58 protein-coding genes, 3 tRNA genes and 1 other RNA gene (2 of these 62 cut by a window edge) are annotated in these 56,708 nt (G+C 68.4%); 31 read left to right on the top strand and 31 right to left on the bottom strand.

The features are described 5' to 3' along the window. The 5 genes from RHA1_RS05605 to RHA1_RS05625 all read left to right on the top strand — a co-directional run. Positions 1-980, top strand: partial view of a putative antibiotic biosynthesis monooxygenase gene (locus tag RHA1_RS05605; RefSeq protein WP_011594271.1) — the 3' portion only. The gene continues 1 nt to the left of window position 1, outside the view; the window shows 980 of its 981 coding nt (coding positions 2-981); only part of the start codon is in view: it crosses the left edge, with 2 bases visible at positions 1-2; its stop codon occupies positions 978-980. 97 nt (positions 981-1,077) lie between these two features. Beyond that, the gene (locus RHA1_RS05610; RefSeq protein ID WP_029537312.1) at positions 1,078-1,728 is read left to right on the top strand and encodes an ABC transporter permease; all 651 of its coding nucleotides are present in this window, start codon (positions 1,078-1,080) and stop codon (positions 1,726-1,728) included. Continuing rightward, complete coding sequence (locus tag RHA1_RS05615; RefSeq protein WP_011594272.1) at positions 1,721-2,947, top strand: ABC transporter ATP-binding protein; 1,227 nt, start codon at positions 1,721-1,723, stop codon at positions 2,945-2,947. Before RHA1_RS05610 ends, RHA1_RS05615 begins: the two co-directional genes overlap by 8 nt. Further along, positions 2,944-3,726, top strand: coding sequence for an ABC transporter permease (locus RHA1_RS05620; protein WP_011594273.1), 783 nt, complete (start codon positions 2,944-2,946; stop codon positions 3,724-3,726). The genes RHA1_RS05615 and RHA1_RS05620 overlap by 4 nt, the downstream gene beginning before the upstream one ends. After that, positions 3,726-4,709: a glycine betaine ABC transporter substrate-binding protein gene (locus tag RHA1_RS05625; protein WP_009473807.1), complete on the top strand. Its 984-nt coding sequence runs from the start codon at positions 3,726-3,728 to the stop codon at positions 4,707-4,709. The genes RHA1_RS05620 and RHA1_RS05625 overlap by 1 nt, the downstream gene beginning before the upstream one ends. Positions 4,710-4,712: 3 nt before the next feature. Here RHA1_RS05625 and RHA1_RS05630 read toward each other — a convergent pair whose 3' ends face one another. From RHA1_RS05630 to RHA1_RS05645, 4 genes are all read right to left on the bottom strand, one after another. After that, entirely contained in the window at positions 4,713-5,678 is a 966-nt protein-coding gene (locus RHA1_RS05630) for an endonuclease/exonuclease/phosphatase family protein (protein ID WP_011594274.1), read from the bottom strand. Then, entirely contained in the window at positions 5,675-8,689 is a 3,015-nt protein-coding gene (locus tag RHA1_RS05635; protein WP_011594275.1) for a bifunctional [glutamine synthetase] adenylyltransferase/[glutamine synthetase]-adenylyl-L-tyrosine phosphorylase, read from the bottom strand. The genes RHA1_RS05630 and RHA1_RS05635 overlap by 4 nt, the downstream gene beginning before the upstream one ends. A gap of 8 nt (positions 8,690-8,697) precedes the next feature. After that, on the bottom strand, positions 8,698-10,038 hold the full coding sequence (gene glnA / locus RHA1_RS05640) for a type I glutamate--ammonia ligase (RefSeq protein ID WP_005247775.1): 1,341 nt from the start codon (positions 10,036-10,038) through the stop codon (positions 8,698-8,700). Positions 10,039-10,154: 116 nt separating this feature from the next. Beyond that, a complete protein-coding gene (locus RHA1_RS05645; RefSeq protein WP_041811127.1) occupies positions 10,155-11,723 on the bottom strand; it encodes an alpha/beta hydrolase in 1,569 nt (522 codons plus the stop codon). A gap of 183 nt (positions 11,724-11,906) precedes the next feature. Between RHA1_RS05645 and panB the strand changes: the two genes are divergently transcribed. The 3 genes from panB to pip are packed head-to-tail and all read left to right on the top strand — an operon-like array spanning position 11,907 to position 14,250. Next, positions 11,907-12,776, top strand: coding sequence for a 3-methyl-2-oxobutanoate hydroxymethyltransferase (gene panB, locus RHA1_RS05650; RefSeq protein WP_009473813.1), 870 nt, complete (start codon positions 11,907-11,909; stop codon positions 12,774-12,776). Positions 12,777-12,815: 39 nt separating this feature from the next. Further along, a complete protein-coding gene (locus RHA1_RS05655) occupies positions 12,816-13,277 on the top strand; it encodes a hypothetical protein (RefSeq protein ID WP_041811129.1) in 462 nt (153 codons plus the stop codon). Positions 13,278-13,284: 7 nt separating this feature from the next. Beyond that, positions 13,285-14,250 (top strand): prolyl aminopeptidase, encoded by a 966-nt coding sequence (pip, locus tag RHA1_RS05660; protein ID WP_011594278.1) that lies wholly within the window; start codon positions 13,285-13,287, stop codon positions 14,248-14,250. A 4-nt stretch (positions 14,251-14,254) separates the two neighbouring features. On the opposite strand, the gene RHA1_RS05665 is transcribed toward pip, so the two are convergent. Both RHA1_RS05665 and RHA1_RS05670 read right to left on the bottom strand, forming a co-directional pair. Then, entirely contained in the window at positions 14,255-15,655 is a 1,401-nt protein-coding gene (locus RHA1_RS05665; RefSeq protein ID WP_011594279.1) for an RNB domain-containing ribonuclease, read from the bottom strand. A gap of 30 nt (positions 15,656-15,685) precedes the next feature. Next, entirely contained in the window at positions 15,686-15,871 is a 186-nt protein-coding gene (locus RHA1_RS05670; RefSeq protein WP_009473817.1) for a hypothetical protein, read from the bottom strand. A 403-nt stretch (positions 15,872-16,274) separates the two neighbouring features. Here RHA1_RS05670 and RHA1_RS05680 point away from each other — a divergent pair, with 403 nt between their 5' ends. The 3 genes from RHA1_RS05680 to RHA1_RS05690 are packed head-to-tail and all read left to right on the top strand — an operon-like array spanning position 16,275 to position 17,783. After that, on the top strand, positions 16,275-16,721 hold the full coding sequence (locus tag RHA1_RS05680; protein ID WP_011594280.1) for an FAS1-like dehydratase domain-containing protein: 447 nt from the start codon (positions 16,275-16,277) through the stop codon (positions 16,719-16,721). Beyond that, positions 16,718-17,137: a MaoC/PaaZ C-terminal domain-containing protein gene (locus tag RHA1_RS05685; protein ID WP_011594281.1), complete on the top strand. Its 420-nt coding sequence runs from the start codon at positions 16,718-16,720 to the stop codon at positions 17,135-17,137. The genes RHA1_RS05680 and RHA1_RS05685 overlap by 4 nt, the downstream gene beginning before the upstream one ends. A 22-nt stretch (positions 17,138-17,159) precedes the next feature. Further along, complete coding sequence (locus RHA1_RS05690; RefSeq protein ID WP_009473821.1) at positions 17,160-17,783, top strand: LysE family translocator; 624 nt, start codon at positions 17,160-17,162, stop codon at positions 17,781-17,783. Positions 17,784-17,791: 8 nt separating this feature from the next. Here the strand turns inward: RHA1_RS05690 and RHA1_RS05695 are convergent, their stop codons facing one another. Together RHA1_RS05695 and rnpB are read right to left on the bottom strand one after the other, a co-directional pair. Then, a complete protein-coding gene (locus RHA1_RS05695) occupies positions 17,792-18,595 on the bottom strand; it encodes an alpha/beta fold hydrolase (protein WP_011594282.1) in 804 nt (267 codons plus the stop codon). A 196-nt stretch (positions 18,596-18,791) separates the two neighbouring features. Next, an RNA gene (rnpB, locus tag RHA1_RS44810) (RNase P RNA component class A) lies at positions 18,792-19,230 on the bottom strand. A gap of 60 nt (positions 19,231-19,290) precedes the next feature. On the opposite strand from rnpB, the gene RHA1_RS05700 reads away from it, so the two are divergent. After that, a complete protein-coding gene (locus RHA1_RS05700; protein WP_041812321.1) occupies positions 19,291-19,818 on the top strand; it encodes a DUF1697 domain-containing protein in 528 nt (175 codons plus the stop codon). A gap of 7 nt (positions 19,819-19,825) precedes the next feature. Next, on the top strand, positions 19,826-21,076 hold the full coding sequence (locus tag RHA1_RS05705; RefSeq protein ID WP_011594285.1) for an SLC13 family permease: 1,251 nt from the start codon (positions 19,826-19,828) through the stop codon (positions 21,074-21,076). 7 nt (positions 21,077-21,083) lie between these two features. Here the strand turns inward: RHA1_RS05705 and RHA1_RS05710 are convergent, their stop codons facing one another. From RHA1_RS05710 to cobC, 4 genes are all read right to left on the bottom strand, one after another. Further along, entirely contained in the window at positions 21,084-22,190 is a 1,107-nt protein-coding gene (locus RHA1_RS05710; RefSeq protein WP_011594286.1) for a bifunctional RNase H/acid phosphatase, read from the bottom strand. Next, complete coding sequence (locus tag RHA1_RS05715) at positions 22,187-22,924, bottom strand: zinc ribbon domain-containing protein (protein ID WP_009473900.1); 738 nt, start codon at positions 22,922-22,924, stop codon at positions 22,187-22,189. Before RHA1_RS05715 ends, RHA1_RS05710 begins: the two co-directional genes overlap by 4 nt. Positions 22,925-23,023: 99 nt before the next feature. Next, positions 23,024-24,163 carry a Nif3-like dinuclear metal center hexameric protein gene (locus RHA1_RS05720; protein WP_011594287.1) on the bottom strand — a complete coding sequence of 380 codons (1,140 nt, stop codon included), beginning with the start codon at positions 24,161-24,163 and terminating at the stop codon, positions 23,024-23,026. Beyond that, positions 24,160-25,194, bottom strand: a complete 1,035-nt coding sequence (gene cobC / locus RHA1_RS05725) for an Rv2231c family histidinol phosphate aminotransferase CobC (protein ID WP_050787248.1) — start codon at positions 25,192-25,194, stop codon at positions 24,160-24,162. The genes RHA1_RS05720 and cobC overlap by 4 nt, the downstream gene beginning before the upstream one ends. Positions 25,195-25,223: 29 nt before the next feature. Here cobC and RHA1_RS05730 point away from each other — a divergent pair, with 29 nt between their 5' ends. From RHA1_RS05730 to RHA1_RS05740, 3 genes are read left to right on the top strand one after another with little or no spacing between them, the layout of a single operon-like run. Then, on the top strand, positions 25,224-25,925 hold the full coding sequence (locus RHA1_RS05730) for an HAD-IA family hydrolase (protein WP_011594289.1): 702 nt from the start codon (positions 25,224-25,226) through the stop codon (positions 25,923-25,925). Beyond that, on the top strand, positions 25,912-26,385 hold the full coding sequence (locus RHA1_RS05735) for a low molecular weight protein-tyrosine-phosphatase (protein ID WP_009473904.1): 474 nt from the start codon (positions 25,912-25,914) through the stop codon (positions 26,383-26,385). The genes RHA1_RS05730 and RHA1_RS05735 overlap by 14 nt, the downstream gene beginning before the upstream one ends. Before the next feature lie 43 nt (positions 26,386-26,428). Beyond that, the gene (locus RHA1_RS05740; RefSeq protein ID WP_011594291.1) at positions 26,429-27,310 is read left to right on the top strand and encodes an SURF1 family cytochrome oxidase biogenesis protein; all 882 of its coding nucleotides are present in this window, start codon (positions 26,429-26,431) and stop codon (positions 27,308-27,310) included. Here the strand turns inward: RHA1_RS05740 and RHA1_RS05745 are convergent. Then, complete coding sequence (locus RHA1_RS05745; protein WP_041811132.1) at positions 27,251-28,234, bottom strand: cobalamin biosynthesis protein; 984 nt, start codon at positions 28,232-28,234, stop codon at positions 27,251-27,253. The genes RHA1_RS05740 and RHA1_RS05745 overlap by 60 nt on opposite strands. A 49-nt stretch (positions 28,235-28,283) precedes the next feature. On the opposite strand from RHA1_RS05745, the gene RHA1_RS05750 reads away from it, so the two are divergent. Continuing rightward, entirely contained in the window at positions 28,284-28,646 is a 363-nt protein-coding gene (locus RHA1_RS05750; RefSeq protein ID WP_009473906.1) for a DUF5655 domain-containing protein, read from the top strand. A 332-nt stretch (positions 28,647-28,978) separates the two neighbouring features. Beyond that, a complete protein-coding gene (locus RHA1_RS05755) occupies positions 28,979-29,170 on the top strand; it encodes a hypothetical protein (RefSeq protein ID WP_009473907.1) in 192 nt (63 codons plus the stop codon). A gap of 4 nt (positions 29,171-29,174) precedes the next feature. Here RHA1_RS05755 and RHA1_RS05760 read toward each other — a convergent pair whose 3' ends face one another. Then, on the bottom strand, positions 29,175-29,363 hold the full coding sequence (locus RHA1_RS05760) for a hypothetical protein (protein WP_011594293.1): 189 nt from the start codon (positions 29,361-29,363) through the stop codon (positions 29,175-29,177). Positions 29,364-29,498: 135 nt separating this feature from the next. On the opposite strand from RHA1_RS05760, the gene RHA1_RS05765 reads away from it, so the two are divergent. Together RHA1_RS05765 and RHA1_RS05770 are read left to right on the top strand one after the other, a co-directional pair. Then, positions 29,499-30,014, top strand: coding sequence for a GbsR/MarR family transcriptional regulator (locus RHA1_RS05765; RefSeq protein ID WP_009473909.1), 516 nt, complete (start codon positions 29,499-29,501; stop codon positions 30,012-30,014). Beyond that, entirely contained in the window at positions 30,007-30,267 is a 261-nt protein-coding gene (locus tag RHA1_RS05770; protein ID WP_011594295.1) for a hypothetical protein, read from the top strand. Before RHA1_RS05765 ends, RHA1_RS05770 begins: the two co-directional genes overlap by 8 nt. Positions 30,268-30,367: 100 nt before the next feature. On the opposite strand, the gene RHA1_RS05775 is transcribed toward RHA1_RS05770, so the two are convergent. From RHA1_RS05775 to RHA1_RS05790, 4 genes are all read right to left on the bottom strand, one after another. Further along, positions 30,368-30,439 (bottom strand) — tRNA-Val (locus RHA1_RS05775). A 32-nt stretch (positions 30,440-30,471) separates the two neighbouring features. Continuing rightward, a complete protein-coding gene (locus tag RHA1_RS05780; protein ID WP_009473911.1) occupies positions 30,472-30,936 on the bottom strand; it encodes a peroxiredoxin in 465 nt (154 codons plus the stop codon). A 40-nt stretch (positions 30,937-30,976) separates the two neighbouring features. Beyond that, positions 30,977-31,402 carry a DUF3052 domain-containing protein gene (locus tag RHA1_RS05785; RefSeq protein WP_005247829.1) on the bottom strand — a complete coding sequence of 142 codons (426 nt, stop codon included), beginning with the start codon at positions 31,400-31,402 and terminating at the stop codon, positions 30,977-30,979. A 168-nt stretch (positions 31,403-31,570) separates the two neighbouring features. Then, on the bottom strand, positions 31,571-32,107 hold the full coding sequence (locus RHA1_RS05790; protein WP_011594296.1) for an Rv2240c family protein: 537 nt from the start codon (positions 32,105-32,107) through the stop codon (positions 31,571-31,573). A gap of 224 nt (positions 32,108-32,331) precedes the next feature. Here RHA1_RS05790 and aceE point away from each other — a divergent pair, with 224 nt between their 5' ends. From aceE to RHA1_RS05820, 6 genes are all read left to right on the top strand, one after another. Continuing rightward, entirely contained in the window at positions 32,332-35,187 is a 2,856-nt protein-coding gene (gene aceE, locus RHA1_RS05795) for a pyruvate dehydrogenase (acetyl-transferring), homodimeric type (protein ID WP_011594297.1), read from the top strand. 74 nt (positions 35,188-35,261) lie between these two features. Beyond that, positions 35,262-36,533, top strand: coding sequence for a PucR family transcriptional regulator (locus RHA1_RS05800; RefSeq protein ID WP_005261202.1), 1,272 nt, complete (start codon positions 35,262-35,264; stop codon positions 36,531-36,533). Between the two features lie 127 nt (positions 36,534-36,660). Then, positions 36,661-37,578 (top strand): ACP S-malonyltransferase, encoded by a 918-nt coding sequence (locus RHA1_RS05805; RefSeq protein ID WP_005247836.1) that lies wholly within the window; start codon positions 36,661-36,663, stop codon positions 37,576-37,578. A 106-nt stretch (positions 37,579-37,684) separates the two neighbouring features. After that, positions 37,685-37,996, top strand: a complete 312-nt coding sequence (gene acpM, locus RHA1_RS05810; protein WP_005247839.1) for a meromycolate extension acyl carrier protein AcpM — start codon at positions 37,685-37,687, stop codon at positions 37,994-37,996. 8 nt (positions 37,997-38,004) lie between these two features. Further along, on the top strand, positions 38,005-39,255 hold the full coding sequence (locus tag RHA1_RS05815) for a KasA/KasB family beta-ketoacyl-ACP synthase (RefSeq protein ID WP_005247840.1): 1,251 nt from the start codon (positions 38,005-38,007) through the stop codon (positions 39,253-39,255). A gap of 94 nt (positions 39,256-39,349) precedes the next feature. After that, positions 39,350-40,783, top strand: a complete 1,434-nt coding sequence (locus RHA1_RS05820) for an acyl-CoA carboxylase subunit beta (RefSeq protein ID WP_009473915.1) — start codon at positions 39,350-39,352, stop codon at positions 40,781-40,783. Positions 40,784-40,855: 72 nt separating this feature from the next. On the opposite strand, the gene RHA1_RS05825 is transcribed toward RHA1_RS05820, so the two are convergent. The 4 genes from RHA1_RS05825 to RHA1_RS05840 form a co-directional block, all read right to left on the bottom strand. Then, on the bottom strand, positions 40,856-41,365 hold the full coding sequence (locus tag RHA1_RS05825; RefSeq protein ID WP_005247843.1) for a DUF3145 domain-containing protein: 510 nt from the start codon (positions 41,363-41,365) through the stop codon (positions 40,856-40,858). A 125-nt stretch (positions 41,366-41,490) separates the two neighbouring features. Beyond that, on the bottom strand, positions 41,491-42,309 hold the full coding sequence (locus RHA1_RS05830) for a serine hydrolase domain-containing protein (RefSeq protein WP_011594298.1): 819 nt from the start codon (positions 42,307-42,309) through the stop codon (positions 41,491-41,493). A 45-nt stretch (positions 42,310-42,354) separates the two neighbouring features. Continuing rightward, on the bottom strand, positions 42,355-43,482 hold the full coding sequence (locus tag RHA1_RS05835; protein WP_005247847.1) for an NDMA-dependent alcohol dehydrogenase: 1,128 nt from the start codon (positions 43,480-43,482) through the stop codon (positions 42,355-42,357). A gap of 110 nt (positions 43,483-43,592) precedes the next feature. Then, the gene (locus RHA1_RS05840) at positions 43,593-44,111 is read right to left on the bottom strand and encodes a DinB family protein (protein WP_009473918.1); all 519 of its coding nucleotides are present in this window, start codon (positions 44,109-44,111) and stop codon (positions 43,593-43,595) included. 66 nt (positions 44,112-44,177) lie between these two features. On the opposite strand from RHA1_RS05840, the gene RHA1_RS05845 reads away from it, so the two are divergent. Beyond that, positions 44,178-45,011, top strand: a complete 834-nt coding sequence (locus tag RHA1_RS05845) for an MBL fold metallo-hydrolase (protein WP_237726848.1) — start codon at positions 44,178-44,180, stop codon at positions 45,009-45,011. Positions 45,012-45,027: 16 nt separating this feature from the next. Here the strand turns inward: RHA1_RS05845 and RHA1_RS05850 are convergent, their stop codons facing one another. Then, complete coding sequence (locus tag RHA1_RS05850) at positions 45,028-45,510, bottom strand: adenosine-specific kinase (RefSeq protein WP_009473920.1); 483 nt, start codon at positions 45,508-45,510, stop codon at positions 45,028-45,030. 94 nt (positions 45,511-45,604) lie between these two features. After that, positions 45,605-45,678, bottom strand: a tRNA-Ile gene (locus RHA1_RS05855). Positions 45,679-45,895: 217 nt separating this feature from the next. Here RHA1_RS05855 and RHA1_RS05860 point away from each other — a divergent pair. Beyond that, a complete protein-coding gene (locus RHA1_RS05860) occupies positions 45,896-46,126 on the top strand; it encodes a DUF6480 family protein (protein WP_041811138.1) in 231 nt (76 codons plus the stop codon). On the opposite strand, the gene RHA1_RS05865 is transcribed toward RHA1_RS05860, so the two are convergent. Together RHA1_RS05865 and RHA1_RS05870 are read right to left on the bottom strand one after the other, a co-directional pair. Next, positions 46,067-47,236: an AI-2E family transporter gene (locus RHA1_RS05865; protein ID WP_011594301.1), complete on the bottom strand. Its 1,170-nt coding sequence runs from the start codon at positions 47,234-47,236 to the stop codon at positions 46,067-46,069. The two genes, RHA1_RS05860 and RHA1_RS05865, sit on opposite strands and share 60 nt — an antisense overlap. A gap of 125 nt (positions 47,237-47,361) precedes the next feature. Then, a tRNA-Asn gene (locus RHA1_RS05870) sits at positions 47,362-47,434 on the bottom strand. 138 nt (positions 47,435-47,572) lie between these two features. On the opposite strand from RHA1_RS05870, the gene RHA1_RS05875 reads away from it, so the two are divergent. Continuing rightward, positions 47,573-47,821 (top strand): hypothetical protein, encoded by a 249-nt coding sequence (locus RHA1_RS05875; protein WP_005570860.1) that lies wholly within the window; start codon positions 47,573-47,575, stop codon positions 47,819-47,821. Positions 47,822-47,836: 15 nt separating this feature from the next. On the opposite strand, the gene dnaG is transcribed toward RHA1_RS05875, so the two are convergent. The 4 genes from dnaG to RHA1_RS05895 form a co-directional block, all read right to left on the bottom strand. After that, entirely contained in the window at positions 47,837-49,771 is a 1,935-nt protein-coding gene (gene dnaG / locus RHA1_RS05880; protein ID WP_009473922.1) for a DNA primase, read from the bottom strand. A 48-nt stretch (positions 49,772-49,819) separates the two neighbouring features. Continuing rightward, positions 49,820-51,025, bottom strand: coding sequence for a lipase family protein (locus RHA1_RS05885; RefSeq protein ID WP_011594302.1), 1,206 nt, complete (start codon positions 51,023-51,025; stop codon positions 49,820-49,822). Between the two features lie 87 nt (positions 51,026-51,112). Further along, entirely contained in the window at positions 51,113-52,411 is a 1,299-nt protein-coding gene (locus RHA1_RS05890; RefSeq protein WP_009473924.1) for a deoxyguanosinetriphosphate triphosphohydrolase, read from the bottom strand. Positions 52,412-52,418: 7 nt separating this feature from the next. Beyond that, positions 52,419-53,111 carry a YdcF family protein gene (locus RHA1_RS05895; protein ID WP_011594303.1) on the bottom strand — a complete coding sequence of 231 codons (693 nt, stop codon included), beginning with the start codon at positions 53,109-53,111 and terminating at the stop codon, positions 52,419-52,421. A 69-nt stretch (positions 53,112-53,180) separates the two neighbouring features. On the opposite strand from RHA1_RS05895, the gene RHA1_RS05900 reads away from it, so the two are divergent. Both RHA1_RS05900 and RHA1_RS05905 read left to right on the top strand, forming a co-directional pair. Continuing rightward, a complete protein-coding gene (locus RHA1_RS05900) occupies positions 53,181-55,241 on the top strand; it encodes a TPM domain-containing protein (RefSeq protein ID WP_011594304.1) in 2,061 nt (686 codons plus the stop codon). 161 nt (positions 55,242-55,402) lie between these two features. Beyond that, on the top strand, positions 55,403-56,077 hold the full coding sequence (locus RHA1_RS05905) for a hypothetical protein (protein ID WP_041811143.1): 675 nt from the start codon (positions 55,403-55,405) through the stop codon (positions 56,075-56,077). A gap of 7 nt (positions 56,078-56,084) precedes the next feature. On the opposite strand, the gene RHA1_RS05910 is transcribed toward RHA1_RS05905, so the two are convergent. Next, positions 56,085-56,708, bottom strand: partial view of a glycine--tRNA ligase gene (locus RHA1_RS05910; protein WP_005571613.1) — the end only. Its footprint extends 768 nt past the window's final position; 624 of the gene's 1,392 nt are visible here — the last part of the coding sequence; its start codon lies off the right edge, out of view; it ends in the stop codon at positions 56,085-56,087.

Below are 56,708 nucleotides of genomic sequence, written 5' to 3' on the forward strand. Positions count from 1 at the left end.
TGCCGCATTCACACCCGCGCAGCCCTGCCGCGTCCCCGGTGTCGGTGATCTTCCAACGCCGGATCGACGACGCGAGTTACGCCGACTACGCACGGTGGCAGAAACACGCGGCGGAGGCCCTCGCGACGGTTCCGGGTTTCATCGATCAGGACATCGTGCCGCCGTCGCCGCCCGTGCAGGACGACTGGGTGGACGTACTGCGGTTCGCCACCATCGAGGACGCCCGCGCGTGGCTCGACAGCGACCGCCGGACGGAACTCGTGGCGGAGATCAAGCATGCCTTCATCGGCAACGAGGACGTCCACCTGCTCACCGGCGAGCAGACCCGGGAGCAGTCGGCGACGTCGGTGGTCATCTCCTGTCACGTCGACCCCGAGGACGAGTCGGCGTTCATGGACTGGCAGCGCAAGATCTCCGCCGCCGAGGCGGGGTTCCGGGGTTTCCGGGGGCACAAGGTCGAGAGACCGGTGCAGGGGATCACCGAGGACTGGACGATCGTGCTGAGCTTCGACACCGAGGACAACCTGGCGGCGTGGATGGATTCACGCGAGCGGGCCGCCCTCCTGAAGGAGGGTGAGAAGTTCAACAAGAACCTCCGAATCCGCAAAGCGAGCTACGGTTTCGACTTCTGGTTCCGCGGCGCGGGCGGAGACGAGCCGCCCCCGGTGCCCGTCGCCCGAAGCAATCTCCTGGCCCTGCTGGTGCTGTATCCGCTGGTGGTGATCTGGGGCCATTTCGTCAGCGCACCGTTCATCGAGGCGCACGGGGTTCCGATCGCCGTCGCCCTGTTCGTCGGGAACCTCGTCACCACCCAGATCCTCGGCTGGTGGGCGGTTCCGGCGGCGTTCAAGGTGTTCGGGTGGTGGATGGACCCGGCGATCTCACCCCGCCGGCGCAACCTCGGTTACGCCGTGATGATCGCGCTGTTCGGGATTTCGATCGCCGTGTGCACCCTGCTGTTCATGATCCCGACCACGTAACAGAGTTTCCGATTCACCTGCGCGATGTTCGGGTACAGAGCACTGTGAAGGACCGAGGTCTGTTTTCACATCTGGAGAAAGGTGTTCACGGTTGGACATGCAGCAACTGTGGGACTTCGTCTCCGCCCGGAAGCAGCAACTGCTCACCGACTCCTTCCTGCACGTCAGCGCCGTCGTGCAGTCGGTGGTGATCGCCACGATCGTCGCGGTGGCGATCGGGATCCTCGTGTACCGCAGTCCGGCCGGCTCCGCGATCGCCACCGCACTCGCGAGCACGATCCTCACCATCCCGTCGTTCGCCCTGCTCGGCCTGCTGATTCCGATCCTCGGACTCGGTGTCGCCCCCACCGTTACCGCTCTCGTGCTGTACGCACTGCTGCCGATCATCCGGAACACCATCCTCGGACTCGCCTCCGTCGATCCCGCGATCACCGACGCCGCCCGGGGCGTGGGAATGAGCCGCACGACGGTGCTGAGCAGGATCGAAATCCCGCTCGCCTGGCCGTCGATCCTGACGGGCATGCGGGTGAGCACCCAGATGCTGATGGGCATCCTCGCGATCGCCGCCTACGCCAAGGGACCCGGGCTCGGCAACCTCATCTTCTCGGGACTGTCCCGCGTCGGCAGCCCGACAGCGATACCGCAGGCCCTCACGGGGACCGTTCTCATCGTGATCCTCGCCCTCGTACTCGACGGCGTCCTCGCCGTCATCGGCCGACTCACCACCTCCAGGGGGATCCGTGACTGACCTCGATACACCGCACACCAACGGAAGCACCGTCTCGGGAGTGGACATCGTCCTCGAAGACGTCGTCAAGAGCTATCCGGGCCAGGAGAAGGCGGCCGTCGACAACGTGTCGATGCGCATCCCCGCCGGGGAGATCGTGGTCCTCGTCGGCCCGTCCGGCTGCGGCAAGACCACCACCATGCGCATGATCAACCGGCTCATCGAACCGACGTCGGGGAAGATCACGATCGGCGGCAAGGACGCCCTGTCCATCGACCCGGACAAGCTGCGGCGCGGCATCGGCTACTCGATCCAGCAGGCCGGACTGTTCCCGCATCTCACGATCGCGAAGAACGTGGGCACGGTCCCCGGTCTGATCGGCTGGGACAAGAAGAAGATCGCCGACCGCACCGACGAGATGCTCGACCTCGTCGGACTCGAACCCGACCTCTACCGCGAGCGCTACCCCCGGCAGTTGTCGGGCGGTCAGCAGCAGCGCGTCGGGGTGGCGCGGGCGCTGGCCGCCGATCCCCCGGTGCTGCTCATGGACGAGCCGTTCGGCGCGGTCGACCCGATCACGCGCGGACTGCTGCAGGACGAATTGATGCGACTGCAGTCCGATCTCGGCAAGACGATCGTCTTCGTGACGCACGATTTCAACGAGGCGGTCAAGCTGGGCGATCGGATCGCGGTGCTGGGCAACCAGTCGCACATCATGCAGTACGACACCCCGGAGGCGATCCTCGCCCATCCGGCGAACGACATGGTGGCCGGATTCGTCGGCGCGGACGCCTCCCTGAAGCAGCTGACGCTCACCCGGGTGGCGGAGGTCGAACTCCTCGACTGCCCCACCGCGTACGAGGACGGGTCGGTGGACGATCTGCGGGCGGCGATCGCACGCCGCAAGGATAAGTGGGGAGTCCTGTTGGACGCGCGGGACCGCCCGACCCGCTGGGTGTCGTTGCGGCATCTGGCCAACGCCACGTCGCTGCGCGACATCGGCGACCCGATCGAGGAGGTGGTGTCGACCCAGTCGACGCTGCAGGACGCCCTCGAGGCGCTCCTCGCGGAGAGCAGTGCGTCGACGATCGTCACCGGCCGGCGGGGCGAGTACCGCGGCCTGATCACGATCGACACACTGGTGACGCACCTGTCCGCGATGCGTGAGGAACACGCGCACGACGACGAGGACGGCGAGCCGCAGCAGGACGGGGCGCGCGAGGGCGGCACACCGTCATGACGGCCGCCGTCGCCACGAAGCCCACCGCACCCACCGCACCTGCCGCCCGGCGGTCGGAGCGGGCCCGCTTGCTGGTCCAGCCGATCATCGTCGTGATCCTGGTGGTGGGTGTGCTCGCCTGGGCCTTCAACCGCGAACTCACCGCCACGCAGAAGGGCAGCCTCAACGCCGCCAACATCGCGACCCTGACGTGGCAGCACGTGCTGATCACGGCCGCGGTGGTCGCGATCGTCGTCGTCGTCGCCGTCCCGCTGGGGATCCTGCTGACGCGGCCCGGGTTCACCAAGCTGGCACCGATCTTCCTCGGAATCGCCAACATCGGACAGGCCGCGCCGGCCATCGGACTGCTGGTGCTGCTCTTCCTCGCGACGGGGACCACCGGATTCTGGATCGGGGTGCTCCCCATCGCGTTCTACTCTCTCCTGCCCGTTCTCCGGAACACGATCCTGGGTCTGCAGGAGGTCGATCCCGCCGTCATCGACGCCGGGCGCGGACAGGGCATGACCGCCGCCCTCGTCCTGCGGAAGGTCGAGTTCCCACTCGCCGTCCCGTACATCCTCGCGGGACTGCGCACGTCGCTCGTGCTCGCCGTGGGCACCGCGACGCTCAGTTTCCTCGTCAGCGCCGGCGGTCTGGGAATCCTCATCGACACCGGATACAAGTTGCGCGACAACGTGACCCTGGTGGTCGGAGCCGTGCTCGCGGTCGCGCTCGCGCTGCTCGTCGACTGGTGCGGCGCCCTGGCCGAGGAGTTCCTCGGCCCGAAGGGGCTGCGCTGATGAACCATCTCCGGAAGGCGATTGCCGCGACGGCCGTGACACTCTGCGGAGTCCTCGCAGCGTCCTGCGGCCTCGAATCCGGTGGCGCCCTGCCGCTGTCGGTGGAACCGGGCAGCATCCAGCCCGTCCCCGAACTCGAAGGTGTCAAGATCACCGTCGGTTCCAAGGACTTCACCGAGCAGGTCACCCTCGGGTACATCATCGAGTTCGCGCTCAGTGCCGCCGGTGCCGAGGTGCGCGACCTCACCAACATCCAGGGGTCCAACAGCACACGGGACGCCCAGCTGGACGGGCAGATCGACGTCACCTACGAGTACACCGGGACCGGGTGGATCAACTACCTCGGCAACGAGATTCCGATCCCCGACCCGACCGCGCAGTTCGAGGCGGTCCGCGACGAGGACCTCGACAGCAACGGCATGGTGTGGGTCGATCCGGCACCGATGAACAACACGTACGCACTCGCGATGAGCAGGCAGACCGCGGAGGAAACCGGGATCACCACCCTGTCGGAGTACGCGGATCTGGTCAACCGCGACCCCGCTGCCGCGACGACCTGCGTCGAAACCGAATTCAACGTCCGCCAGGACGGGTTCCCGGGTATGGCCGCCAAATACGGCTTCGACCCCGCCCGCGCGAACCGCCAGATTCTCCAGACCGGCATCATCTATCAGGCCACCGCCGACGGAACGCAGTGCAAGTTCGGTGAGGTGTTCACGACGGACGGCCGCATCATCGCGCTCGATCTGGTGCTGCTGGACGACGATCGACAGTTCTTTCCGAAGTACAACCCGGCGATCACCATGCGCAAGGATTTCGCCGAGGCACATCCGCAGGTCGCGGAGGTGATGGCCCCGATCTCCGCGGCGCTGACCAACGAGGAGATCACCGAACTGAACCGCCGGGTCGACGTCGAGGGCGAGGAACCGGCGGACGTGGCCCGGGACTGGCTGGTGCAGAAGGGTTTCGTCACGCTGCCGTGACGGTCAGCTGCCGAGGCCGATCTTCGCGATCAGGCCGCGATGATCCGAACCCGTCAGCACCACCGATTCCACGGACTGCGCCTGTGCGCCGCTCGTGACGATGTGATCGATCGCGATCATCGGCGGCAACGGCTGCCGGTCGGCGGGATACGTGTTCTGGATTCCGGCACCCACCTGGTCGGCGGCATCGCGGTAGCGTCCGGTCACGAGGTTGCGGTACTTCACGTGGTCGCGGGTGGAGTTGAAGTCGCCGCTGACGATCACGGGTCCCGAGTCGGCGGGGACGGCGTCGAGAATGGCTTTGATGCGGTCCATCTCGCGCGACCACAGCGACGGATCCGACGGCCACGGCGGAACCGGGTGGAACGCGTACAGTGCCGTGCTCGCACCGTCCGGGAGTTCCACCCGGGCCGACAGCGCGGACAGGACGAATTCCGAGTGGTGGACCTTGTCGGTCAGCGGGTACCGGCTCCAGATCCCGGTTCCCTCGCCGCCGCTGCCGGGCATGAGGAACGAGAACGGCAGGGTCGATTCGATTCCCGCTGCCACCAACCGGTCGACGGCCTCCGGTGTCAGTTCGTTGACGGTGAGCACGTCGACGCCGCGGTCCCGGATCTGCCGGACGAGGGAGTCGGCGTCCGCGTTGCCGAGCCAGATGTTGGCCTGCATCACCGTCAGTTCCGGCCCGGACGCCGTCACCGCACCGTTCGCGACGTACAGCGGGCCCTGCGACAGGGTGGCCACCACGGCCACCATCAGCGCGACGCCGAAACCGGTCCAGTGCCGGGCGATTCCGAGCAACAGCACCCCGACCGCGGCGACGGCCATCAGGTACGGCGCCGCAGACGCCAGCACGAGCAGGCGCTGGTTCTGGACGTCGAGGAATCTCAGCACGACGCCGAACACGCCGACGAGCACCGCGAGCCATCCGAGGGCCGTCAGTGCCCGCACCCCCCGGGTGGCGATCACTCCCCGAAGACTCTCTCCACCACAGCCTTGGCCCGCCGGGTCACCCGCAGGTAGTGGTCGAGGAACTCGCCCGCATCACTGCCACCCCAGCCGGCGATCTGCGCGACCGCGGACAGCACCCGTCCCGAACCGGGCAGCTGATCGGTGGCCTTGCCGCGGACGAGCACCAGGCAGTTGCGCGCCTTCGTCGCGGTGATCCACGCGTCACGGAGCAATTCGACGTCGGACTCGCTGAGCAACTCGGCCGCGCCGATCGCGTCGAGCGTCTCGAGCGTCGACGTGTTGTGCAGCGACTCGATCTCGTGGGCGTGCCGAAGCTGGATCAGCTGCACGGTCCATTCGATGTCGGCGAGGCCGCCGCGCCCGAGTTTGGTGTGCGTCGCGGGGTCGGCGCCGCGCGGCAACCGCTCGGAGTCGACGCGCGCCTTGATGCGCCGGATCTCGCGCACCGCCTGCTCCGACACCCCGCCCTCCGGGTAGCGGGTCTTGTCGATCATGTGCAGGAAGCGCAGCCCCAGATCGGCGTCGCCCGCGACGTGATGCGCGCGCAGCAGCGCCTGGATCTCCCAGGCCTGCGCCCACTGCGCGTAGTAGGCCTCGTAGGACGCCAGGGTGCGCACCATCGGGCCGCTGCGACCCTCCGGGCGCAGGCCCGTGTCGACCTCGAGCGGCGGATCGGTGCTGGGCGCGCCGAGCAGGGCCCGCACCTTGTCGCCGATGCTGTTGGCCCACTTGACGGCGACGGTCTCGTCGATCCCCTCGCGCGGCTCGCAGACGAACAGCACGTCCGCGTCGGAGCCGTAGCCGAGCTCACCGCCACCGAGGCGGCCCATGCCGATCACCGTGAATGTCGCGGGAGCGGGCGTGCCGAGTTCCTTCTCGCTCGCCTTGATCACCGCCGCCAGGGCAGCATTGAGCACCGCCGCCCACACGGACGACAGCGCCTTGCACACGCCCTGCACGTCGAGCATGCCGAGGATGTCCGCGGACGCGATACGCGCCAGCTCGTAGCGACGCAGCGACCGCGCCGCAGCGATCGCGCGGGCCGGGTCGTCGTGGCGTGCCGACGCCGTCAGGATGCCGCGCGCGACGTCCTCCGGCTTCGACTCCAGCAGTCGCGGTCCGGCCGGCGAATCCGCGAACAGGCGCACCACGTCCGGCGCCTTGATCAGCAGGTCGGGAACGTAGGCGGAGGATCCCAGCACCGTCATCAGCCGCTCGGCGACCGACGCCTCGTCACGCAGCAGCCGGAGGAACCAGGTCTGATCGGTCATCGCGTCCGACAGCCGTCGGTACGCGAGCAGACCCGCATCGGGATCCGGTGTGTCGGCGAGCGATTCGAGCAGGGTCGGCAGCAGCAGCGCCTGGATGCGGCCCTTACGGGACGCGCCGCTGGTCAGAGCGGTGAGGTGGCCGAGCGCGTTCTCCGGGGCGGTGTAACCCAGCGCCGCCAGCTGGCGGATGGCCGCGTCCGGGCTCAGCCGCAGCGCCTCCTTGTCGATGCGCGCCACCGATTCGAGCAGCGGCCGGTAGAACAGCTTGGCATGCAGGCGCCGCACGCGGTGCGAGTTGCGCTTGATCTCCGCGTTGAGAACGCCGAGCGCGTCCTTGCTGCCGTCCGGCCGCATGTGCGCCGCCCGGGCCAGCCAGCGCAGCGCCTCCTCGTCGTCGGCGGGTGGGAGGGTGTGTGTGCGCCGCAGCTTCTGCAACTGCAGCCGGTGCTCGAGCAACCGCAGGAACTCGTAGGACGCAGCGAGATTCGCGGCGTCGTCGCGACCCACGTAGCCGCGGGCGGCGAGAGCGGTCAGCGCGTCGATGGTGCTCTGGACGTGCAGAGCCTCGTCCGCGCGCCCGTGCACGAGTTGCAGGAGCTGGACGGCGAACTCGACGTCGCGCAGACTTCCGCGTCCCAGTTTCAGCTCGCGTTCGCGCAGTTCCGGCGGAACCATCTCCTCGACCCGGCGGCGCATCGCCTGCACCTCGGGAACGAAGTCCTCACGCTCCGACGCGGTCCACACCATCGGGCTGAGGGCGTCGACGTACTGCTGTCCGAGCGCGGCGTCGCCGATCATCGGGCGGGCCTTGAGCAGCGCCTGGAACTCCCAGGTCTTGGCCCAGCGTTTGTAGTACGCGACGTGGGATTCGAGGGTGCGGACGAGTTCCCCGCGCTTGCCCTCCGGCCGCAGCGCGGCGTCCACGTCGAAGAAGGCCGAGGAGCCGATGCGCATCATCTCGCCCGCGATCCGGCTGGCGGTCGCGTCGGCGGGTTCGGCGACGAAGACCACGTCCACGTCGCTGACGTAATTGAGTTCGCGGGCACCGCACTTGCCCATGGCGATGACCGCCAGCCGCACGGGACAGGGGGCGTCCGGGCACACGGCTGCGACGGCCACCGCGAGGGCGGCGTTCAGCGCGGCGTCCGCCAGATCGGACAGCTGATGCCCGACCGTCTGGTACGGAAGTACCGGTTCGTTCTCGACAGTCGCCGCGAGGTCGACGGCGGCGAGCAGCATCAGCTCGTCGCGGTACGTCTTGCGCAGCGCCGCGATGGCATCGGGTCCGGTGACCTTCGCCCGGTAGAGGTTGGCGTCCGGGTGGGCGCCTTCCTCGGGTTCGGCCCCGACCGAGGCCATCATCGTGGCGGTCGCCTCGTCCTTCGACGGGAGGCGGACGTCGCCGGCGAGGATCTTCCAGGACGCGGGATCCGCGACCAGATGGTCACCGAACGCGCTGGACGCACCGAACAGACCGAACAGCCGGCCACGAAGGCCCTTGTCGGTGCGGAGCGCCGCATCGAGTTCGGCCCAGTCCTCGCCGAGGCCGTCCTTCAGGCGCACCAGGGTGCGGAGGGCGAGGTCGGCGTTCGCGGCCCGCGACAACGACCAGAGCAGTTCGATGCTGTCTTCACCGACCCAGCCCAGATCGCGGAGTTCGGACGGAGCGGTCGGCTCGACGAGACCCAGGCGACCCGGGCCGGGAACGGCAGAACGCGCTGCCGGAGGCTTCACCATGCTCTTGCTCACAACCCCAGATACGTCTTGAGTTCGAACGGCGTCACGTGGCTCCGGTACTCCTCCCACTCGCGACGCTTGTTGCGCAGGAAGAAGTCGAACACGTGCTCGCCGAGTGCTTCGGCCACCAACTCCGACTTCTCCATCTCGCGCAGCGCGCCGTCGAGGTTGCCGGGCAGTTCCCGGTAGCCCATGGCGCGGCGCTCGGCCGACGTCAACGCCCACACGTCGTCCTCGGCCTCCGGCGGAAGTTCGTAGCCCTTCTCGATTCCGCGCAGACCCGCGGCGAGGAGCACCGCGAACGTCAGGTACGGGTTGCAGGCCGAATCGGGGCTGCGGATCTCGACGCGACGCGACGACGCCTTGTTCGGCGTGTACATCGGGACGCGGACCAGCGCCGACCGGTTGGACGGACCCCAGGACGCGGCGGTCGGGGCCTCGCCACCGTGGATCAGCCGCTTGTAGGAGTTGACCCACTGGTTGGTGACGGCGCTGATCTCGTTGGCGTGCTCGAGGATGCCGGCGATGAACGCCTTACCGGTCTCCGACAGCTGCATCGGATCGTCCGGGTTGTGGAAGGCGTTGGTGTCGCCCTCGAACAGGCTCATGTGGGTGTGCATCGCCGAACCGGCCTGATCGCTGAACGGCTTCGGCATGAACGTGGCGCGCACACCTTCGGCGATCGCGACCTCCTTGACGACGTAGCGGAACGTCATCACGTTGTCGGCCATCGAGAGGGCGTCCGCGTACCGCAGGTCGATCTCCTGCTGGCCGGGGGCCGCTTCGTGGTGGCTGAACTCGACGGAGATGCCCATCGACTCGAGTGCGTCGATGGCGTGCCGGCGGAAGTTGGGGGCGGAGTCGTGGACGGCCTGGTCGAAGTAGCCGCCGGAGTCGGCGGGCTTCGGCGGGGTGCCGTCGATCGGCCCGTTCTCCAGGAGAAAGAATTCGATCTCGGGGTGCACGTAGCAGCTGAAGCCCAGATCGCTCGCCTTGTTCAGCTGACGGCGCAGCACGTGCCGCGAATCCGCCCAGGAGGGCGAACCGTCGGGCATGGCGATGTCGCAGAACATGCGGGCGGAGTGCTGGTGCCCCTTGCTCGAACTCCACGGCAGCACCTGGAACGTGGACGCGTCCGGCTTCGCGACCGTGTCCGCCTCGGACACCCGGGAGAAGCCCTCGATCGCGGATCCGTCGAAGCCGATGCCCTCCTCGAAGGCGCCTTCCAGTTCCGCGGGGGCGATCGCCACCGATTTCAGGTATCCGAGAACGTCCGTGAACCACAATCGGACGAACCGAATGTCGCGCTCTTCGAGGGTGCGAAGCACGAATTCCTTTTGGCGATCCATATCCGCGAGAGTAAGCAAAGTTCGTTAAATCTGTGTTACTTCGTTGATTCGACTCTGCCGGATTCCGCATCGTGCCAGCGTGCGGGCACCTCGGCCGATCCCGTCACAGGCATGGGTCAGCACGCCAGATCCGCAGCCGGCGCCGCGAGGTCGACCAGATAGTCCGAAACAGCGTCGTCGACGCACGCCTCGCCGTCGAGAACGACGGTGTGCTGAGTGCCCCGGTACGTGACGAGCGAGCCGTTCATCTGCTTCGCCAGATCCACACCCGCCTGGTACGGCGTCGCCGGATCCTCGGTCGTCGACACGACGACGACCGGCGGGATCCCGGGCGCCGACACCGTGTGCGGCGCGCCCGTGTTCGGCGCGGGCCAGAACGCGCACACGTCCAGCGGCGCGTTGCCGGTGCCGCGACCGTCGTCGAGGAACGGCGCCGCCTGGCGGTACCGCACGTCCGCCTCCCCGACGACCGCGCGGTCGGTGACCGGCGGATCGTCCATGCAGCGGATCGAATTGAACGCGTCGTTGAGATTCGAGTACGTGCCGTCGTCGGCGCGCCCCTCGTACAGATCGGCCAGCATGAGCAGCGAATCACCGGTCCCCGTCTGCAGGCTCTCCAGACCGCCGCGGAGCGGGCCCCACAGATTCGGCGAGTACAGGGCCTGCTGGACGCCGGTGATCGCATCGGTGTAGCTGAGTCCGCGCGGGTCGGTGGTCGCGGCCGGCTTGTCGATCAGCGGGTCGACGAGCGCCCGGAACCTCGCGTTCGCCTGTGCCGGGTCGGTGCCCAGCGGACAGTCCGGCTGCTGCATGCAGTCCGCGGCGAACGCGTCGAACGCGGACTGGAAACCGGCCGCCTGCAGGATCACTTCCTCCGTCGGGTCCTGCTCGGGATCGAGGGCACCGTCGAGGACCATCGCGCGCACGTTGCCCGGGAACGTCTCCGCGTACGTCGAGCCGAGCCGGGTGCCGTACGAGTAGCCGAGGTAGTTGAGCTTCTCGTCACCGAGCACCGCCCGGATGACGTCCATGTCGCGCACCACGTCGTACGTGCCGACGTGCGCGAGGACGTCGACACCGGTCCGGTCCGCGCACTTGTCCGCGTACTCGCGGTTCTCGGCCTCCGTCCGCGCGATTCCGGCGGGACTCATGTCGACGTCGTCGTCCTTGCGTCTGGCGTCCACCTCCGGCGGGGTCAGGCAGGTCACCTGCGGGGTGGACGCGCCGACGCCGCGCGGATCGAAACCGATGACGTCGAACCGCTCCGCGATCTCGGTGCCGTCGGCCACGGACGCCAGCCCGATACCGGACGCCCCCGGGCCGCCGGGGTTCACGAGCAGCGATCCGACCTTGTCGCCGGTCGCCTTCGACCGGGAGACGGCGATCTGAGCGGTGGCGCCCCCGGGATTCGCGTAGTCGTTCGGCACGGTCACCTTCGCGCAGTCGAGAGTGTCGCCGAGCGGAGACCCGTCCGTGCTGTATCCCTCGCACGAGGCCCACTGCACCTGCTGCGTGTAGTACTCCTCGAGCCCGGCGGGGATCGGCCCGGCCGGAGCCGCCTCGGCCGCCGACGGTTCGGCGACTGCCTCACCGGCGTCCCGTCCGCCTCCCGCACAGCCTGCGACGACAAGGAGGACGGCGATGCACCCCGCGAACGCGGCCGGTACTCGAGCACTCTTCGACATAGGACGATCGTGCCAGGGGTTCTGCGCCGACAGGCCTTCCCGCAGGTCAGAGGACAGGCAGGGGGTGTGACCTATCGCACCCGCGCGAGCCCTTCGCTCCCCCGCGGGCCGGTGGCAGACTGTAGGCGTCATCACCCGCACCCGGGGACCCGTCAAGGGCCTCGAGGCCAGAAAGGGACAACGATGTCCGATAGCAAGTCGTCCGCGAGCACGTCAGAAGATCGGCTCTACGGATCAGCACCATCGCACGACGTTCCCAAGCGCAAGACCCGAACCCACCACCTGCAGGCCATGAAGGCCGAGGGTGAACGCTGGGCGATGCTCACCGCCTACGACTACTCCAGCGCCCGCATCTTCGAGGAAGCTGGGATTCCCGTTCTCCTCGTCGGCGATTCGGCCGCCAACGTCGTCTACGGATACGAGACCACCGTCCCGGTCACGATCGACGAACTCCTCCCCCTCGTTCGCGGCGTCGTCCGCGGTGCGCCGCACGCTCTCGTGGTGGCGGACCTCCCCTTCGGCAGCTACGAAAGCTCCCCCGAACAGGCCCTCGCGTCCGCGACCCGGTTCATGAAGGAGGGGCTGGCCCACGCGGTCAAGCTCGAGGGCGGCGAGCGCGTCGCGCCGCAGATCGCCGCCATCACCGCGGCAGGCATCCCCGTCATGGCCCACGTCGGGTTCACCCCGCAGAGCGTGAACTCGCTCGGCGGTTTCCGCGTGCAGGGCCGCGGCGACGCCGCCGAGCAGTTGGTCGCCGACGCGATCGCCGTGCAGGAGGCCGGCGCGTTCTCCGTCGTCATGGAGATGGTGCCCGCCGAGATCGCAGGCCAGGTCACCCGCAAGCTCACCATCCCCACCGTGGGCATCGGAGCGGGCGTCGAGTGTGACGCCCAGGTCCTCGTGTGGCAGGACATGGCCGGCTACACCAGCGGCAAGACGGCGAAGTTCGTCAAGCGCTTCGGTAACGTCGGGGACGAGCTGCGCAGCGCGGCCGCCGCATACGCGACCGAGGTACGCGCCGGAACGTTCCCGGCGGAAGAGCACAGCTTCTAGGCCGTCCTCGACTCACCGGGCCGGCACACACTCGAGGGGATGTTCATGGGACAGCGACACGTGCACGGCACCGGACGGCGTCACCGCCTGGCCGTGATGGCGGCCGGGACGGTGGCGGCCGCGGCGGTCGTCACGGGGTGCGCCGGCCCCGGCCCCGCACCCGCGCCCGGCACCACCGCACCCCCGGCGCCGGCCACCACCGCGGTACCCGGCACCGCCCTCGTGCCGGGTGGCGTCACCGAGGCGCAGGCCGCCCAGCTGTGCACCGACCTCGAAGGTCAGTTGCAGAGCTGGCGCACCTACACCCCGACCATCGGCAAGACCGGGTTGAACGGTCTCGTCGGCACATGGATCGCGCAGAACAACCTCAACGCGCTCGATTTCCTGCAGGACCGGGGCCGGATCGACGTGATCACGACGGCGGCCTGCCCCGGCATCCGGCAGGAGGCGGTGACCGCGCTGGAGATCCCCGATCTGGCGTCCGGCCTGATCGGGTTCTGAGGCCGACGTGACCCAGCTGCGCACCCTGTACCCGCCGCTCGAGCCGTACCAGTTCGGGCATCTCGACGTCGGCGACGGACAGCAGATGTACTGGGAGCAGAGCGGCAACCCCGACGGGAAGCCGGTGGTGTTCCTCCACGGCGGGCCCGGGGGCGGCACCGATCCTGCGCAACGACAGTTCTTCGACCCGCAGGTGTACCGGATCGTGCTCCTCGACCAGCGCGGATGCGGACGTTCCACACCCCACGTCGCCGACGGGGCGGATCTGTCGGTCAACACCACCGGCCGTCTCCTCGGCGATGTGGAGTTGCTGCGCGCCCATCTCGGCATCGACCGGTGGCAGGTCTTCGGCGGGTCGTGGGGCTCCACACTGGCTCTCGCCTACGCCCAGAAGCATCCCGACCGGGTCACCGAACTGGTGCTGCGGGGGATCTTCCTGCTGCGCCGCAGCGAGATCGACTGGTACTACAACGGCGGCGCCGGACACCTGTTCCCCGAACTGTGGGAGGAGTTCCTGGCTCCGGTCCCGGAACCGGAGCGGGGTGGCGACCTCGTCGAGGCCTACCACCGGCTCCTGCAGTCCGACGATCCCGACGTCGCGACGCGGGCCGCGGTCGCGTGGTCCACGTGGGAGGGCGCGACGAGTTCGCTGCTCCCCAAACCGGAACGGGTGGTGGAGACGTCCCAGCCGAGGTTCGCGCTGGCCTTCGCCCGCATCGAGAACCACTACTTCCACAACCGCGGCTTCCTGGACGAGGGTCAGCTTCTCCGGGACGCCGCCGCACTGGACGGCATTCCGGGCGTGATCGTGCAGGGACGCTACGACGTGGTGTGCCCGGCGACCAGTGCGTGGGCGCTTCACCGGGCCTGGCCGGATTCGCGGCTCGAGATCGTCGACGACGCCGGACACTCCGCGATGGAGCCGGGCATCGTGCATCACCTCGTCGAGGCAACGGACCGGTTCCGCGACTGACCCGCTATGCGGGGTAACCGAACTCGACGGTCCGCTTCGCGACGTCGGCAGAGACGAGCCTGATCTTCACCTGTTCGCCCTCGGCCGGGTCGCCCACGCATTTCGCCATCACGGATACGGACGGGACGAACACGTCCGCGGTGCGCTTGCCGTTCCGTGACCGCAGCACGGTCGCGTCGAACGTCTCCCCCACCCGGTCGGCGAGCACGGTCGCTTCGGTGAGGTCGATGCAGGCACGGTCGATCTTGCTCGCGAGAGAATCCGAGCCGACCATGATCTCGGGCATCGAGCCCAGCGCTTCCCGCGCCCAGGACGGCACCGGTGTTCCCGCGGTGGCGGCGAGGCACACCTCCGTGGAATACCGGTCCGAGAGCCGGCGCAACGGCGCGGTCACGTGGGCGTACGGGGCGCCGATGGCGGCGTGCGTCGTCAATTCGGGCAGGGCGCCGTCGAACGCCGCGTAGTCGGCGCCCCGCAGCAGTGACGGCGCCTCGGTCATCAGCACCAGCGTCGACGCCGAATTCGGATCGAGCCGCGCCAGGAGTTCACCTACCCCGACGCTCTGCGGCCAGTCGATCCCCAACGCCGACGCCGTGCGTCGCAGCGCCTCGACCGCGTCCGGCCCGGCGGGCGGCAGGGTGCGGAGCAACCCGACCTTCGCGTCGAGCATCATGGCCGCGGCGCACATTCCGGTGAGGAGCGAGATCTCGGCGTTCCAGTCGTCGGCCTCGGTGCGGGGCGCGAGGTCGACGCGCCAGCCGTCCCCGTCCGGCACCACTTCCTGCTCGGGGAGCCGGAGTTCGATCGCGCCGCGCGCCACCGCCGCCGCGGTGCGGAGCCGGCCGAACTCCGGCAGCGACGCGATCGACGGATGCAGTCGTCCCGCCTCCGCATCGGCCTGCACACCGGCGTAGTCCAGCCGTGCCACGGAACGGACCGTGGCACGGGACACCGTGCAGGACACCGGTTCGGCCGACTCGTCGAGTTCGATCCGCCACACCACCGCCGGGCGGTCCTCGTCCGGAAGGAGACTCGCGGATCCTTCGGAGAGCTCCTTCGGGTGCAGCGGCACCTTGCCGTCGGGCAGGTAGAACGTCTGCCCGCGTTTGCGGGTCTCCACATCGAGCACCCCACCGGGCTCCACGACCGCGCCGACGTCCGCGATCGCGTAGTGCAGGACGAATCCGCCGTGTGTCCGCTCCAGATGCAGCGCCTGATCGAGATCCAGGGAATCGGGCGGATCGATGGTGACGAACGCCAGATCGGTGCGGTCCTCCCGCTCGGACGCGTACCGATCGGATGCCGCCCGCGCCTGCGCGACCGCCGCGGGCGGATACCCCTCCGGCAGGTGGAATTCGGTGCGCACGGTGCCGAAATCGATTCCGCGCGCAACGAAACGACTCATCGGCACCTCACACACACCCTTTCCGCAACGCTAGTTGTTCCACTCCTCGTCTGCCCGGTCCGCCGCCTTGTTCCGCTCCGCGGCGATCTGCAGCGCCTTTTCGGCGGACGCGCGGTCGGGGTACGGCCCCATCCGGGACATCGACGATGCCGCCTTCCCCTGCGTGACCGTGCCGTCGTCGACGTTGTAGTACCAGAGATGATCTTCGTCAGTCATTCCCTCAGTGTGGCACCGGTGGGACGTGTGGGGTTGTGGATCACGCTCAGACTGTTACCCTCGGAGACCTGTCCGGTGATACGGTCCCCGGCGCCGGTCAGTGCGGTGCCGATGGCTCGCCTTTCCGGCGCAGTGCCCGAACAGAGAATGGAGCGAGCATGTCAACGATCATTTTTGATCAGCTACTTCCCTACCTCGGTGCCGAAGGCGCCACCTACTGGGCCCAACTGCTGATGGTCGATCCCGTCTGACGGCTATCGATCAGTCGATACCTCGAAGCCCCCGCCGGACGTGTCCGGCGGGGGCTTCGCTGTGAAGGGGCAGGCACGCCCGCGACACATTCGTGACGTTGGTCCGAACGCTTCGCCCTGCCCCGGGGACTGCACGTCTCTAGGCTGATCTGATGGCAGTGAATCCAGCGATCGAGGGTCGTGTCTACCCACCGACCGAGCCCTACCTCGTCGGCCGCGAGAAGATCAGGGAATTCGCCCGCGCCGTCTTCGCCACCAACCCGACGTCGTTCGACGTCGACAGTGCCCGCGCCGCCGGTCACGCCGATCTCGTTGCCCCGCCCACGTTTCCCGTCATCGTGCAGGAACGTGCACTGGCGCAGCTCGTCGCGGATCCGACGTCGGGAATCGAGCCCGTCAACCTGGTGCACAGCACCGAGCACGCCACGTCCGTCCGCCCGGTCGTGGCGGGCGACGAACTCTCCGCGATACTTACCGTCACGAACGTGACGTCGCGCGGCCCGCACACACTGCTCGTCGCCGACATCGAGATCCTCGACGCCACAGGCGATCACGTGAGCACCATGACGTCGACCCTGTTCGTCAGGGGGGAGGAATGACGTCCCCGGGGCGAATCATGCTCGGCGACACCGTCGCCAAGTCCCGATATACCGTGACCCGCGAATCCCTGGTCCGCTATGCCGGGGCGTCCGGCGACTTCAACTCCATTCACTACCGGGACGACGTCGCGGACGCCGTGGGCCTGCCGGGCGTGCTGGCGCACGGCATGCTGACGCTGGGACTGGCGACGCAGTGCGTCGTCGACTGGCTCGGCGACCCGGCACGCGTCACCGGATACCGCGCCCGCTTCACCAAGCCGGTGATCGTCGCCCCGGACGAGGGCGCGGTCGTCGAGGTCGTCGCGAAGGCCGCGCAGGTCGACGAGGCCGCGGGCACCGCCCGGATCGACCTGACGGTGACCTTCGACGGACACGCGGTGCTCGGCAAGTCGCAGGTGTGGATTTCACTGCGCTGAGCGCGCCCGACATACTGACCCCATGATCGGTGTCGTGGTGACCGCGTTCGCGGTGCTCGGGCTCCTGACCGTCATTCCCGGCCCGGACATGGCGGTGGTGACGCGCGCGGGCCTGTCCGGTGGATGCGGCGCCGCGCTGCGGGCGACATTCGGTGTGGTCGCCGGGTTGACGGTGTGGGGCGCGCTGACCGTCGTCGGGCTCGGAGCGGTGCTCGCCGCCTCCGCGGAGGCGTACACCGTCGTGAAGATCGTCGGCGGGATGTACCTGGTGTATCTGGGGCTCTCCACCCTCTGGCGCAGCCGGTCGCGACGACGCACCGCCGCGGTCGAACCGGCACCTGTTCCGTCGCCGGGATCGAGTTGGCGGGCCGGGTTCCTGACGAACCTCCTGAACCCCAAGATCGCGGTGTTCTACACCGGCCTGCTCCCGCAACTCGTTCCGCCCGGGTGGCCGACCGCCCCGACCCTGGCGTTGCTCGTGCTCGTTCACGGGCTCCTCGGGATCGTCTGGCTCGGCGCGTACAGCCTCCTGCTGACCCGGGCGCGCACCACGCTGGAGAAGCCGTCGGTGCGACGGGTCCTGGATCGGATCACCGGAACGGTCCTGTTCGGTTTCGGTGCCGGCGTCGTCGCCGAGGCGCGGTAGGACCGAGGTCAGTTCCGGGAGTCGCCGGCACTCGCCGAACTGCCGCCGAGCAGAATCGTGCTGATCAGATTCGGGTCGTCGGTCATCGGGACGTGCCCGATGCCGGGCAGGACCAGTATCTGCGCCTGCGGGAAGAAGCGGCGCACGCGTCGTGCCTGATACACCGGCAGAATCAGGTCGCGCCGCCCCCACGCCACGGTGACGGGAACCGTCGCGTCGACGACCGGCGGGAGATCGAACTTTGCTGTCATCCCCTTGTCGACCAGGGCATTCGTAGTGAGCGAGTGCGTGTCGATCACGGCGTCCTCGTACGGCACCCGGCTGGGCCGGGCAAAGAAGGCGGCGAGCGAGGGATAGCGGACGGCCTTGTATCGCAAAGCCTTCGGAGCGTTCGGACCCATCGCCCGGGCGAGTCCGCGCAGGGCGCGGAACGTGTAGATGGTGCGTGCTTGATCGGCATGGTTGACGAAGAAGCCGGCCGGTGAGAGCGCCGTGGCCGAGGCGACCTCGCCCCGGGCCGCCAGAGCGAGGGACAGCCAGCCTCCGAGCGAGTTCCCCGCTACGTGCGGGCGTTCCCCGGCCGGCGTCACCGAGCGGACGAACCCGCTCAGTTCCTCGAGGAGTTGATCCATCATGTCCGGGCCGTCGTCGAGTGCGGCCGATTCTCCGTGCCCCGGAAGGTCGACGGTGACCACCCGGCGGTAGGGCGTCAACTGGTCCAGGAGGGCGTTCCAGGCCTGCCGGCGATGCACCACCCCGTGCACGAGTACGAGGGTGGGGCCGGAGCCGGCGATGTCGTGAGGCAAGTCCATGGACAGATGTTACCGCTATCACGAGTAACATCTACTGCCAGCCGATAGTGGGGCCCGTCGCCCACGGATGTGGGCGACGGGCCCCGACATCGACCCCGATTCGGGTCGGTCGGGCCGATGCGGGAAAGATGGTAACCGGTCTGTTTGTTATTCGCCAGTCGGGGCCGTGACCTCGCCGATTGGTACAAGGGTGAGGCGAACGAGTTGGCGTGTAAGCCGGATCCTGTCCCCGGGCGCCGAAGCGCCGGGTGGCGACCATCCATCTGGGCACACCGTCGCCGGGTACCTCGAGCGGTTCACCCGCAGGCTCGGGCGAGCAGCCCTCGAACACCTGCGCAGCCGCACCGGGATCCCGGAGGAACCGGTGCGGCCTTCAACCTTGCTCCGGGCGGGGTTTACCTAGCCACCCCGGTCACCCGGGGTGCTGGTGCGCTCTTACCGCACCGTTTCACCCTGACCGACGCCACACCCCGGAGGATGTGGCATCGGCGGTCTGTTTTCTGTGGCACTGTCCCGCGAGTCACCTCGGGTTGCCGTTAACAACCGCCCTGCTCTGTGGAGTCCGGACTTTCCTCGACTCAGGGCCTGTGCACTGAAGTGCTGGTTCCCTGTGCCGCGGTCGCCCGGCCAACTCGTCCGCGCGATCAGCCTACAGTCCGTGCGAACGTGTCATGTCGCCGCACTATGGTCTGTTCATGACCCGATACGCCGCCCTCCTGCGCGGCATCAACGTGGGCGGCATCAACATCAAGATGGCCGACCTCCGCAGCACCTTCGTCGATCTCGGATTCGAGAACGTGAAGACCGTTCTCGCGTCGGGCAACGTGCTCTTCGACTCCGACCGCGGCGACGCCCCCGCCCTGAAGAGGGAGATCGAAGCCGCGCTGCGTGCCGAATTCCACTACGAAGCCTGGGTTTTCGTCCTCGACCTCGACACGGTCCGGAAGATCGTCGAGGACTACCCATTCGACCCCGAGAGAGAAGGCTGGCACCCATACGTGCTGGTGACGCCCGAACCCGACGTCCTGGACACACTTCTGAGCATCCGGGACGAGCTGGATCCGGAGGTCGAACGGGTGCAGGCCGGCGACGGCGTCCTGTACTGGGAAGTCGAACGGGGCATGACGCTGAAGAGCAGGTTCGGCAGGAGCACCGGCGCTCCCAAGCTCAAGGCGTTCACCACGACCCGGAATCTGCGCACCCTCCACAAGCTCCTGAAGTGACCCCTCGGTGACAGTTCTGGCGGTGGCGCTCGTCGCCGGAGTCCTCGTCTTCGCGGTCGTGCGCCCACGCAGGCTGCCCGAGATCGTCGCGGCCGCACCGGCTGCGGTCGTCGTCCTGGCCACCGGTCTGGTGACGCCGTCGGACGCCTGGGACGAAGTGTCGGAGATGGCCCCCACCGTCGGGTTCCTGGCGGCGATCCTCGTGCTCGCGCACCTCGCGGACGCCATGGGTGTGTTCACCTGGATCGCGGGCCGGTTGCGCCGGGGGGCGCGGGGGGATCCGAAGAGGTTGCTGACACTCGTGTTCGGGGCGGCGGCGCTGACCACCGCGGTGCTGAGTCTCGATGCCACGGTGGTCCTGCTGACACCGGCGGTGATCGCGACGGCCCGCTCGCTGCGAATGGATCCGCGCCCCCACTCGTACGCCACGGCTCACCTGTCGAACACCGCGTCGACCCTGCTGCCCGTGTCCAACCTGACAAACCTCATCGCGTTCTCGGCGACCGGATTGACCTTCCTGCATTTCACCGCCGTGATGGCCCTGCCGTGGGCGGTGGCAATCATCGTCGAACTCATCTTGTTCCGCGTGTTCTTCCAGCGTCACCTCGGCCGGCCCGAAGCCGAGCCGGAGCCGAAACGCGATCCGCAGGCGCCGGTCGCCGCACTGTCGATCATCGCGGCCACACTCCTCGGGTTCGCGGTGTCCGGCTTCGTCGGGGTCGCACCGGCATGGGTGGCCGCGGCGGGGGCGATCGTGCTGGGCGTCGTCGCCCTGCGCGACGGCCGGACCAGCGTGAGACGGATCGTGTATTCGATCGACGTGTGGTTCTGCGCGTTCGTCCTGATCCTCGGCGTCGTCGTGGCCGGGGTCGCCAACGGTCCGATCGGCGAATGGATCGCCACGCGGCTGCCGACCGACACGTCGTTCACCGCGTTGCTCACGATGGCCGTCGTCGCCGCGGTCGCGGCGAACCTGGTGAACAACCTGCCCGCCACGCTGCTCCTGCTGGCGGCGCTCGGACCGCACCCTCCGACCGGACTCGTGCTGGCGATGCTGCTCGGTGTGAACCTCGGCCCCAACCTCACCTACGTGGGATCACTCGCGATCATGCTGTGGCGGCGCGTGGCCGCGCGAGCCGGATCTCCCGCAGATCTCCGGACGTTCACGGTTCTCGCGCTGGTGACCACGCCGTTGACCCTGCTCGCCGCGGTCGTTGCCCTCTGGGCCTGTGAGTACTTGTTAACCGCGGGCGGTTAACAAGTACTCACAGGTGGGAGGTGTCGTTCACCAGCCGGACGGACGAGCCGCCGTCGGGATAGAACTCGGCGATGCTCAGCGACGCCAGATCCAGATGCAGCCGGTACAGCAGGGAGGGTCCCGCGTCGAGCGCCAACTGCAGCAGGGTCTTGATGGGGGTCACGTGGGTGACCACGAGGATCGTGGAGCCGGCGTAGGAGGCGGTGAGGTCGTCGCGGACCTTCAGGATGCGCTCCCGCACCTCGTCGAAGCTCTCCCCCGCGGGCGGGCACACCGACGTGTCCGACAACCACTTGCGGTGCAGTTCGGGGTCGCGCTCGGCAGCTTCCCGGAACGTGAGGCCCTCCCACTCGCCGAAGTCGGTTTCGGTGAGGCCCTCGTGCACGGTGACCGGGAGTCCGAGCACCTTCGCCGCCGCCGTCGCGGTCTGCTGCGCGCGCCCCAGCGGGGACGACACCACGGCCGCGATTCCGTTGTTGCCCGCGAAGCGGACGGCCGCGCCGTTCGCCTGGGCCTGCCCGATCTCGGTGAGGGCCGGGTTCCCGCGACCCGAGTAGCGCCGGTCGACGGACAGCGGGGTCTGCCCGTGCCGGAGCAGCAGCATCCGGGTCGGGGCGCCCGTCGTGTCCATCCAGCCCGGTGCCGCGGGGGTGGTCTTCTCCGAGGGGACGGCAGCCGGTTCCGGTTCGACGTCGGCATCGCCGTCGGCGCCGTCCATGGCTTCGTTGGCGAGGCGGTCGGCGTGCGCGTTCTCCGCCCTCGGAATCCACGTGTACGTCACAGAATCGAACTGCCGGGCGAGTGTGGACGCCTGGCGCTGCAGCGGAATCATGTCCGGGTGCTTGACCTTCCAGCGCCCGGACATCTGCTCGACCACCAGTTTGGAGTCCATCCGCACGTCCACCTCGGAGGCGCCGAGTTCGGCGGCGGCGTCGAGACCGGCGATCAGGCCCCGGTACTCGGCGACGTTGTTGGTGGCGATCCCGAGGCTCTCCTTGCGCTCCGCGAGAACGGTGCCGTTGGCGGCGTCGAACACCACGGCGCCGTAGCCGGCGGGTCCGGGATTGCCGCGCGAACCACCGTCGGCCTCGACGACGACCCGACCGGCACTCACAGACCCGACTCCTTGGTGCGCACCAGGATCGCGCCGCATTCGGAGCAGCGCACGACGACGTCGGGTGCGGTGGCGGTGATCCGGGAGATCTCGCCGCGATCGAGTTCGATGCGGCATGCTCCGCAGCGCCGCGACTGCAGCAGTGCCGCTCCGACGCCGTTCTGGCTCCGCTGCTTCTCGTAGACGGCGATCAAGTCGGCGGGAAACTGGTCGGCCAGGGCCGTTCGGTCGCGGATGCAGCGCTGCTCGGCGGCGTCCAGATCCGCGACGGCGTCGTCCCGGCGGCGGCCGGCGTCGATGAGGTCTTCCTCGATCTGCGACAGCTGCGCACCGGCGTGGTCGTGGTCGGACTGCGACGCCTCGCGCCGTTCCATCACCTCGAGCAATTCGTCCTCGAGCAGTCCCTGACGGCGGACGAGGCTGCCGAGTTCGTGTTCGAGTTCGGTGAGCTGCTTCGATCCGACCGTTCCGCTCTGGAGCAGTGTGCGGTCGCGGTCCTCGCGCTGACGGACGGCGTCGACCTCACCTTCGAGTTTGCGGATGTCGCGGTCGAGATCGTCGAGGACGATTTCGACGGCCACGGCCGCGTCCTTACGGGTGACGCGCTCCGCCTCGAGCCGCTCGACTTCCTGACGCTCCGGAAGCGCGGTGCGTCGGTGGGCGATCCTCGACAGCTCCGCATCTACGCCGGCGAGGTCGAGAAGCTTGGACTGCACCTGTGGTTCGACGTTCACGCGTGGTAACTCCTGCTGTCTTCTGTGAAGGGTTCTGGTGTGCAGATTGCTTGGGTGTCAACCGTACCCCGGCGGATCACTGGTTTCGGCCGGACGGCGCTACGACGGCGACGCGCTGACCGACCACGGATCGGTTCGTACGGCCGACACCCGAACCTGCCATTCCGGTGTGCGGCCGAACGCGGCGTCGAGGACGCCCTTGGCCTGGTCACACCACGGCTGCTCGCTCGCCCAGTGCGCGACGTCGATCAGGGCCGGACCTCCGGCGCGCAGGTGCTCGTCCGCAGGGTGGTGTCGCAGATCGGCGGTGACGTAGGCGTCCACGCCGAGTCGGGAGACGGCGTCCAGGTACGAGTCGCCGGAGCCGCCGCACACCGCGACGGTGCGGATCGTCGCTTCGGGGTCGCCCGCGGCCCGCACACCCCACGTCGTGGCGGGCAGGGCGTCCGCCACCCGGTCGGTGAAGTCGCGCAGCGACAGCGGTTCGGGGAGCTCCCCGAACCGCCCGAGTCCGCGGGGTCCGGGGAACGTCGCCATCTCGAACACGTCGAACGCGACCTCCTCGTACGGGTGGGCGGCGCGCATCGCGGCGAGCACTTTCTGCCGGATGCCGCGCGGGGCGATCACCTCCACCCGGCTCTCCTCGACGCGTTCGAGCGCACCGACCGCGCCGAGGGTGGGGTTCGCGCCGTCGGTCGGGAGGAACTGGCCCTGCCCGGTGACGGACCAGCTGCAGTTGCGGTAGTTGCCGATGTGTCCGGCGCCCGCGTCGAACAGGGCGCGGCGCACCGTGTCGGCGTCGCCTGCCGGGACCAGGACGACCCACTTGTCCAGGTCCTCGGTGGGGTGTGGGTCGATCGGTCCGGTGACGGTGAGTCCGAGCGCCGCGGCCAGGGCGTCGGAGACGCCGGGGTCCGCGGAGTCGGCGTTGGTGTGCGCGGTGAACAGGGCGCATCCGGCCTTGATCAGTTTGTGGACGAGTGCGCCCTTCGGGGTGTGCGCGCCGACGGTGTCGACGCCGCGCAGCAGCAGCGGGTGGTGGACGAGGAGAAGGTCGGCGCCGGCGTCGATCGCCTCGTCGACGACTTCGGCGGTCGGATCGACCGCGATCGTCACCGTCGTCACCGTGTCGTCGGGGTCGCCGCACACGAGGCCGACGGAGTCCCACGATTCGGCGAGGGCGGGCGGGTATGCCGCATCCAGGGCCGCGATCACGTCGGCGAGACGCACCGGGTTCACACAACCTCCTTCATCGCGTCGATCAGCACATCGGTCTGCTCGGGGGGTCGGACCGCGACCCGGAGGAAGTCGGGACCGAGTCCGGGGAACGTGTCGCACCGCCGCACGGCGATGCCCCGCTCGCGTAATTGCTTCCGCACGAGTTCGCCGTCCGGCAGTCGGAGCAGCAGGAACGGTGCGACGGCGGGCTGGTGCACCGCGACGCCGATCGCGTTCAGCCGCCGGATCATGTCGTCCCGCCACGCACCCAGCACGACGGCGTGCTCCCGAGCGGCGGCGACGGCGTCCGGTTCGCTGCATGCGGCGATCGCCTCCACCTGCAGGCTTCCCAGCGGCCAGTGCGCCCGCCCCACCTGCAGGCGTTCGAGGATCTCCGGGGAGCCGAGCGCGTACCCGCACCGCAGTCCGGCCAGTGCCCACGTCTTGGTGAGGCTGCGCAGCACCAGCACGTCGGGCAGCGAACGACCGGCGAGCGACTCGACCTCGCCCGGCACCGCGTCGGCGAACGCCTCGTCGACCACGACGATCCGGCCGGGCCGGCGCAGCCGCAGAATCTCCTCCGCGGGGTGCAGCACCGAGGTGGGGTTGGTCGGGTTGCCGATCACCACCAGGTCGGCGGATTCGGGAATCGCGGCGGCATCCAGGACGTACGGGTCGTCGAGCAGCACCTGTGTGACGGGCACGTTCGCCTCCCGCAGCGCCCACTCCGGTTCCGTGAACGACGGATGGATCAGTGCTGCCTCCCGGACCCCGAGCCGCGGGAGCAGGGAGAAGCCCTCGGCCCCACCCGAGAGGAGCAGCACCTCCTCGGGCGTCCGGCCGTGCCGGGCGGCGACTGCGGTCCGGGCGGCGCGATCGGCCCCGACGGTGGGATAGGAGCCCAGGCGCGGCAACGCGTCCGCGAGACGCAGTCGCAGCCATTCCGGGGGCCCGTCGCCCTGCACGTTCACTGCGAAATCGAGGAGACCGGGCCCCGCATCCACGTCTCCGTGGTGACGCAGGCTCTCCCGGGTACCGGCACGAATGTCCACAACCGTCGAGCCTAAGGGACAATGGTCCGGTGACATCTCTCTCCACCTCCCTGTCCTCCGCCCCTTCGGCCCTGTCGGCTCCGATCGTGCTGTTCGATCTCGACGGCACGCTCACCGACTCCGCGCCCGGCATTCACGCCGGGTTCCGTCATGCGCTCGCGACGATCGGGCAGCCGGAACCGACCGACGAGATGATCGACGCCGTCATCGGCCCGCCGATGATCGACACGTTCCGGTCGATGGGGCTGGACGAAGACGTCGTGCAGCAGGCGGTCGCGGCCTACTTCGAGCGCTACGACAGCGTGGGGTGGGCGGAGAACGCCGTCTTCGACGGCATCGAGAAGGTGCTGATCGACGCCCGCGACAGCGGCCGACGGCTCGCCGTCGCCACGTCGAAGTCCGAACGGTTCGCGATCCGCATCCTCGAACACTTCGAACTGGCCCACTACTTCGAGTTCATCGGCGGTGCCAGCGACGACGGCAGTCGGCGCGCCAAGTCGGACGTGATCGCCCACTCCCTCCGCAACCTGGGAGTCACCGCCACCGAGGGCGCCACCCCCGACGTCCTGATGGTCGGCGACCGTGACCACGACGTCCTCGGTGCCGCGCACTGGGGCATCCCCGCGGTGTTCGTCGAGTGGGGTTACGGTTTCCCGGCCGAGGCCGAGCGCGCGCACACGACGGCGCAGACCGTCGCCCACCTCGGGAAGATGCTCGATGCCGCAGCCTGACACCCCGTTGCACGTGACGTTCGTGTGCACCGGCAACATCTGCCGCTCCCCCATGGCCGAGAAGATCTTCGCCGAGCACCTCCGCCGGGAAGCCCTCGACGACCGGGTGACGGTGAGCAGCGCCGGGACCCACGGCTGGCACGTCGGCCGCGAGGCCGACATCCGCACCAACGAGACCCTGAAGCTGAACGGGTACCCGACGGGCCACACGGCCGCGGAGGTCGGGCCGTTCCATCTCGGCGCCGATCTGGTGGTCGCACTGGCGGCCAACCACGACCGTGAGCTTGCCCACATGGGGGTGCCCGACGAACGCCGCCGGCTGCTGCGCAGCTTCGACCCGGACGCGGACACGTCGTCCGTCCCAGACCCCTTCTACGGCGACCTCGAGGACTTCGAACGGGTCCGCCTGCAGATCGAGGCCGCAGTGCCCGGGTTGCTCGACTGGGTGCGCAGCCGGTAACCCACGATCAGGGTCCCCACCTGCGAGCGGCTACCGTGGAGGCGTGCGAAGGCTGAGATTTCTGTTGCGACCCGGCTGGTTGGTGTTGGCCTTGGTGGTCGCCGGATTCGCATTCATGTGTTTCTACGTGCTCGCGCCGTGGCAGCTCGGCAAGAACACGTCGACGGAGCACCGAAACCAGCTGATCGCCGACTCGGTCGACGCCGACCCCGTCCCGCTGGAGACCCTGCTGTCCGGCGCGGCCCCGAATCCGGACGACGAGTGGCGCCGCGTCACCGCGACCGGGGCCTACGTCCAGAACAGTGATCTGCTGGTCCGGTTGCGGTCCATCGAATCGCAGCCCGCGTACGAGGTCCTGACGCCGCTGCAACTGACCGACGGTCGCACGATCCTGGTCAACCGCGGCTACGTCCGCCCTGTGCAGGGAACCGAGCCGCCGCCGGTGGATCCGCCGCCGGCCGGGCAGGTTACGCTCGACGGTCGCGTCCGAAAGTCCGAGGGCACCATCGCAGGCAAGGAACCGATCGACGAGAACGGGCTCCGCCAGGTGTACTACATCGATGCGGGTCAGATCGGCGGTTTCATCGGCACCGATCTCGTCGACGCGTACGTGCAACTCGAACCCGGTCAGCCCGGCGGCCTCGGCACCATCCCGCTCCCCCAACTCGACGCCGGCCCGTACCTGTCGTACGGCTTGCAGTGGCTGGCGTTCGGCATCATGGCCCCGCTCGGCCTGGCCTACTTCATTCGCGCGGAGTGGCGCGAACGCCGCAAGGAGAAGTCCGCGAAGACCTCCGACGACTCCGCCCCGGTTCCCACACCGGTGGCCCGGAAGAAGCCGTTCGCCCGAAGCAAGCCGGTGGAGTCAGCGCCGCGGACGGCGGCGGAAGCGAAGCTGGCCGACCGCTACGGCAAGGGCCGCTGACACCAGCGCCGCACCGACCTGCACCGCCGCGGACAGCCGTACCGCACGGTCGAGGTCGACGGGCAGGGGCGACGGCCCGGAGCCGAGGACGGGTCGCATCTCGACGCCGTGCGCGTATTCGGTGCGCCCACCCAGCGAGATCCCGAGTGCGCCCGCCGCGCTGGCCTCCGCGACGCCCGCGTTGGGGCTGGGGTGCTGGGACGCGTCGCGTCGCCACGCCTCCCACGCCTCGTTCGGCGACCCGCCGACCGCCGGCGCGGCCATGACGGACAGCGCACCCGTCAGGCGGGCGGGCAGCAGGTTGAGGACGTCGTCCCACCGCGCCGCCGCCCAGCCGAAGTTGCGGTACTTCGGCGAGCGGTACCCGACCATCGCGTCCAGGGTGTTGGACGCCCGGTAGACGAACAGTCCGGGAATTCCGGCCACGGCGCCCCACACGAATGCCCCGACCGCCGAGTCCGACGTGTTCTCGGCCACCGACTCCAGCGTCGCCCGCGTGAGCCCGTCGACGCCGAGCACGCTGGGGTCGCGGCCGCACAGCGACGGCAACAGGGCGCGGGCGGCGGCAAGGTCGTCCACCTCCAGGTGTGCGGCCATGCTCGATCCGGTCCGTCCCAGCGACGTCCCGCCGAGCACGGCCCACGTCGCGACGGCCGTTCCGGCTACCTCGCCTGGCCATCCCCCGCGCCGCGCCATCCGCGTCGCGGCGACCCCCAGCCCCGCCGCTCCGCCGACGAGGACCGCCACGTGCAGGATCCCGGCCGGCCGGGAGTCGCGGTACGTCACCTTCTCCAATGCCATTGCGGTGCGTCCGAATCCGGCCACGGGATGCCACCGGGCCGGATCGGCGAACACGCGGTCGCCGGCGAAGCCGAGGAGCAGGCCTGCAGCACGCGCGGTGGCGGGACGGGAGGTTCGATGCACGCCGATATTTGTATCAACTAACGTTGCAGTCGATGTAAAGGAGCGTCCCATGAATGCCGCGATCGACGAGTACCTGGTAGGCAAGGACCCGGACGCCACCGAGCGCCTGCTGCAGTTCCGTGACCTCGTTCTCGCGTGCGGCGAGGTGGACGAGCGGGTCCACCGGACCGAGATCGCGTGGGCTCGTGCCCGCGTCTTCGCTGCCGCGTTCATCTATTCGTCGCGGCTCGAGATCGCTCTCGACCTGCGTCGGCGCGTCCATCACCCGCAGCTCCGCGAGGCGTTTCCCACCACGAAGACGGTGATCACGCACCGTTTGACGATCACGTCCGACGATCAGCTCGACGACACCCTAGCGGCGCTCCTCGCCGAGGCCTACGACACCGTGGGTCCAGGCATTCGCGCGCACTAGCCGGGGGCACAATTGCGCGCCGATTCGCCGGATTCCCGCGCAATAGCGTGTGCGTCTCACCAATCCGTCGGCGGGTGCGAACCACGCACTCGTTCCGGTCGGTATGTCTGATTCCTGAAACTCTGCTGAGTATCTCGCCAAGCGCCCTTTACTGCGCCTACCATGGTAAATGCCGCCTCGTTCCCCCCATTCAGGGGCGGCGCACGGCCCCGCCCTGCTCACATCTTCGGTGCTGACTCAACACACCCACGTGGCCCGGCGGGGTTCTGCGCGTCCGGTGGAAATTCGTGTGAGGCATTGGTTTCGCCGACTGCGCCTGGGACGATCGAGAGGTGTGCAGCGACCTGACCAAGCTCGGCGACGACGAACTGCTCGCCCAGCTGGATGAGCACCGAGCACTGCTCGGCGAGTCGATCGCGAACGATTACGGCTGCGAAACGGTCCGCGGAGTCACCATCCGGATCACGGCGTTCGAGGCCGAACTCGGTCGCCGCGGCTCCGCGACCTCGCGCGACGCGACCTGACGGGCTACCTGCGGCTCGTGGTGGGAGCGGACCAGACGCCGGTCACTTCCCCGTCGTCCTCGTAGCGGTCGATCTTCACGATGCCCGCCCCGGTTTCGGTGGGCCGGTGCGTCTCGTTGACGGCCTGGAAGTCTGATTCGAAGGTCTTGTCGCTCGACGTGCCGTTGCGCAGCGTCACCTTGTACCTGGGCATGTCAGGAATATGCCACTGCCGGCGAGGCCGCGGGCGATGAACAGGTTAACTCCACGAAACCTGTCACAGGACGGCAGCTGAACTGAAATGACACAAATCTGTGCTATTTCAGTCAGAACTGCTATTTTCGGCATTGTGCCGTCCGACACACAGCTGATATTCGCCGACCACGTCGGCCGTTTCTACGCACGCCGGTACGGATTCCCGCCGATGGCGGGACGGCTGCTGGGGTACCTGTTCGTCTGCGATCCACCGCAACAGACGATCGACGAACTGGGCGAGGCGTTGCTGGCGAGCCGGAGCGCCATCACCGGGGCGGTCAAGCTGCTCGAGGGCTATCGGATGGCGCGGCGAACCCGAATGGCCGGCGAGCGGGTGGACCGGGTGAGCCTGGACCCGGCCAGTCAGCAACCGCAGAACTTCGATTCCGCTCTCCATCAGGAGCATGCGGCGCTGTTCCGGGAGGGATTGGCGTTGCTGGCCGACGCTCCACCCGAACGTCGCGCCCCGCTCGAGGAGATGGTCGCGCTGGCCGACTTCCTCAGCGAGCGACTTCCGGCGCTGCTGAACGAGTGGCACGCGCATCGCGACGAGCTCCGGGCTCGGCGCACAAAGAAACCCGATCGAGAAGAGGATGTACACCATGACTGAAATCGAACTGTCCGCCCTGCGCGAGCAGGCGGCCAACGGCGATTCGACCGCGCTCGACCTCCTGATCGAGCTCGCCGGCGAACGGGGTGACATGGACGAACTCCGCCGGCTCGCAGACAACGGCAGCTCCGACGCGGCCGACCAGCTCATCGAACTCGCCACGGAACTGGGCGACATGAACGAACTCCGCCGCCTCGCCGACAACGGCAACATCACCGCCGCCGAGCAGCTCATGGAACTCACCGAGGAGTGAAGTGCCGTGCGGGGCGGCCGAACGCGGGCAGCACGGTGAACACCGACACGGAGAAAGCCCCGACCCGCGCGGAACGCAGATCGGGGCTTTGCCCTGACGGTGGGCGCGGAGGGTTTCGAACCCCCGACCGCTGGTGTGTAAAACCAGAGCTCTACCACTGAGCTACACGCCCGAACATCCGGCGAGAACCTCGCCGGATGCGCATCAGGACTCTAGCGTGGCGAGCGCTTTCTCCCAAGCTTCCTGGTCACGGGCCTCTCCGGGCCCGTTCATCTCGGCGAACCGGATGACGCCTTCCTTGTCGATGACGAAGGTGCCGCGGTTCGCGAAGCCCAGTTTCTCGTTGAAGACACCGTACTGCTGCGCGACCGCACCGTGCGGCCAGAAGTCGGCGAGCAGCGGGAAGGTGTATCCCTGCTCGGCGGACCAGATCTTGTGTGTCGGCGACGCACCGACGGAGAGCGCGAGAATCGCAGTCTCGTCGTTCTCGAACTTCGGCAGTTCGTCGCGAACCTTGCAGAGTTCACCCTGACACGTTCCGGTGAACGCGAGGGGGTAGAACACGAGCAGGACGTTCTTCTTTCCGCGGTAATCGGAAAGCGTCACTTCCTGATTGTTCTGGTCCTTGAGGGTGAAATCGGGGGCGGTGGTGCCCACCTCGAGCGGCATGACGTGATCCTTCGGTGAGTGAACGAAAAGGTGCGACTGTTCAGCGCTTGTTCGCGGGACGCGACTTCGGCTGAACCAGACGGCTTCCCGACCAGTCCCCGAGGTTCGCCGCCGACGTCTGGGTGAGACCGGCTGTAGGTGCGGACTCGGCGATCTCGCTGGGCTCCACGTGACCGGGCTGACCGGTCTTGGGGGTGAGGACCCACACGAATCCCTCGTCGGCCAGGGGGCCGATGGCATCCATGAGGGCGTCGACGAGGTCTCCGTCTTCGTCGCGCCACCACAGCAGCACGACGTCGATCACCTCGTCGGAATCCTCGTCAAGCAGTTCTCCACCGATGGTGTCCTCGACCGCGGCACGCAGGTCGTCGTCGGTGTCCTCGTCCCAGCCCAGTTCCTGTACCGCCATGTCGGCAGTGATCCCGAGTTTCTGAGCGTAGTTTTGGGCGTCCGCCGCGGCGACCACGGTGGGGTCCTCCTTTTGTTGACGGTGCTCGGATACCCGAACACCTGCCGGATGAAGATCAATTAGGTGAAAGCGAACATGCTCGAACGCTTTCGCGCAAGCCGACCACGCGAATTTTTCTCAGAAAGTAGTGATGCGTGGTCATCGACCGAGCCTACGGTGCGGGAGTCACGATGTGGGGCAGGCTCCCCGAATCGAGTCGCTGAGCTCGTCTCCACGGCTCGCGAGTGTGTTCAGAATGTCACCGCGCTGCCCGCCGTCGACCGCGGTCGCGAGTTCCCGGTAGTTGTTCGCGTAATCGGTGAGCAGTCCGGTCAGCTCCGCGGGAAGTGCGGGCGTGGCGGCATTCGCCCCGTCGGCCGCCGCCCGAAGGGCTGCCGCCGCGGCGCTCGCCTTCGCACCGGTGTCTGCGGCGTCGGCGTTGGCGGCGTCGATGAAGGCGTTGTAGCTGTCGATGGTGTCGCCGGCACGGTTCACGAACATCGTGCACTGCTCCACGAGCGCCTCCCGCTCGGCCGCGGCCTTCTGGGAGGACGACGCGGCCACCGATGAGGACGTCGCCTCCGCGGCGTACTCGGCGGCCTGAGAATCGTTTTGCTGCGCGGTCCCCTCGACCGCGCCGCCGCATCCGGCGATGACGCCCACACCGACGATCGCCGCGACGGCAGCACTCGCCGGCCCCCAGCGGCGCGTCGACGTGCGCATTCGTCTCCCCCATGTTTTCGACGGCATCGACAAGTTCAACATTCGGCCCCGGATCTGCGCAAACGCTACCGGAGAGTAACCCGAACACAGTGTGCCGACTGCGCCGCGATGGTGAAAGATGAGGGTCGCGCCATATTCATAAAGGAGATGGGTCGGGCCTAACAAGGCCGCGATCGCATGGAGAGGACGCCACACCGCGCGTCCCACCACAATGAGGAGCAACGTTGTCAGACCTGATCCAGGGACCCGCGTCTCAACCGGATTCCGCCACACCCGGCGCCGGAGCGGCCCAACCTTCCAACCCCAGTGCGACCCCGGGTTCCGACGCCCGCGTTCGCGTCATCCGTGAGGGTGTTGCGTCTTATCTGCCGGATATCGACCCGGACGAGACCACGGAGTGGTTGGAATCGTTCGACGGACTGTTGGACCGGTCCGGACCGACTCGTGCCCGGTATCTGATGTTGCGGATGCTCGAGCGGGCCGGGGAGAAGCACGTCGCGTTGCCGGCGTTGACGTCGACCGATTATGTGAACACCATCCCGACGGAGAACGAGCCGTGGTTCCCCGGGGACGAGGAGACCGAGCGCCGGTATCGGGCGTTCATCCGGTGGAACGCGGCGGTGATGGTGACCCGCGCGCAACGCCCCGGGGTCGGGGTCGGTGGTCACATTTCGACGTATGCGTCGTCGGCGGCCCTGTACGAGGTGGGGTTCAACCACTTCTTCCGCGGCAAGGACCATCCCGGGGGTGGGGATCAGATCTTCATCCAGGGCCACGCCTCGCCGGGCATCTACGCCCGCGCGTTTTTGGAGGGGCGGATCCCGGCGGAGCGGATGGACGGGTTCCGGCAGGAACACTCGCACGCCGATCAGGGCGGCGGGTTGCCGTCGTACCCGCACCCGCGGCTGCTGCCGGATTTCTGGGAGTTCCCGACCGTGTCGATGGGGTTGGGCCCGATGAACGCGATCTACCAGGCGAGGTTCAACCACTACCTGCACGACCGCGGCATCAAGGACACCGCCGATCAGCACGTGTGGGCGTTTCTGGGTGACGGGGAGATGGACGAACCCGAATCCCGCGGCCTGGCGCACGTGGCGGCCACCGAGGGCCTCGACAACCTGACGTTCGTGGTGAACTGCAACCTGCAGCGCCTCGACGGCCCGGTCCGCGGCAACGGCAAGATCATCCAGGAGTTGGAGTCGTTCTTCCGCGGCGCCGGCTGGAACGTGATCAAGGTGGTCTGGGGCCGCGAGTGGGACGCGCTGCTGCACGCGGACCGGGACGGCGCCCTGGTCAACCTGATGAACGTCACCCCGGACGGTGACTACCAAACGTACAAGGCCAACGACGGCGGGTACGTGCGCGAGCACTTCTTCGGCCGGGATCCGCGGACGAAGGAACTGGTCGCGAACCTGTCGGATCAGGACATCTGGAACCTCAAGCGCGGCGGCCACGATTACCGCAAGATCTACGCCGCGTACGCGGCGGCGATGGCGCACAAGGGGCAGCCGACGGTGATCCTGGCGCACACCATCAAGGGCTACACCCTGGGCAAGCACTTCGAGGGCCGCAACGCCACCCACCAGATGAAGAAGCTGACCCTCGACGATCTGAAGAATTTCCGGGACCTGCAGCGCATCCCGATCTCCGACGCCGAGTTGGAGAAGGACCCGAAGATGCCCCCGTACTACCACCCCGGCCCCGATGCCCCGGAGATCCAATACATGCTCGACCGCCGCCGCGCGCTCGGTGGGTTCCTGCCGCAGCGCCGCACCAGCCCGGCGCCGTTGCCGATGCCGCCGGATTCGACCTACGACGTGGTCCGCAAGGGCTCCGGCAAGCAGCAGGTCGCGACCACCATGGCGTTGGTGCGGATCATGAAGGAGCTGTTGCGGGACAAGGAGATCGGCAAGCGGATCGTGCCGATCATCCCGGACGAGGCCCGCACCTTCGGGATGGACTCCTGGTTCCCCTCCTTGAAGATCTACAACCGCAACGGCCAGCTGTACACGGCGGTGGATGCGGACCTGATGCTCGCCTACAAGGAATCGGAGATCGGGCAGATCCTGCACGAGGGCATCAACGAGGCCGGCTCGACCGCCTCGTTCACCGCGGTCGGCACCTCCTATGCCACCCACGGTGAGCCGATGATCCCGCTGTACATCTTCTACTCGATGTTCGGGTTCCAGCGCACCGGCGACGGGTTGTGGGCGGCGGCGGATCAGATGGCCCGCGGATTCGTCCTCGGCGCCACCGCCGGCCGCACCACCCTCACCGGCGAAGGCCTCCAGCACGCCGACGGGCACTCGCTGCTGCTGGCCTCGACCAACCCGGCCGCCGTCGCCTACGACCCGGCGTTCTCCTACGAGATCGCGCACATCGTCAAGGACGGACTGCGCCGGATGTACGGCGGCACCGACGGGGTCGACGGGTTCGGTGGGGAGGACATCTTCTACTACATCACCCTCTACAACGAGCCCTACTCCCAGCCCGCCGAGCCCGCCGACCTCAACGTCGACGGCCTGCTCAAGGGCATGTACCTGTTCAAGAAGTCGCAGGCTTCGGGCCCGAAGGCGCAGATCCTGGTCTCCGGTGTCACCATGCCCGAGGGGCTGCGTGCGCAGGAACTGCTCGCCGACGAGTGGGGTGTGGCCGCCGACGTGTGGTCGGTCACCTCCTGGGGTGAGCTGCGCCGCGACGGCATCGAATCGGAGCGCCAGGCCCTGCGCGACCCCGGCACCGACGCCCCGCTGCCGTATGTCACGCAGGCGTTGTCCGACGCCGCCGGCCCGTTCGTGGCGGCCTCGGACTGGATGCGCGCCGTCGCCGATCAGATCCGTCAGTGGGTGCCCGGCTCGTACACCACCCTCGGCACCGACGGGTTCGGCTTCTCCGACACCCGCCCCGCCGCCCGCCGGTACTTCAACGTCGACGCCGAATCCATCGTCGTCGCCGTCCTGTCCGCCCTCGCCGGCGAAGGCACCCTCGACCGCTCCAAGGCCGTCGAAGCCGCCAACCGGTACCGCATCGACGACGTCCGCGCCGCGGCCGTCTCGTACACGGACACCGGCAGCGCGTAACGCCGAGATCCTCCCCACCGCCGCCCGTGTGTCCGTCGGACTACACGGGCGGCGGTGGGCGTAGGTTCTTGACTATGGTCGAGCAGAGTCCGTTGGTCTCCCGCAGACGACAAACCCGGGATCCGTTGCCCGACGCGCTGTTGCGTCGCGTCAAACAGTTCTCCGGTCGCCTCTCGACCGAGGCCGTCACGACGATGCAGGACCAACTGCCGTTCTTCGACGACCTCGACGCCGCTCAACGCTCCAACGTGCAGTTGCTGGTTCAGACGGCGGTCGTGAACTTCCTCGAGTGGCTCAAGAACCCGGACAGCGACATCCGGTTCAGCCTGGACGCGTTCCAGGTCATTCCGCAGGATCTCGCGCGCAGGCTCACCCTCAGCCAGACGGTGGACATGGTCCGCGTGGCGATGGAGTTCTTCGAGCAGTGGCTGCCGGCGCTCGCCCGCAACGACCAGCAGCTGATCGCCCTCACCGAGGCCGTCCTCCGTTACGGCCGCGAACTGGGTTTCGCGGCCGCCTCGGTGTACGCGAGTGCCGCGGAGTCCCGCGGTGCGTGGGACACCCGGCTCGAGGCACTCGTGGTCGACGCCGTGGTCCGTGGTGACACGGGCTCGGACATGTTGTCGCGGGCGGCGACCCTCAACTGGGACGCCACCGCCCCCGCCACCGTCATCGTCGGCACTCCCCCCGAGGACGAACGGGTCTCCGTCGTCGGCACGGTCCACACCATCGCGCAGAAGCACGGACGCGCCGCCCTCGCCGTGGTGCAGGGTTCTCGGCTCGTGATGGTCGTCAGCGGCGAACTTCAGGAGGGGTCGGGGCACTCGAGTTTCATGACCGACCTGCTCGGCAAGTTCTCGGACGAGCCGGTGATCATCGGCCCGACCACGCCGACGCTGGGTGCGGCGCACTTCAGTGCCGTCGAGGCGCTCGCCGCGATGCAGGCGGTCGCCGGCTGGCGGGGCGCGCCTCGGCCCGTCCACGCCGCCGAATTGTTACCCGAGCGCGCACTGCTCGGGGACAACGCCGCGGTCACCGCTCTGAACGACCATCTGGTCGCGCCGCTGGCGGCCGCCGGAGGTGTTCTCACCGACACTTTGGACGCATATCTCGACTGTGGAGGTGCGGTTGAGACTTGTGCCCGGCAGCTGTTTGTTCATCCAAATACTGTGCGGTATCGACTCAAGAGAATCGCCGAAGTCACCGGTCGCGATCCGACGAATCCGCGGGATGCGTATGTACTCAGAGTGGCTGCCACAGTGGGTCGATTGACACATTCCCATAACGAACCCATATCACGTTTAACACCAGTCACACCCTTCCCATTCGGAGAAGCAGGGCTGTAACGAACGTCTGTCCAGATTCGATGCGAGGACCCCACGTGCAATTTTGTGGGAACCCAACAAATCCGCCGACAAAGGTTCATCCGCAACGACATCTCGCAGCACGCCGTTGACGGTGTTCTCTTGAAGAGTGATTTCGTTGCTCGCCCCGGGTCAGGGCTCTCAGACTCCCGGCATGCTCATCCCTTGGTTGGAGCTGCCGGGTTCTCATGACCGTGTCGCACTGTGGTCGAAGGCTGCCGGCCTCGACCTCGTCCGCCTCGGTACCACCGCGACAGCGGAGGAGATCACCGACACGTCGGTGACTCAGCCCCTCGTCGTGGCCGCCGCACTCCTCGCCTTCGAGGAACTCGACGCGCGTGGCCTGGTTCCCGCAGACACCATCGCGGCCGGGCACTCGGTCGGTGAACTCGCCGCAGCCGCGGTCGCCGGAGTCCTCTCCGCCGACGACGCCGTCGCCCTCGCCGCCGTCCGCGGCGCGGAGATGGCGAAGGCCTGCGCACTCGAACCGACCGGCATGTCCGCGGTCCTCGGGGGCGACGAGGCCGAGGTGCTCGCCCGCCTCGACGAACTGGGCCTCGAACCGGCCAACCGCAATGCGGCGGGCCAGATCGTCGCGGCAGGTCTGCTGTCGGCGCTCGAGGAACTCGCGGCCAACCCGCCGGAGAAGGCGCGGGTTCGCGCTCTTCCCGTCGCAGGCGCGTTCCACACCCGGTTCATGGCTCCCGCGCAGGAGGCCGTCACCGAGGCTGCGTCCAAGATCACACCGGGTGAACCCACCCGCACTCTGCTCTCCAACGCCGACGGCGCACCGGTCGCATCCGGAGCCGACGCACTGACTAAACTGGCCGCGCAGGTAACCCGACCTGTGCGTTGGGACCTGTGTACCGCAAGCCTGCGGACCGCTCAGGTCTCCGCGATCGCGGAACTTCCACCAGCCGGAACCCTCGTCGGTATCGCCAAGCGTGAAATGCGCGGCACGCCGACTCTGGCACTCAAGACCCCGGGGGATATCTCCGCGCTAGCCGAACTGACAGAACTCGGCTAGTTTGCTGCGCGCACCTCGGTGCGTGCAGGGCCCGCAGGCGCGGCCGATGGGGACGTGCCTGCACAACTCCAGATACATCTACACCGAATTAGAAGGGAGCCACTCAGTGGCCGCCACCCAGGAAGACATCATCGCCGGACTCGCGGAGATCATCGAGGAGGTCACCGGTATTGAGCCGTCCGAGGTGACCATCGAAAAGTCTTTCGTCGACGACCTCGACATCGACTCCCTCTCCATGGTTGAGATCGCCGTCCAGACCGAGGACAAGTACGGCGTGAAGATCCCCGACGAGGATCTCGCCGGACTGCGCACCGTCGGTGACGCCGTGTCCTACATCCAGAAGCTCGAAGCAGAAGGTGGCGCCGACGCGGAGGCCGTGAAGGCGAAGCTCGAAGCTGCCAAGAACGACGAGGAGTGAGCTCAGCCGTGACTTCCGCCTCGACCAACGGGAAGCAGTTCCCCAACATCGTCGTCACCAGCCTCGCGGCCACGACGTCGATCGCTGGTGACGTGGATGCCACGTGGAAGGGCCTGTTGGCCGGCGAGAGCGGCATCGACACCATCCGGGAAGCCTTCGTCACGGAGAACGACCTTCCGGTGACGATCGGCGGCAAGCTCAAGGTGTCGCCCGACGAGTCGCTGTCCCGGGTGGAGATCCGCCGGATGAGCTTCGTCGAGCGGCTGGCGCTCGTCTTGGGCCGTCAGGTCTGGGAGAACGCCGGCAGCCCGGAGGTCGACAAGGATCGCCTCGGCGTCGTGATCGGCACCGGACTGGGCGGCGGCGAAGCTCTGATCGACGCCGTCGAGAAGATGAAGGCCGGTGGGTACCGCAAGGTGTCGCCGTTCGCCGTCCAGATGGTGATGCCCAACGGTCCGTCGGCCACCGTCGGACTCGAGCTCGGGGCCCGCGCCGGAGTGATCACTCCCGTGTCGGCCTGTTCCTCGGGTTCCGAGGCCATCGCCCATGCGTACCGCATGCTGGTGATGGGCGACGCGGACATCATCGTCGCCGGTGGTGTGGAGGGTTACCTCGACGCCGTGCCGATCGCGAGTTTCGCGATGATGCGCGCGCTGAGCACCCGCAACGACGATCCGAAGGCGGCTTCGCGGCCGTTCGACAAGGATCGTGACGGCTTCGTGTTCGGTGAAGCCGGAGCGATGATGGTCCTCGAAACCGAGGAGCACGCCAAGGCTCGCGGTGCCACCATCCACGCCCGTTTGCTGGGCGCGGGAATCACCTCCGACGGGTTCCACATCGTCGCTCCCGATCCTTCGGGTTCGGGCGCTGCGCGGGCCATGACGAGGGCGATCGAGACGGCTGGATTGACGAAGACGGACATCCAGCACATCAACGCGCACGCCACGGCAACGCCGATCGGTGACACGGCAGAGGCGAACGCCATCAAGGCTGCCGTCGGCAACCATGCTGCGGTGTACGCACCGAAGTCCGCGTTGGGGCACTCGATCGGCGCCGTCGGTGCGCTCGAGGCGGTGCTCACGGTCCTGAGTCTGCGTGACGGAGTCATTCCGCCCACGCTGAATCTCGAGAATCAGGATCCAGAGATCGACCTGGATGTCGTCAAGGGCGAAGCCCGTTACGGCGAGATCGATTTCGCGATCAACAACTCGTTTGGTTTCGGTGGGCACAATGTCGCGCTCGCCTTCGGCCGGGCCTGACAGCCGGTCCTGCTAGCTCGCGGGTGGAGACCCCTTCTCTGAAGGGGTCTCCACCCATCGACAGCCCACCCGGGCCCGCCACAAGGAGGACGCGATGACAATCTTGGCACCCGCGACTAAGTCCGATGCGTCGATCGATCCGCGCGATCCCCTTGCGCGCCTGGAGAAGCTGTTCGACGCCGGGACGGTCGTCCCTCTGCATCCGCGTGACAAGTCCGGTGTTCTGGCCGCGTCCGGCAACATCGACGGTGTCCGCACCATCGCCTACTGCTCCGATGCCACCGTCATGGGCGGCGCCATGGGTGTCGAAGGCTGCAAGCACATCGTGACGGCGATCGACACCGCCCTCGAGGAAGACGCCCCGATCGTGGGTCTCTGGCACTCGGGTGGCGCGCGTCTCGCCGAGGGCGTCGAGGCCCTGCACGCCGTCGGACTGGTCTTCGAGGCCATGGTCCGCGCGTCCGGCCGCGTCCCACAGATTTCCGTCGTCCTCGGCTTCGCGGCCGGCGGTGCGGCGTACGGTCCCGCGCTGACCGACATCGTCATCATGGCGCCCGAGGCCCGCGTCTTCGTCACCGGACCGGACGTGGTCCGCAGTGTCACCGGTGAGCAGGTCGACATGGTGTCCCTCGGCGGTCCCGACACGCACACGAAGAAGTCGGGTGTCGCGCACATCGCCGCCCACGACGAGGGTGACGCCCTGCACCGGGCGCGCCGCCTGGTGTCGATGTTCTGCGAGCAGGGCGAGTTCGATCAGGCCGCGGCCGCGCACGGCGACACCGATCTCCGCGCGCTCATGCCCGAGTCGGCGAAACGCGCCTACGATGTCCGTCCGATCGTTCACGAACTGCTCGACAACGTCGAGGGCGAGTCGAGTTTCGAGGAACTGCAGGGCAATTACGCCCGCAGCATCGTCACCGGTCTCGGACGCCTCGGCGGCCGCACCGTCGGTGTCATCGCCAACAACCCGCTCCGCCTGGGTGGTTGCCTGAACTCGGAGAGCGCCGAGAAGTCGGCTCGTTTCGTCCGGTTGTGCAACGCATTCGGCATCCCGCTCGTCGTGGTCGTGGACGTACCCGGTTACCTCCCCGGTGTGAGCATGGAATGGGAAGGCGTCGTGCGTCGCGGCGCCAAGCTGCTCCACGCGTTCGCCGAAGCCACGGTTCCCCGCGTGACGGTCGTGACCCGCAAGATCTACGGCGGCGCCTACATCGCCATGAACTCCCGCGCGCTCGGCGCCACCGCCGTCTACGCGTGGCCCGATGCCGAGGTCGCCGTCATGGGCGCCAAGGCCGCCGTCGGCATCCTGCACAAGCGCGCCCTGGCCGCAGCGCCGGAAGACGAGCGTGAGGCCCTGCACGAGCGTCTGGCCGTCGAACACGAGAGCATCGCCGGTGGCGTCGACCGCGCCGTCGCGATCGGTGTGGTGGACGAGGAGATCGACCCCGCCAAGACGCGCAGTGTCGTCACCGCCGCCCTCGCCGCCGCTCCCTCCAGCCGCGGCGACCACAAGAACATCCCGCTGTGATCTGAGCTCTGGTCGAGAGAAGGCCCCCGCCGTTGTTGTGGCGGGGGCCTTTTCGCGTCCGTGAGCGGGGTGTCAGCCGACGTCGCGGCGCAACCAGGTGACCTCGGCGCCTTCGCCGCCGCTGCGGAACGGCTCGAGAGCCTCGTCCCAGGCGGTTCCGAGTGCGTAGTCCAGTTCGGCCGCGATGTCGCCGCCCGCTTGCATCAGTGCCCGCAGCCGCATCTCACCCACGACGACATCGCCGTTCGCGCTGGTGGACCCGTGCCACAGACCCATACCGGGCACGTGGCTGTACCGTTCGCCGTCCACGCCCTCACTGGCGTCCTCGGTGACCTCGAAGCGCAGCATCGGCCAGGCGCGGAGCGCGTTGACCAGCCGTGAGGCGGTGCCGACAGGCCCCACCCAGCTGGTGGTCGCGCGCAGAACGCCGTTGGAGGCCGGCTGCGAGGTCCATTTCAGGTTGGCTCGGCAGTCGAGGGTCGCGGTCAACGCCCATTCGATATGGGGGCACAACGCGGCGGGCGACGAGTGGATGTAGACAACACCAGCCGTCGCGTCCGCGAACTGATTCAATGCGCGCACTCGAGCCTCCTGCTTCGACGAGGGACGTCTTCCCCAACGGCCTCAGTCGGTGTGTGCAGCGGGCTCGGTTGATCAGTGTGCCTTGTGATGCCTGTGTTGCGCCAGTGATTCGAGCAATCGGTGTGTCATCGCCTTCTGCGTTCCGAGAGGATACCGTCGCTCAGCTCGGTCCACAGGGGCTTGGCCCAGTCGCCGAAATCCCGGTCCGTCAATGCGACGCACGCCAGTCCGGCGGCCGGATCGACCCACAGGAAGGTGCCGGACTGCCCGAAGTGGCCGAACGTCCGCGGCGAGTTGCCGGTGCCCGTCCAGTGCGGGCTCTTGCCCGAACGGATCTCGAATCCCAGACCCCAGTCGTTGGGCCGCTGTGAGCCGTATCCGGGCAGGATTCCGTCCAGCCCGGGAAACTGCACGGAGGTGGCGTCCGCGAACGTCTGAGGCGAAATGAGGGCCGGGCGGAACAGTTCCACTGCGAACCGGCCGAGATCGCCCGCCGACGCCTGCGCTCCGTGACCGGCGGGCCCGACGAGCGCTGACGCGCCCATCGACAGTGGAGCGAAGACGGATTCCGCGACATAGTCGGCGAAATCGATCGACGTCTCGGCGGTGAGGAAGTCGGCGAGCACCTCGTAGCCGGCGCTCGAGTAGATCCGCTTGCGCTCCGGTGCCGTCTGCACACGGTTCGCATCGAACGCGAGACCCGACGCGTGCGCCAGCAGGTGACGCACGGTCGAGCCCTCCGGGCCTGCGGGCTGGTCGAGTTCGACGGCCCCCTCCTCGGTGGCCACCAGGACCGCGTACGCGCAGAGCAGCTTGGTCACCGAGGCCAGGGGGAAGACGCGCTGCTGGTCGCCGTACTCGCCGATCACCCCTTCGTCGTACGACAGGACCACCGCCGCAGCGTTGTCCACGGGCCATCGGGCAATCTGATCGAGACTCTGCACCCGGTCAGCCTACGAGAGCGGCCCGCGGTCAGCAGCGGCGAGCCGTCACCAGTCGGCTTCGGTGTATCGGATGACGCCGCGAATGTTCTTGCCGTCGAGCATGTCCTGATACCCGTCGTTGACACCTTCGAGGGTGTAGGTGCGGGTGATCATGTCGTCGAGGTTCAGCTGCCCCGACTTGTACATGGCCAGCAGGTTCGGGATCTCGACCCGGGCGTTTCCGCCGCCGAAGATGGTGCCTTTCAGGTCCTTCTGCAGCATCGAGAAGAGGAACAGGTTCAGCTTGACGTCCATGTCGGTCATCGCGCCCATGGCCGTGACGACGCACGTGCCGAACTTGCTGGTGAGCAACAGGGCTTCCTCGACGTATTCGCCGTGCATCTCCCCGACCGTGATGATCGTCTTCTGCGCCATCAAACCGTTGGTGAGCGCGATGATCGGCTCGATTGCGGCGGCGGCACTCTCGAACGCGTGGGTGGCCCCGAACTTCAGTGCCTGTTCCCGCTTCCACGGCACCGGGTCGATGGCGAAGATCTGACGCGCCCCGGACGCCACCGCGCCCTGCAGTGCGCTCATGCCGACGCCGCCGACCCCCATGATGACGACGGATTCGCCCGGCTTCACCTCCGCCATCCGCGTCGCCGAACCCCATCCGGTGGGTACGCCGCAGCCGACGAGGGCGGCGACGTCGAACGGAATGTCCTTGTCGATCTTCACGACCGACGTCTCGTGCACGACCATGTAGGGCGAGAACGTCCCGAGCAGACACATCGGGATGACGTTCTCGCCGCGCGCGTGGATGCGGAAGGTGCCGTCGCTGATCGCCAGCCCGCTCAGGAGTCCCATTCCGAGGTCACAGAGATTCTGGTGTCCCGCCGAGCACGCCGGACAGCGTCCGCAGGCGGGCACGAACGAGAGCACGACGTGGTCGCCGACTTCGAGGTCCTTCACCTCCGGCCCCAGCTTGGTGATGACGCCGGACCCTTCGTGGCCGCCCATCACCGGGAAGGACGCCATCGGCATCGAACCGGTGACGATGTGGTGGTCGGAGTGGCACATTCCGGCGGCTTCCATGCGAATCTGCACCTCGCCCGCAACCGGATCGCCGATCTCGATCTCCTCGACCGACCACGGCTCGTTCAGGCCCCACAGGATCGCACCCTTGGTCTTCATGTGTCTTCCAACCCTTCATTCATGTCTGCGCATCTGCTGATGTGACGATAGACACAAACGGGCCGAATTGGAACACGTTCTACCGAATCGGGTCCGGGAATCCGAAACTGTTACCCCGACACGTCGTGGAGGTGATGGATCGGATCGTGGACGAAGTACTTGGCCAGCGACTCCACCGTGAACGATGCGCCGTCGCTCCGCCGCCCGGTCCGCACCCGGAATTCCGGCGCGACGGCCTCGAAGTCGTCCGCCACCGCAGCGCCTGCCGCGCGCAACTCGGCGTCGACGACGGCCGGATCCTGCTCGTTGTAGCGTTCGGCGACCGCGGTCTCGTCCTGATCCCAGTTCGGGAACAGTGGATCCGTCTCGTCGAGCACGAGCCGGAGCCGGACGTCGAAGATCCGGAACACGTCGCGAACGTGTGCGGCGTACTCGAGCGCCGACCACGTCTGCTCGTCCGGCCGGACCGTCACGTCGGGGCGGGCGAGGACCGGCGACCAGGCCTCCGCGTTCGCCCGGACGAGAGCCGGGATGTCCTCGTACCGTGTTGCCGCCGAGTCGAACCCGCAGTCGGGGCACGCCCGGTCGAGGACCCAGGTCCAGTTCTTCGTGTCGGGAGTGATCGCCATGGCGGTCATCGTAGAACGGCCACAGATCCCGCCGTGCGAATGCCGCCCACCGGTACGGTCGCGAGCATGCACGCCACCTTTCTCGGTGTTTCCACGATCCTGTTGTCCGACGGCGAGACGTCGCTGATGACGGACGGGTTCTTCTCCAGGCCGCCGCTCCTGCGCTCTGTCCTCCGGCCGCTGCGCCCCGACGGTGCCGCCGTCGACCGGGCCCTCGCCCGAACTCGAACCGACCGCCTCGCCGCCGTCCTCGTCGCGCACTCGCACTACGACCACGCGATGGACTCCCCGACGGTTGCGGAGCGCACCGGTGCGGAACTCGTCGGTTCGCCGTCGACGCGTCACATCGCCGAGGGCTACGGGTTCGCGATGGACCGGTTCCGGACGATCCAGGTGCGAACTCCCGTGAGGTACGGCGCATTCGAGGTGACGGCGCTGCCCGCCGAGCACAGCCCCCGGGCGAAGTTCCCGGGCACGATCGAACACGCGGTACACCCGCCGGCATCGATCGGCGAATACGCGCAGGGCGACTGCTTCTCGTTCCACTTCGCGCACCCCGACGGCCGCGTCCTCGTCCACGCCAGTGCGAACTTCGTTCCCGGCGCGCTCGACGGATACGACGCCGACACCGTCTATCTCGGCATCGGCACACTCGGCAAGCAGTCCGACCGGTTCCGCCGCGACTACTGGGACGCACTCGTGACCCGGACCGGCGCACGCCGCGTGATCCCGATCCACTGGGACAATTTCTGGAAACCGCTCGACCGGCCGCTGACGCCGCTCCCCCGCTTCGCCGACAACTTCCGGCGGTCCCTGCGGTTTCTCACCGAGAGGGGCCTGGCCGAGGGGGTCGACGTGCAACTCCCGGTTGCCTGGGAACGCGTCGATCCGCTGGCCTAGTCCGGGCTCCGCTCGCTCAGAGCTTGTAACCGATCGTCCGGAGCAACGCCTTGCGGTCGGCGACGTCGGCATCGGTCTCGACACCGGCGGGTGGGCGGCCGTCGATCACGCCGGCGATGCCCCGGCCGAGTTCCGTCTCGGCCACGATGATTTCGAGGGGGTTGGCGGTGGCGCAGAAGATGCCACACACCTCCGGCACCTGCTTCAGCGTGTTCAGGACGTTCACCGGGTAGCCGTCCTCCAGGAACACGAAGAACGAGTGTCCCGCGCCGACCGCGACGGCGTTACGGGTGGCCAACTCGACGAGACGGTCGTCGTTGCCGGAGCAGCGCACGAGGCGAGGACCCGAGGCCTCGCAGAACGCGACACCGAACCGGAGATGCGGGCCCACTCCGACCAGGGCCTCGTGCACGTCCTCGACGGTCTTGATGAAGTGGGACTGTCCGACGATCACGTTCATGTCGTCGGGTTTGTCGATCGCCACGATCTGCAGCTCCACGATGGCCTCCTCGGATGCCTTTCAGTCTGCCCCGCTCCGGCACGGAGAACAACGACGGAGCGGGCGTTCGACTTGGGGCATCCGCGGAAAACGGTGGGGCGGGCGGGGCTCGAACCCGCGACCAATGGATTATGAGTCCACGGCTCTAACCGACTGAGCTACCGCCCCATCGCCGCACTACTCGCGATCGCGGCGTGCCGATGTTACCGTGCGCCCGCCGTGGGCGCGTAGCCGGGACGAAGCCCGCCCTGACAGGACTTTTCGTGGTCGGCGAACCGGATCGTGTCCGGACGTGGGCACTGCCCCGCCGCCGTGTGTGCGAACGCGTCTTCCGGGGTACGCGGGTGTGATCCGCAGTGCGGAGGATCACGAGAGGGAGCACAGGATGAGCGTCGAACGACCAGGACCGGAACCGGACGATGCACCGGCGCTCGACGACGGAGGGGGCGTTCAGCCGGGTGACACGCCACCGGATCCCGGCCAGACCTCGGGGTTGTCGCATCCGCAGCCGATGCCGGGCCGGACGGTGCCGATCCTCGCGTTCATCGTGGTGGGTCTACTCGTCCTCGCGGTCGCGGCCTTCTTCGTCGCCCGCGTGTTTGCGTTGTTCGACTGAGGTGACCGGCGCCGATGCGTCTGCGACGAGTTCGTACCGTCGCCCGTACGTTTCGACGAGGGCCTGGATCGCGGCGACCACCGGCACCGACACCAGGGCGCCGACCGGACCGAACAGCGAGGCGCCCACGATCACCGATCCGAACGCGACCGCGGGGTGGATCGAGACCGTCGCGGACGTGATGCGCGGGTGCAGCACGTAGTTCTCGATCTGCTGGTAGACGGTCCCGAACACGATCACCCACACACCGTCCATCGGCTGGGACGCCGCCGCGATGATCGCGGGGAGGGCGATCGCGAGGTAGGTGCCCAGGGTGGGGACGAACTGCGAGACGATGCCGGTCCACAGCGCCAGCGGCAACCAGTAGGGCACTCCGATCGCCACGAGGAAGATGCCCGTGGCGACCGAACTCACCGCAGCGAGGATCAGCCGCGACACCACGTATCCGCCGGCCTTCTCGACCGAGATCTCCCACACCACCGAGATGACCCCCTGTTGCCGCGCCGGAAACCAGCTCGAGATCGTGCGGCGAAGGGCAGGCCCCTGCGCGGACATGTAGAACACGAACAGCAGCAGCGTCAGCATCTGGAACACGACACCGAGCAGCGACGACAACACACCCAGAACTCCCGGCGTGAACCGCTCGGCGAGGTCTCGGATGGTCTCGGGTGTGAGGTGGATCAGATCCTCGCCCGTCGCGAAGTCGGTGTCGAACACGCGATTGGACCAGTCGGTGACCGAGGACAGCGCACCCGGCAGGGCCTTGAGGAGCTGGGCGAGTTGCTGCGCGAGCAGTGTCCCGAAGAGTGCCAGGAATCCGATGGCGAAGACGAACAGCGCGAACAGCACGAGTCCGGTGGCGGCGCCGCGCCGCAACCCCCGGCGCTCGAGCCAGTCGACGACCGGTTCGATGGTGATACTGAACAACCACGCGAGGAACAGCAAACCCAGAAAGCTCCGCAGGTTGACGAACAGCCAACCCGACAACTGGTAGGCGGCGACGGCCAGCAGGACGTAGAGGATCGAGGGCAGAAGCCACCGCGGGGCGTCGCCCGTGCCGAAGCGCCCGATCGACCCTGTCCGCCCGATTTCGCGGCCGTCCTCGCTCATCGCACACCCCGCGATCGATTGCTGCCGATACAGCGGGAATGTACTCGCCCCGGACGGTGCACCTGTCCGAATTGACCGGGCGCAGCAGAAAACCCCGCCCGGATCAACCGGACGGGGTTTCGATGCTCCCCCGGCTGGACTCGAACCAGCAACCGTCCGATTAACAGTCGGAAGCTCTGCCAATTGAGCTACAGGGGATTATTCTGCTGTGCTTCGCCGTTCCCGGCGATGCGAGAGAAACTGTAGCGCATAGCCCCACCCCAGTACCAAATCGCCTGCCTGTCGACGCATCAGGCAGGATGGGTGCAGGTCGTTGTGTGTCGGGAGGAAGCGGGAATGATGCGGTTGTTGATCGGTATCGCTGCGGGGTACGTGCTGGGTACGCGAGCAGGACGTGCGCGCTACGAACAGATCAGCCGGGCCACCAAGGCCGTGGCCACCAGCCCGGCCACGAAGAAGGTGCTGCAGATGTCGCGTCAGAAGCTGTCCGACTCCCTGAACACTCAGCCGAAGCTCGAGCCCATGAAACCGCTCGACGAGGAAACGACCATCCTGGTTCCTCAGGATCAGCTCAAGAAGAAGTAGCCGGCGGTGGCCGGTTCAGCCGGCCATCCCGTCCCGGTTGGTGTCGCCGATCGCCTGATCGAGCAGGCTGCGGCGGTACTGCTCCAGGGCGACGAGGTCGCCGAGCAGCGAATGGAACTCGTCCGACGCCGTGGCCGGTGAAATGCGCTGCAGCTTGGACTTCAGTTCCGCCACCTGCTCCCCCACCCACACCTCCTGCAGGCGTGCGATCACGCCGGAGATGTATCGCGGCACGGTGTCCTCTTCGGCGGGCAACGGCTCGACTGCGAGTTCGGACACGAGCGACGCCGCGGTGACGTCGTCGACACCGCGGCTGACCGCGTCGACCCACTCGCCGCCGCCGAGTCCCGCGCTGGTGCCGCCGGACGCGATCATCGACTCACGGATCACGACGTACGTCGGGTGCGTGAACGTCTCCACCGGCAGCGAGTCGAATACGGTGCCGGCGATCGCCGGGTACTGCAACGCACCCTTCAGTGCCTCGCGCTGCGCCCACAGCGTCGGATCGTTCGGCCGCGGCCTGGTGAGCCCGACCGGCAACTGCGGTGTGTCCTGGTCCTCGTCCCGGGCGGCCTTCTTCTTGGGCGGCGCAGGCAGCGACCCGCGGGTGGACGCCCGCTTGCGTGCCTCGTCCCGCACCCGCTGCCGGACGGCGGCGATGTCGTCCCAGCCCACCCAGCCGGACAACTGGACGGCGTAACTGTCACGCAGCGTCGCTTCCTTGATCTGCGCGACCACCGGCACGGTGCGCCGCAGCGCCTCGACCCGGCCCTCGGCGGTCTCGAGGTCGTGCTCGGTGAGGATCGACTTGACCACGAACTCGAACATCGGTGTGCGACGCGCCACCAGGTCGCGGACGGCGGCGTCACCCGACTTCTGCCGCAACTCGCACGGGTCCATGCCCTCGGGTGCCACGGCGACGAACGTCTGCCCGGCCATCTTCTGGTCACCCTCGAACGCCTTCATCGCCGCGGCCTGGCCGGCGGCGTCCCCGTCGAACGTGTAGATGATCTCGCCGCGAAAGTAGCTGTCGTCCATCAGCAGTCGCCGCAGCATCGCGAGGTGGTCCTCACCGAACGCGGTGCCGCAGGCGGCGACGGCGGTCTTGACCCCGGCCAGGTGCATCGCCATGACGTCGGTGTATCCCTCGACCACCACGGCCTGATGCCCCTTGGCGATGTCGCGCTTCGCGAGGTCGAGCCCGAACAGCACCTGAGACTTCTTGTACAGCATGGTTTCCGGCGTGTTGACGTACTTGCCGGGCATGGTGTCGTCGTCGAACAACTTGCGGGCACCGAACCCGATGACGTCGCCGGACAGGTTCCGGATGGGCCAGAGCAGGCGCCGGTGGAAGCGGTCGATGTGACCGCGGCGCCCGGCTTTCGACAGGCCCGCGGCCTCGAGCTCCTTGACGTCGAAACCCTTACCCAGCAGGTGCTTCGTGAGGATGTCCCAGCCGTCGGGTGCATACCCGCACCCGAACTGCTGCGCGGCCTGCGCGTCGAAGTTCCGTTCCGTCAGATAGTCGCGGGCCGCCTGTGCATCGGGTTCCTGCAGACGCGCCGAGTAGAACTCCTGCGCGGCGGCGTTGGCCGCGACCAGCCGGGAGCGGGTGCCGCGGTCGCGTTGCACCGAGGTGCCGCCGCCCTCGTACGAGATGGTGTAGTTCAACCGGTCGGCGAGCTGCTCGACGGCCTCGACGAAACTGATGTGGTCGATCTTCTGGAGGAAGGAGTAGACGTCGCCGCCCTCGCCGCACCCGAAGCAGTGGTAATGCCCGTGGTTGGGCCGCACGTGGAATGACGGCGACTTCTCGTCGTGGAACGGGCACAGCCCCTTCATGGAGTCGCCGCCCGCGCGCTTGAGGGAGACGTACTCCCCCACGATGTCCTCGATCCGTGTGCGCTCGCGAATGGCCGCAACGTCACGATCAGGGATTCTGCCAGCCACGAACGACAGTCTAGGCGCTCCGCCGCAGCCCGAACTTCCGCCTCGGGGTCAGCAGTTCGACGGGGCGGGAATCCCGGCGAATCGGTCGCCGAGATAGCCGAATGCGGGACCGGCACCGAGCATGGTGGCGGTGCCGTGGTCGGCGCCCGGGATCACGTCGAACTGCACCGGCACACCCTGTGAGCAGTACCGGGCGACGGTGTTCTGCACCGGCTCGATGGCGACGAGGGGGTCCGCGCTGCCGTGCCAGACGAACATCGGCGTCCTCGGGACTCCCGGATACAGTTCGACGCTGTTCTCGTCCATCACCGAGCGGCCGGACGGATCGGCGAGGATGCCGGGACCGTTGGTCAGGTCGGGTAGCGACTTCCCCGCACCGGCGCCGAGTATCGAATCCGTGCACATGTTGCTCATCTGCGCCCGCAGGGCGAGTCCGTCGCCGTTGAGGCCGTCCCCCAGCGGCGAGCGCGTCGGGTATTCACGCTCGAGACCGATGGCGGCCGCGAATCCCAGGCCGAACGCCTGCGAGCGGGTGCTGCCCAGCCGGTCGGCCAGTTCACCGATGTTCACCGGTGTGCCGCCCTGGGCGGCGCCCACAATGTTCAGTTCCGGGGCGTAGGTGGGTGCGAGCGCCGCAGCCCAGTTGGTCGCCATGGCGCCGCCCGAATAGCCGGCCAGCCCGACCGGACTGCCACCGAGTCCCGCTTCCGGGAGCCGCTGCGCGGCGCGGACGCCGTCGAGGACGAGCCGGCCGCCGAGTTTCGCGGCTCCGTACGCGCTGGTCGGTCCGAGGTGGTCGGGCACGGCCACGGCCCAGCCGCGCGCGAGCAGGGCGTTGAGGGCGGGCCCCTCCTGGATTCCGCCGGTGAACAGCTGATGGGACGGCGCGCACTCGAGCCCGAGCGCGTTGACGAACGGCTGGTAGGACACGAGCGGCCGGTTCGCGGGAGTGCCGCGGGGTACCAGCACCGTGGTGATGGCGGCGATGGGCGCTCCGGCGGAGTTGGTCGACTTGTACTTCACCTGCCAGGCGTCGGCGGTGGGGTATCCGGTGGCGGCGACCGGTCGGCTCGCCAGCACGTCACCGTCGGCGCGTGCCCCGACGTCGACGGGCGCACCGTAGAACGGGTCGGGGTCCGCGAACGGGTACGCCGGCGCGGCCTGGGCCGCGGGTGGGGCCAGTAGGGCGGCACCGACCGCCACCGCCAGCGCTGCGGACGTCGAACCGATGATCTTGCGCACTGCAGACTTCATCCGGTCTCCCTGACCATTGGGGTGCGAGCTGTCTCTAGACGTATTCGTAGCACCGCGGCGGCAGGATGGGTCCGGCTTCCGACTTTGTCAGCCCCAGCTCGCCTGGGCTCCGAGACTCGACTTGTCGACGCGTTCGAGACGGCTCTCGGTGTAGGAGGCGATCTGGTCGACGACGACCCGGACCCGTGCGGGATCGTCGGCCGCGGCGTTCCAGGCGGGAACCAGGATGGGGTCGAGACCGGCGGGTGCGGTCGCGAGCAGCCATTCGGCGACGCGGTGCACCCGGTCGCGCTGGCGTGCCTGCCGCGCCCGGTGGCCGGCATCCGACATCACGTAGTTCAGTGCGAACGTCTTGAGCAGCGCCACCTCCGCCGCCACCACCGGCGGGACCACCAGGTCGGCGTCGTACCGGGCGACCGGCTTGTCGCCGTGGACGTCGCGGGTCCCGATGATCGCGGCGGTCGCGAACCGGCCGACCAGTTCGCTGGTGAGGTTCTTCAGGGCGACCGAACTGGTGAGCGTGCCGTCGTAGCTGCCCACCTCGACGACGACGGGCAGAAGACTCAACCGCGTCGCGGCCTCGATCAGTTCCTCCACGTCGAGCCCCGGGAACTCCGACGCACCGAACTCGGCGAGCGCCCGCTGATCCACCGGATCGGCCAGTGACCGCAGATCGATGCGCCCGTCGATCACGCCGTCCTCGACGTCGTGCACGGAGTAGGCGACGTCGTCGGCCCAATCCATGACCTGCGCCTCGAGGCACTGGTGGCCGTCGGGGGCACCCTCGCGGATCCACGCGAGCACGTCGGCGTCGTCGTCGTAGGCCCCGAACTTCGCGCCGGGGCGCGGCCGGGTCCACGGGTACTTGATCGCCGCGTCCAGCGACGCGCGGGTCAGATTGAGCCCGGCACTGCTTCCGTCGGGGTAGAGCACCTTCGGTTCGAGGCTCGTGAGGATACGCAGATTCTGGGCGTTGCCCTCGAACCCACCGCAGCTTTCCGCGACCTCGTCGAGGGCCTTCTCCCCGTTGTGGCCGTACGGCGGGTGACCGATGTCGTGCGCGAGGCCGGCGAGGTCCACCAGATCGGGATCGCAGCCGAGACCGTCGGCGATCCCGCGACCGATCTGCGCCACCTCGATCGAGTGCGTCAACCGTGTCCGCGGAGTGTCACCGTCCCGGGGACCGACCACCTGGGTCTTGTCGGCGAGTCTGCGGAGCGCGGCCGAGTGCTGGACGCGGGCGCGGTCGCGGGAGAAGACGGATCGGTGTTGCGCGGCCGCGATCTGGCTGCCCGGGATTCCCGCCCGTTTCGGTGCCTCGCGGACCCGCCGGGCGACGTCGTGCGCGGAGTACACGTCGCCGAGGGGTGTCGTGTGTGCTGTCATCGAATGTCTACTGTCCCGCCGTGTAGGGGAAGTCGGCCGAGAAGTGGGTGAGCTGGTACCAGATCAACGCCCCTGTCTCCCGGGCGATTCCGTGCAACTGGGATTCGCGGGTGAACACCGCCGGCCCCTGCCGGGTGGGCGCCGTCCAGGCGTCGAGTCCGGCGTCGCGTGCCATCGTCCGCGTCCGCAGCGAATGCCAGGGGTCGCTGACCAGGACCGCCGAATCGATGCCCTGCGCCGCCATCGCCTCACTGACCGCCTCGATGCTGAGCAGGGTGTCGGACCCCTCCTCGACCGCGGTGATGCTGTCGGCGGGGACGCCGCGCGAGATCAGATAGTTCTTGCCGGACGCCGCCTCGGTGTACTCGTCGCCCTCCTGTTTGCCGCCGACCGTGATGACCTCGGGGGCCACCCCGCGCTCGTACAGCTTGTACGCCTGCTCGAGCCGGGCCTCGAACACCGACGACGGGGTTCCCGAGTACTGGGCGGCCCCGAGCACGACGATCGCGTCGGCGGCCGACGTGTCGTCGATCCGCGCGACCTGCCACACCCGGACCGCGGTGCCGAGCACCAGCGCGGCGGCGAGGAGGACCACGCCGGCGATGATCCGGCGGGTCCACCGGGCCAGCGTGCCGGCGAACCCCAGGCGCGCAGGACGGCGCGGGAGGTCGTGGCGTTCACGGCTCGGTGCAGAATTCACTCCCTGATTCTGCCAGCTGTCGCCGAACTGTCCCGATGACGACTCGCCACACCCGATAGATTTGCTGCCATGCCACTCGCACCGCGCCTCGAGCAGACGCCGTCGTCCCGCCCCCGACAGCCCCGTGCTCGGCGGTTCGCCGCCGTTGGCGCCGTCTCCGCACTCCTGACTCTCGTGGCGATCCTGTTCTCTCCCGCGATCGCCTCGGCGGACGCACCGTTCCGTCTTCCCGGCCAGATCACGGACACCGTCGGTGTGCTCGACGCCGACCAGCAGAGCGACGTCCAGGCCGCGATCGACCAGCTGTACGACGAGCACAAGGTGCGGTTGTGGGTGGTGTACGTGCCCGACTTCAACGGGCTCGGCGCCGGTCCGTGGGCGGATCAGACGGCGCAGGCGTCCTCGCTCGGCGACCGCGACGCCCTGCTCGCGGTCGCGACGGTCGACCGCGAGTACGCCCTCATCGCGCCGGACGGACTGTCGGAGATCACCAGCGACGAGGCCGAGTCGATCCGGGTGGATGCGGTGGAACCCGCCCTGCGCGAGGAGGATTGGGCCGGAGGCGCGATCGCCGCAGCGGGCGGCCTGGGCGACGCGATGAGTCCGGGCGAAGGAATGTCGGTGCGCACACTGCTGATCGGCGGCGGTGTGGTCGTCGTGGGCGCGGGTGGCGTGGTGCTGTATTCGCGGAAGAAGAAGCACGACCGCATCCGGGCCGGCGTCGAGGCGGCGCGCAGCATCAGCCCCGAGGACACCGCCGCGCTGACGGCGCTGCCGCTGCCGACGCTGGACGAGCGCGCCAAGGAGGTGCTCGTCGAGACCGACGACGCGCTGCGTACGAGTCAGGAGGAACTCGACCTGGCCCGCGGGGAATTCGGCGAGCAGGCCACGGCATCGTTCACGGCGGCGTTCGACACGGCGAAGGCGACACTCGCGGCCGCGTTCACCGTCCGCCAGCGACTCGACGACGCGATCCCCGAGACCCCACAGCAGCAACGGGAGATGCTCATCGACATCATCACCTCGTGCGGGCGCGCCGACCGCGAACTCAACGAGCGGGTTCAGGAGTTCGACGGACTCCGGGACCTGCTGATCAACGCCCCCGACCGACTCGACGCGCTCACCCGGGACATGGTCGCACTGACTGTGCGCATCCCCGATTCCACGCAGACGCTCGCCACCCTGCAGACCGAATTCCCGGCCGCCGCACTCGCTTCCGTCGCCCACAACGTGACGATGGCGGAGGAGCGGCTCGCGTTCGCGGAACGGGCCGTGGCCGACGGCAGGGACGCGATCGCCCTGCCGCCCGGAAAACAGGGACCGGCGGTGTCGGCGATCCGCGGAGCCGAGGGCGCCCTCGAACAGGCCCGGACGCTACTCGACGCCGTCGACCACGCCGCGGAGGACATCCGGCACGCCATCGCGACGCTGCCGGCCGCGATCACCGACGTGGAGGCCGGGATCGCGGCCTCAGCCCAGTTCACCGAGCAGGGTGGAGACCGGCTCGCGTCGGCCCGCGCCGCGGCCGAGGCAGCGCTGGCGGCGGCCCGCACTGCCGCGGACACCGACCCGCTCGGCAGCTTCACCCAGATCGTCAAGGCAGACGCGGAACTCGACGCCGTCCTCGCCGAGGCGCAGGAATCCCGGCAGCAGGCCGAGCGCGCGCAGCAGCGTCTCGAGCAGGACCTCGTGGCCGCGCAGTCGCAGGTCACGGCGGCGTCGGACTTCATCGGCACCCGACGCGGCGCGGTGGGAGCGGACGCCCGGACCCGCCTGACCGAGGCGCAGCGGCACCTGGCGGGCGCGCAGCAACTCCGCGCCACCGACGCCTCCCGCGCGCTTCAGCACGCCCAGGCCGCGGCCGGCCTGGCGGCCGACGCACTGCGCCTGGCGCAGAACGACGTGAGCCGCTGGGAGTCCCGCCAGCTCCCCGGGCCCGGAAGCGGTGGCGGGAACGCCACCGGTGCGATCCTCGGCGGCATCCTGATCGACAGCATCCTGCGCGGCGGATTCAGCGGCGGCGGCAACTGGGGAAGCCGCGGCTCCGGCGGCGGCGGCCGCAGCAGCGGCCCGCGGTCCTTCGGCGGGCCGAGCAGCTCCGGCCGGATCAGTGGGGGCGGCCGATTCTGACGTCCTCCCGAGTCTTCGTCGCACTCGCCTGCGTCGCGGCCACCGCCTGCGGCGGCCTGTCGGGCTGCGCGGGCGGGGATCCGACCGAGGACGACGCGATCCCGCTGTCGGCGGAGGCGTATCGCAGCCGGGAGGACGACGCGGCGGGTGGGCGGATTCACGTGCGGATAGCGAACACCGGCGATGTGCCCGTCGACGTGACATCCGTGGCGTTGGACAGTCCCGGCTTCGAGGCGGCACCCGAGACCCGGCGCGTGGTCGAACTCGGTCCCGGCAACCGGATCGATGTCGAGGCCGAATACGGCCCGGTGCGCTGCGACACACCCCCGGAGCCGGCGTACACCCTGATCGGGGTCGCCGATCCGAGCGGCTCGCCCGTGCGGGTGCCGCTCGCTGCCCCGTACGACGTCCTCGGCCGTATCCACGACAGTGACTGCGCCGCAGAGGATCTGGCGCGGGCCGTACCGGTGACACTGATCCCGGCGGCGGCTCCGCCCGAGCCGGCAGCACCCCTGCCCGCCCAGCTCGTCGTGAGCCGGGGAACGGCGTCGGGTGACATCCGGTTGGACGAGATCGGCGGCAGCGTCCTGTATGCGCTGCACGGCGCACTGCCCGCCACCATGCGGGCGGGCGAGGACCGGCTGAGCGTCGACATCACCATCGACGCGGCGCGCTGCGACCCCCATGCCCTCGCGGAGGCGAAGAAGCCCTTCGTCTTTCCGCTGTGGATCGCCGTCGGCTCCTCGGCACCGGAATACTCGCGCATCCCGGTGTCCGAGGAGAACCGGCGAATCCTGACGAACTATCTGACCGTCACCTGCGACGCGCGCAGGTGACGGCGGATCAGGAACCGATGAGGCGCTGCGCCAGGTAGCCCTCGACCTGGTCGAGCGCGACCCGCTCCTGGGCCATGGAGTCACGCTCACGGACGGTCACGGCGTGGTCCTCGAGCGTGTCGAAGTCCACGGTGATGCAGAACGGTGTGCCGATCTCGTCCTGACGGCGGTAGCGGCGGCCGATCGCGCCGGCGTCGTCGAACTCGACGTTCCAGTGCTGGCGGAGCGTCGCGGCGAGATCCTTGGCCTTCGGCGTCAGGTCCGCGTTGCGCGACAGCGGCAGCACCGCAGCCTTCACCGGGGCGAGACGACGGTCCAGACGCAGCACGGTGCGCTTGTCGACGCCGCCCTTCGCGTTCGGCGCCTCGTCCTCGGTGTACGCGTCGACGAGGAACGCCATCAGCGAACGCGTGAGACCGGCTGCCGGCTCGATGACGTACGGCGTGTAGCGCTCACCGGTGGCCTGGTCGTAATAGTTGAGGTCGGTGCCCGAATGCTTCGAGTGGGTCGACAGGTCGAAGTCGGTGCGGTTGGCCACACCCTCGAGCTCGCCCCACTCACTGCCCTGGAAGTGGAAGCGGTACTCGATGTCGACGGTGCGCTTGGAGTAGTGCGACAGCTTGTCCTGTGC

Source organism: Rhodococcus jostii RHA1 (assembly GCF_000014565.1).
Lineage (GTDB): Bacteria > Actinomycetota > Actinomycetes > Mycobacteriales > Mycobacteriaceae > Rhodococcus_F > Rhodococcus_F jostii_A.

Coding starts and splice junctions, on each gene's coding strand:
- RHA1_RS05865 (WP_011594301.1), bottom strand. CDS start 47,236: ATGAGCGAGGACGGCCGCGAAATCGGGCGGACAGGGTCGATCGGGCGC.
- RHA1_RS05735 (WP_009473904.1), top strand. CDS start 25,912: ATGCCGCAGCCTGACACCCCGTTGCACGTGACGTTCGTGTGCACCGGC.
- RHA1_RS05610 (WP_029537312.1), top strand. CDS start 1,078: ATGCAGCAACTGTGGGACTTCGTCTCCGCCCGGAAGCAGCAACTGCTC.
- RHA1_RS05780 (WP_009473911.1), bottom strand. CDS start 30,936: ATGCCGCTCGAGGTGGGCACCACCGCCCCCGATTTCACCCTCAAGGAC.
- RHA1_RS05670 (WP_009473817.1), bottom strand. CDS start 15,871: ATGACTGACGAAGATCATCTCTGGTACTACAACGTCGACGACGGCACG.
- RHA1_RS05685 (WP_011594281.1), top strand. CDS start 16,718: ATGACGTCCCCGGGGCGAATCATGCTCGGCGACACCGTCGCCAAGTCC.
- RHA1_RS05900 (WP_011594304.1), top strand. CDS start 53,181: ATGCCACTCGCACCGCGCCTCGAGCAGACGCCGTCGTCCCGCCCCCGA.
- RHA1_RS05695 (WP_011594282.1), bottom strand. CDS start 18,595: ATGGACTTGCCTCACGACATCGCCGGCTCCGGCCCCACCCTCGTACTC.
- RHA1_RS05820 (WP_009473915.1), top strand. CDS start 39,350: ATGACAATCTTGGCACCCGCGACTAAGTCCGATGCGTCGATCGATCCG.
- RHA1_RS05680 (WP_011594280.1), top strand. CDS start 16,275: ATGGCAGTGAATCCAGCGATCGAGGGTCGTGTCTACCCACCGACCGAG.
- RHA1_RS05690 (WP_009473821.1), top strand. CDS start 17,160: ATGATCGGTGTCGTGGTGACCGCGTTCGCGGTGCTCGGGCTCCTGACC.
- RHA1_RS05890 (WP_009473924.1), bottom strand. CDS start 52,411: ATGACAGCACACACGACACCCCTCGGCGACGTGTACTCCGCGCACGAC.
- RHA1_RS05655 (WP_041811129.1), top strand. CDS start 12,816: ATGTTCATGGGACAGCGACACGTGCACGGCACCGGACGGCGTCACCGC.
- RHA1_RS05840 (WP_009473918.1), bottom strand. CDS start 44,111: ATGGCGATCACTCCCGACACGAAGAACTGGACCTGGGTCCTCGACCGG.
- RHA1_RS05770 (WP_011594295.1), top strand. CDS start 30,007: ATGACTGAAATCGAACTGTCCGCCCTGCGCGAGCAGGCGGCCAACGGC.
- RHA1_RS05625 (WP_009473807.1), top strand. CDS start 3,726: ATGAACCATCTCCGGAAGGCGATTGCCGCGACGGCCGTGACACTCTGC.
- RHA1_RS05665 (WP_011594279.1), bottom strand. CDS start 15,655: ATGAGTCGTTTCGTTGCGCGCGGAATCGATTTCGGCACCGTGCGCACC.
- RHA1_RS05620 (WP_011594273.1), top strand. CDS start 2,944: ATGACGGCCGCCGTCGCCACGAAGCCCACCGCACCCACCGCACCTGCC.
- RHA1_RS05750 (WP_009473906.1), top strand. CDS start 28,284: ATGAATGCCGCGATCGACGAGTACCTGGTAGGCAAGGACCCGGACGCC.
- RHA1_RS05845 (WP_237726848.1), top strand. CDS start 44,178: ATGCACGCCACCTTTCTCGGTGTTTCCACGATCCTGTTGTCCGACGGC.
- glnA (WP_005247775.1), bottom strand. CDS start 10,038: ATGGATCGCCAAAAGGAATTCGTGCTTCGCACCCTCGAAGAGCGCGAC.
- RHA1_RS05800 (WP_005261202.1), top strand. CDS start 35,262: ATGGTCGAGCAGAGTCCGTTGGTCTCCCGCAGACGACAAACCCGGGAT.
- RHA1_RS05700 (WP_041812321.1), top strand. CDS start 19,291: ATGACCCGATACGCCGCCCTCCTGCGCGGCATCAACGTGGGCGGCATC.
- RHA1_RS05645 (WP_041811127.1), bottom strand. CDS start 11,723: ATGTCGAAGAGTGCTCGAGTACCGGCCGCGTTCGCGGGGTGCATCGCC.
- RHA1_RS05885 (WP_011594302.1), bottom strand. CDS start 51,025: ATGAAGTCTGCAGTGCGCAAGATCATCGGTTCGACGTCCGCAGCGCTG.
- RHA1_RS05760 (WP_011594293.1), bottom strand. CDS start 29,363: ATGCCCAGGTACAAGGTGACGCTGCGCAACGGCACGTCGAGCGACAAG.
- panB (WP_009473813.1), top strand. CDS start 11,907: ATGTCCGATAGCAAGTCGTCCGCGAGCACGTCAGAAGATCGGCTCTAC.
- RHA1_RS05790 (WP_011594296.1), bottom strand. CDS start 32,107: ATGCGCACGTCGACGCGCCGCTGGGGGCCGGCGAGTGCTGCCGTCGCG.
- RHA1_RS05835 (WP_005247847.1), bottom strand. CDS start 43,482: ATGAAGACCAAGGGTGCGATCCTGTGGGGCCTGAACGAGCCGTGGTCG.
- RHA1_RS05860 (WP_041811138.1), top strand. CDS start 45,896: ATGAGCGTCGAACGACCAGGACCGGAACCGGACGATGCACCGGCGCTC.
- RHA1_RS05875 (WP_005570860.1), top strand. CDS start 47,573: ATGATGCGGTTGTTGATCGGTATCGCTGCGGGGTACGTGCTGGGTACG.
- RHA1_RS05635 (WP_011594275.1), bottom strand. CDS start 8,689: ATGGTGAAGCCTCCGGCAGCGCGTTCTGCCGTTCCCGGCCCGGGTCGC.